Annotated in this window: 48 protein-coding genes and 6 pseudogenes (2 of these 54 only partly in view); 19 read left to right on the top strand and 35 right to left on the bottom strand. The window is 67.5% G+C overall.

The features are described 5' to 3' along the window. Positions 1-132 carry the 3' portion of a hypothetical protein gene (locus tag ACIBBB_RS29215; RefSeq protein ID WP_398987161.1) on the top strand. 1,224 nt of this gene lie to the left of the window's left edge, so only the last 132 of its 1,356 coding nucleotides appear in the window; its start codon lies beyond the left edge, outside the window; it ends in the stop codon at positions 130-132. Positions 133-478: 346 nt separating this feature from the next. Here ACIBBB_RS29215 and ACIBBB_RS29210 read toward each other — a convergent pair whose 3' ends face one another. Both ACIBBB_RS29210 and ACIBBB_RS29205 read right to left on the bottom strand, forming a co-directional pair. Continuing rightward, positions 479-1,435 (bottom strand): hypothetical protein, encoded by a 957-nt coding sequence (locus ACIBBB_RS29210; protein ID WP_398987159.1) that lies wholly within the window; start codon positions 1,433-1,435, stop codon positions 479-481. A 1-nt stretch (position 1,436) separates the two neighbouring features. Beyond that, positions 1,437-6,008: an AAA domain-containing protein gene (locus ACIBBB_RS29205; RefSeq protein WP_398987157.1), complete on the bottom strand. Its 4,572-nt coding sequence runs from the start codon at positions 6,006-6,008 to the stop codon at positions 1,437-1,439. Positions 6,009-6,257: 249 nt separating this feature from the next. Between ACIBBB_RS29205 and ACIBBB_RS29200 the strand changes: the two are divergent. The 5 genes and pseudogenes from ACIBBB_RS29200 to ACIBBB_RS29180 form a co-directional block, all read left to right on the top strand. After that, positions 6,258-6,518 (top strand): annotated as a pseudogene (locus tag ACIBBB_RS29200) (transposase); the annotation flags it as partial. Positions 6,519-6,715: 197 nt separating this feature from the next. Continuing rightward, complete coding sequence (gene yhhA, locus ACIBBB_RS29195) at positions 6,716-6,880, top strand: YhhA family cyclophane-containing RiPP (protein WP_398987155.1); 165 nt, start codon at positions 6,716-6,718, stop codon at positions 6,878-6,880. A gap of 9 nt (positions 6,881-6,889) precedes the next feature. Continuing rightward, on the top strand, positions 6,890-8,038 hold the full coding sequence (gene yhhB, locus ACIBBB_RS29190; protein WP_398987203.1) for a cyclophane-forming radical SAM/SPASM peptide maturase YhhB: 1,149 nt from the start codon (positions 6,890-6,892) through the stop codon (positions 8,036-8,038). Beyond that, a complete protein-coding gene (yhhC, locus tag ACIBBB_RS29185) occupies positions 8,035-8,673 on the top strand; it encodes a cyclophane-containing peptide 2OG-Fe(II) oxygenase YhhC (RefSeq protein WP_398987153.1) in 639 nt (212 codons plus the stop codon). Before yhhB ends, yhhC begins: the two co-directional genes overlap by 4 nt. Then, entirely contained in the window at positions 8,621-9,481 is an 861-nt protein-coding gene (locus tag ACIBBB_RS29180) for an aKG-HExxH-type peptide beta-hydroxylase (protein WP_398987151.1), read from the top strand. The genes yhhC and ACIBBB_RS29180 overlap by 53 nt, the downstream gene beginning before the upstream one ends. 430 nt (positions 9,482-9,911) lie before the next feature. On the opposite strand, the gene ACIBBB_RS29175 is transcribed toward ACIBBB_RS29180, so the two are convergent. The 17 genes and pseudogenes from ACIBBB_RS29175 to ACIBBB_RS29095 form a co-directional block, all read right to left on the bottom strand. Then, positions 9,912-10,388 carry a hypothetical protein gene (locus ACIBBB_RS29175; RefSeq protein ID WP_398987149.1) on the bottom strand — a complete coding sequence of 159 codons (477 nt, stop codon included), beginning with the start codon at positions 10,386-10,388 and terminating at the stop codon, positions 9,912-9,914. A gap of 1,002 nt (positions 10,389-11,390) precedes the next feature. After that, positions 11,391-12,302 (bottom strand): hypothetical protein, encoded by a 912-nt coding sequence (locus ACIBBB_RS29170; protein WP_398987147.1) that lies wholly within the window; start codon positions 12,300-12,302, stop codon positions 11,391-11,393. A gap of 238 nt (positions 12,303-12,540) precedes the next feature. Further along, a complete protein-coding gene (locus ACIBBB_RS29165; RefSeq protein WP_398987145.1) occupies positions 12,541-12,813 on the bottom strand; it encodes a DNA-binding protein in 273 nt (90 codons plus the stop codon). Further along, entirely contained in the window at positions 12,810-13,538 is a 729-nt protein-coding gene (locus ACIBBB_RS29160; RefSeq protein ID WP_398987143.1) for a hypothetical protein, read from the bottom strand. Before ACIBBB_RS29160 ends, ACIBBB_RS29165 begins: the two co-directional genes overlap by 4 nt. 12 nt (positions 13,539-13,550) lie before the next feature. Beyond that, positions 13,551-15,476, bottom strand: a complete 1,926-nt coding sequence (locus ACIBBB_RS29155) for a hypothetical protein (RefSeq protein WP_398987141.1) — start codon at positions 15,474-15,476, stop codon at positions 13,551-13,553. A gap of 82 nt (positions 15,477-15,558) precedes the next feature. Next, positions 15,559-15,816 (bottom strand): S-type pyocin domain-containing protein, encoded by a 258-nt coding sequence (locus ACIBBB_RS29150; RefSeq protein WP_398987139.1) that lies wholly within the window; start codon positions 15,814-15,816, stop codon positions 15,559-15,561. A gap of 216 nt (positions 15,817-16,032) precedes the next feature. Next, positions 16,033-16,917 carry a hypothetical protein gene (locus ACIBBB_RS29145; protein ID WP_398987137.1) on the bottom strand — a complete coding sequence of 295 codons (885 nt, stop codon included), beginning with the start codon at positions 16,915-16,917 and terminating at the stop codon, positions 16,033-16,035. Then, positions 16,914-18,515, bottom strand: coding sequence for a hypothetical protein (locus tag ACIBBB_RS29140; protein ID WP_398987135.1), 1,602 nt, complete (start codon positions 18,513-18,515; stop codon positions 16,914-16,916). The genes ACIBBB_RS29145 and ACIBBB_RS29140 overlap by 4 nt, the downstream gene beginning before the upstream one ends. A 563-nt stretch (positions 18,516-19,078) precedes the next feature. Next, a complete protein-coding gene (locus ACIBBB_RS29135; protein ID WP_398987133.1) occupies positions 19,079-20,002 on the bottom strand; it encodes a hypothetical protein in 924 nt (307 codons plus the stop codon). Position 20,003: 1 nt separating this feature from the next. Beyond that, positions 20,004-20,786: a Crp/Fnr family transcriptional regulator gene (locus ACIBBB_RS29130; RefSeq protein WP_398987201.1), complete on the bottom strand. Its 783-nt coding sequence runs from the start codon at positions 20,784-20,786 to the stop codon at positions 20,004-20,006. A 1,005-nt stretch (positions 20,787-21,791) separates the two neighbouring features. After that, entirely contained in the window at positions 21,792-22,865 is a 1,074-nt protein-coding gene (locus tag ACIBBB_RS29125) for a hypothetical protein (protein ID WP_398987131.1), read from the bottom strand. Between the two features lie 58 nt (positions 22,866-22,923). Continuing rightward, a complete protein-coding gene (locus ACIBBB_RS29120; RefSeq protein ID WP_398987129.1) occupies positions 22,924-23,496 on the bottom strand; it encodes a TIGR03086 family metal-binding protein in 573 nt (190 codons plus the stop codon). Between the two features lie 329 nt (positions 23,497-23,825). Continuing rightward, entirely contained in the window at positions 23,826-24,746 is a 921-nt protein-coding gene (locus ACIBBB_RS29115) for a helix-turn-helix domain-containing protein (RefSeq protein WP_398987127.1), read from the bottom strand. A 272-nt stretch (positions 24,747-25,018) separates the two neighbouring features. Then, positions 25,019-25,429 (bottom strand): hypothetical protein, encoded by a 411-nt coding sequence (locus ACIBBB_RS29110; protein ID WP_398987125.1) that lies wholly within the window; start codon positions 25,427-25,429, stop codon positions 25,019-25,021. A gap of 1,017 nt (positions 25,430-26,446) precedes the next feature. After that, positions 26,447-26,802, bottom strand: a pseudogene (locus ACIBBB_RS29105) (hypothetical protein); the annotation flags it as partial. 607 nt (positions 26,803-27,409) lie between these two features. Beyond that, a complete protein-coding gene (locus ACIBBB_RS29100) occupies positions 27,410-27,748 on the bottom strand; it encodes a thioredoxin family protein (protein ID WP_398987122.1) in 339 nt (112 codons plus the stop codon). 80 nt (positions 27,749-27,828) lie between these two features. Next, a complete protein-coding gene (locus ACIBBB_RS29095) occupies positions 27,829-29,247 on the bottom strand; it encodes a DEAD/DEAH box helicase (RefSeq protein ID WP_398987120.1) in 1,419 nt (472 codons plus the stop codon). Positions 29,248-29,744: 497 nt separating this feature from the next. Here ACIBBB_RS29095 and ACIBBB_RS29090 point away from each other — a divergent pair, with 497 nt between their 5' ends. The 4 genes from ACIBBB_RS29090 (at position 29,745) to ACIBBB_RS29075 (ending at position 34,317) form a co-directional block, all read left to right on the top strand. Continuing rightward, positions 29,745-29,960: a DUF6243 family protein gene (locus ACIBBB_RS29090; protein ID WP_398987118.1), complete on the top strand. Its 216-nt coding sequence runs from the start codon at positions 29,745-29,747 to the stop codon at positions 29,958-29,960. A gap of 1,057 nt (positions 29,961-31,017) precedes the next feature. After that, complete coding sequence (locus ACIBBB_RS29085; protein WP_398987116.1) at positions 31,018-31,314, top strand: hypothetical protein; 297 nt, start codon at positions 31,018-31,020, stop codon at positions 31,312-31,314. 368 nt (positions 31,315-31,682) lie between these two features. After that, positions 31,683-33,335, top strand: coding sequence for a SpoIIE family protein phosphatase (locus ACIBBB_RS29080; protein ID WP_398987114.1), 1,653 nt, complete (start codon positions 31,683-31,685; stop codon positions 33,333-33,335). 172 nt (positions 33,336-33,507) lie between these two features. Further along, positions 33,508-34,317, top strand: a complete 810-nt coding sequence (locus tag ACIBBB_RS29075) for an SAM-dependent methyltransferase (protein WP_398987112.1) — start codon at positions 33,508-33,510, stop codon at positions 34,315-34,317. 574 nt (positions 34,318-34,891) lie between these two features. Here ACIBBB_RS29075 and ACIBBB_RS29070 read toward each other — a convergent pair. Then, positions 34,892-35,611, bottom strand: coding sequence for an NAD(P)H-binding protein (locus tag ACIBBB_RS29070; RefSeq protein WP_398987110.1), 720 nt, complete (start codon positions 35,609-35,611; stop codon positions 34,892-34,894). Positions 35,612-35,734: 123 nt separating this feature from the next. On the opposite strand from ACIBBB_RS29070, the gene ACIBBB_RS29065 reads away from it, so the two are divergent. Then, a complete protein-coding gene (locus ACIBBB_RS29065) occupies positions 35,735-36,073 on the top strand; it encodes a helix-turn-helix domain-containing protein (protein ID WP_398987108.1) in 339 nt (112 codons plus the stop codon). Between the two features lie 3 nt (positions 36,074-36,076). Here the strand turns inward: ACIBBB_RS29065 and ACIBBB_RS29060 are convergent. Then, positions 36,077-36,209: pseudogene (locus ACIBBB_RS29060) on the bottom strand (site-specific integrase); the annotation flags it as partial. Between the two features lie 365 nt (positions 36,210-36,574). On the opposite strand from ACIBBB_RS29060, the gene ACIBBB_RS29055 reads away from it, so the two are divergent. Beyond that, positions 36,575-37,549, top strand: a complete 975-nt coding sequence (locus ACIBBB_RS29055; protein WP_398987106.1) for a CPBP family intramembrane glutamic endopeptidase — start codon at positions 36,575-36,577, stop codon at positions 37,547-37,549. Between the two features lie 250 nt (positions 37,550-37,799). Here ACIBBB_RS29055 and ACIBBB_RS29050 read toward each other — a convergent pair whose 3' ends face one another. Then, a complete protein-coding gene (locus ACIBBB_RS29050) occupies positions 37,800-38,051 on the bottom strand; it encodes a hypothetical protein (RefSeq protein WP_398987105.1) in 252 nt (83 codons plus the stop codon). Positions 38,052-38,704: 653 nt separating this feature from the next. On the opposite strand from ACIBBB_RS29050, the gene ACIBBB_RS29045 reads away from it, so the two are divergent. Next, entirely contained in the window at positions 38,705-39,853 is a 1,149-nt protein-coding gene (locus ACIBBB_RS29045; RefSeq protein ID WP_398987103.1) for a cytochrome P450, read from the top strand. A 456-nt stretch (positions 39,854-40,309) separates the two neighbouring features. Here the strand turns inward: ACIBBB_RS29045 and ACIBBB_RS29040 are convergent, their stop codons facing one another. Further along, positions 40,310-40,750, bottom strand: a complete 441-nt coding sequence (locus tag ACIBBB_RS29040; protein WP_398987101.1) for a VOC family protein — start codon at positions 40,748-40,750, stop codon at positions 40,310-40,312. A 277-nt stretch (positions 40,751-41,027) separates the two neighbouring features. Here ACIBBB_RS29040 and ACIBBB_RS29035 point away from each other — a divergent pair, with 277 nt between their 5' ends. Continuing rightward, entirely contained in the window at positions 41,028-41,714 is a 687-nt protein-coding gene (locus tag ACIBBB_RS29035; RefSeq protein ID WP_398987099.1) for a hypothetical protein, read from the top strand. 52 nt (positions 41,715-41,766) lie between these two features. Then, positions 41,767-41,913 carry a hypothetical protein gene (locus ACIBBB_RS29030; RefSeq protein ID WP_398987097.1) on the top strand — a complete coding sequence of 49 codons (147 nt, stop codon included), beginning with the start codon at positions 41,767-41,769 and terminating at the stop codon, positions 41,911-41,913. Positions 41,914-42,194: 281 nt separating this feature from the next. Here ACIBBB_RS29030 and ACIBBB_RS29025 read toward each other — a convergent pair whose 3' ends face one another. Continuing rightward, positions 42,195-42,443 carry an SCO4226 family nickel-binding protein gene (locus ACIBBB_RS29025; RefSeq protein ID WP_398987095.1) on the bottom strand — a complete coding sequence of 83 codons (249 nt, stop codon included), beginning with the start codon at positions 42,441-42,443 and terminating at the stop codon, positions 42,195-42,197. Between the two features lie 477 nt (positions 42,444-42,920). Continuing rightward, positions 42,921-43,319 (bottom strand): hypothetical protein, encoded by a 399-nt coding sequence (locus ACIBBB_RS29020; RefSeq protein ID WP_398987093.1) that lies wholly within the window; start codon positions 43,317-43,319, stop codon positions 42,921-42,923. 602 nt (positions 43,320-43,921) lie between these two features. Between ACIBBB_RS29020 and ACIBBB_RS29015 the strand changes: the two genes are divergently transcribed. Further along, the gene (locus ACIBBB_RS29015) at positions 43,922-45,130 is read left to right on the top strand and encodes a serine hydrolase domain-containing protein (RefSeq protein ID WP_398987091.1); all 1,209 of its coding nucleotides are present in this window, start codon (positions 43,922-43,924) and stop codon (positions 45,128-45,130) included. 219 nt (positions 45,131-45,349) lie between these two features. Here the strand turns inward: ACIBBB_RS29015 and ACIBBB_RS29010 are convergent. After that, a pseudogene (locus tag ACIBBB_RS29010) lies at positions 45,350-45,505 on the bottom strand (cryptochrome/photolyase family protein); the annotation flags it as partial. A gap of 454 nt (positions 45,506-45,959) precedes the next feature. Between ACIBBB_RS29010 and ACIBBB_RS29005 the strand changes: the two are divergent. Further along, positions 45,960-46,733 (top strand): polysaccharide deacetylase family protein, encoded by a 774-nt coding sequence (locus tag ACIBBB_RS29005; RefSeq protein WP_398987089.1) that lies wholly within the window; start codon positions 45,960-45,962, stop codon positions 46,731-46,733. Positions 46,734-46,795: 62 nt separating this feature from the next. On the opposite strand, the pseudogene cdgB reads toward ACIBBB_RS29005, so the two are convergent. The 3 genes and pseudogenes from cdgB to ACIBBB_RS28990 all read right to left on the bottom strand — a co-directional run. Beyond that, positions 46,796-47,776 (bottom strand): annotated as a pseudogene (gene cdgB, locus ACIBBB_RS29000) (diguanylate cyclase CdgB); the annotation flags it as partial. A 174-nt stretch (positions 47,777-47,950) separates the two neighbouring features. Then, positions 47,951-48,607 (bottom strand): annotated as a pseudogene (locus ACIBBB_RS28995) (caspase family protein); the annotation flags it as partial. Then, the gene (locus tag ACIBBB_RS28990) at positions 48,561-48,956 is read right to left on the bottom strand and encodes a hypothetical protein (protein WP_398987087.1); all 396 of its coding nucleotides are present in this window, start codon (positions 48,954-48,956) and stop codon (positions 48,561-48,563) included. The pseudogene ACIBBB_RS28995 and the gene ACIBBB_RS28990, both read right to left, overlap by 47 nt. A gap of 351 nt (positions 48,957-49,307) precedes the next feature. Here ACIBBB_RS28990 and ACIBBB_RS28985 point away from each other — a divergent pair, with 351 nt between their 5' ends. Next, a complete protein-coding gene (locus tag ACIBBB_RS28985; protein WP_398987085.1) occupies positions 49,308-49,547 on the top strand; it encodes a hypothetical protein in 240 nt (79 codons plus the stop codon). Positions 49,548-49,682: 135 nt separating this feature from the next. Next, positions 49,683-50,603: a trypsin-like serine peptidase gene (locus tag ACIBBB_RS28980; RefSeq protein ID WP_398987083.1), complete on the top strand. Its 921-nt coding sequence runs from the start codon at positions 49,683-49,685 to the stop codon at positions 50,601-50,603. A gap of 317 nt (positions 50,604-50,920) precedes the next feature. Here ACIBBB_RS28980 and ACIBBB_RS28975 read toward each other — a convergent pair whose 3' ends face one another. The 6 genes from ACIBBB_RS28975 to ACIBBB_RS28950 all read right to left on the bottom strand — a co-directional run. Next, entirely contained in the window at positions 50,921-51,517 is a 597-nt protein-coding gene (locus ACIBBB_RS28975; RefSeq protein WP_398987081.1) for a hypothetical protein, read from the bottom strand. A 205-nt stretch (positions 51,518-51,722) separates the two neighbouring features. Continuing rightward, complete coding sequence (locus ACIBBB_RS28970; RefSeq protein ID WP_398987080.1) at positions 51,723-52,187, bottom strand: VOC family protein; 465 nt, start codon at positions 52,185-52,187, stop codon at positions 51,723-51,725. Between the two features lie 176 nt (positions 52,188-52,363). Then, a complete protein-coding gene (locus ACIBBB_RS28965; protein WP_398987078.1) occupies positions 52,364-53,662 on the bottom strand; it encodes a peptidase in 1,299 nt (432 codons plus the stop codon). 395 nt (positions 53,663-54,057) lie between these two features. After that, positions 54,058-54,492, bottom strand: a complete 435-nt coding sequence (locus ACIBBB_RS28960) for an NUDIX domain-containing protein (RefSeq protein WP_398987076.1) — start codon at positions 54,490-54,492, stop codon at positions 54,058-54,060. A gap of 64 nt (positions 54,493-54,556) precedes the next feature. After that, positions 54,557-56,860, bottom strand: a complete 2,304-nt coding sequence (locus ACIBBB_RS28955; RefSeq protein WP_398987073.1) for an esterase-like activity of phytase family protein — start codon at positions 56,858-56,860, stop codon at positions 54,557-54,559. Positions 56,861-57,090: 230 nt separating this feature from the next. Next, positions 57,091-57,671 carry the 3' portion of an ABC transporter permease gene (locus ACIBBB_RS28950; RefSeq protein WP_398987071.1) on the bottom strand. Its footprint extends 64 nt past the window's final position, so the window shows 581 of its 645 coding nt (coding positions 65-645); the start codon falls outside the window, past its right edge; its stop codon occupies positions 57,091-57,093.

Below are 57,671 nucleotides of genomic sequence, written 5' to 3'. Positions count from 1 at the left end.
GTCAACGAATACCGAAGTGAGGTACACGCCCTGCGGGGGCAGTGGCCGGACCACAGCACATCGGAGCAGTGGAACGCGGTGTCCATCCGCCCCGACGGAACCGTGATGGCGATCCGACTCCGGGACGGGTGACCCAGCAGCCAGCGGCAACTGCAAATCGCTCCTGGTAGCGCCTACTCGGAGCACGCAAAGCTGCACCAGGTCTGGCCGAGAGGCTGTCGTGCGGCGGAGCAACCTCGGCGGCCCTGCTTTGATTGGTCTCAGTTCTGGTCTCATTCGCCCCCGTCCAGGCCAGTCCGGACAGGACCGGCCCGAACGCTCCGCCGCAGGCCAGGACGGGTGCGGTCCTTGATGGACAGGCGTACGGACATTTGGAAAGCGTGTTGGGGGGTGCCGTCGCCCTTTCGGCACGCGGACGCTATCCAGCAAGGCATGGAAAGTAGGTGCGATTGGGACAAGAATTCTTCGAATCCGCGCCTCAGGCGCCCGCCGTTCTTCCCCCACCCGGGCGGCGACGAACGACAGAGGCCGGCGTTGGGCGTTGTGTGGGAGCATTGGGCTTCCTGCCATGGCCCGGCTCTGCAGTCGCAGGCACAGAAGTCGGGACAGTGGATGATGTCGCTGTCGCCGCAAGATCGTTCAGCGTTGCGTTCACCACCGGCCAGCACATGTCGAGCGTGTCACGGTTCGGACTGTGTCCGGTCCGCTTCTCCGCCAGGGGATGGACGAGATTCCTGTAGTGCCGGACAAGCTCGGAGGCCAGCTTGGCATCGTGCTCGATCCATTTGTTCTTGAATGCGAAGTCCACGAAGTCATTCAGCCCCATGTTCCGCAACGGCTTCGGCATGCGTTCGCCTGCGGCGCGCACCTGTGCCGCATGCGCGAGTACCCCCTCCAGAAGGCTGCCCAGCATGATGATCGCCGACGTGTAGGCGCCGTGCTCGTAGCACGTGCGTGCCTCGTCCAGCCGAAGTTGTACGGCTGTGGCGAGATCCGGGTCGCTCACCACATCCTTCACCGAGACCTTCAACTCGACACGCGGCAGCTGCAGCACCTCGTCCTCGAAACCGGCTTCGCAGGGGACGAGGGCCGGCTGGCCTCCGTCCTCGCCGATCCGGCATCCACCGAGCACGAGTACCTCGTTGAGCCGCTTCAGCGTGGCGCGGTACTCCTGCTGCTGGTTGTAGTACTCAAGACGGTTCGCCAGGCGCAGGATTGCGCGCTCAGCGTCGTCTGTGCCGTCCACCTGCCGCTCCTTGAGGAGTTCCAGGGTCCACTTGTGCCTTGGTGCATCGCACTCCGGAACGTCGTCCCAGCCTGCCCGCTGGAAGAATGCAGCAATCTCATACCCCTTCCGGTAGAGCAGGGACGTCTCGTCTCCGCAGATCAGATGGGCGATCTCCGTCAACGTGCTGTCGTCGAAAATCTTGTTCACATCAGACTCCTTCGAGAGAGACGGACGCATCCTCATCGAGCATGGCGTCGAGTTCATCGTTGGTGAGGTCGGCATCGTCCATCTCGACCGGGGCCCATGTGCTCGCCGATTCGCCCTGGGGCCGCTCGGTGACCCCGGGCCGGATACCCAGAGCGTCAAGACGCTTCCACAGAGGAGCTAGCGAATCCTCCGGAGACAGGGCGAACTCGCTACTCCGTACGCGCCAGAACTGCCAGCCCGCCCGGCGCAGTTCCCGCTCTCGCTCGTAATCGTCACGGATCTGGTCAGGGGTGGAGTGATACGGGCTGCCGTCGCACTCCACGGCGAGCCGGCCCGTCTCTCCGACGACGACGAGGTCGATGCGTTTGCCGCTGGCTTTCCACTGGGGAACGACGTGGTACCCGCTTTCCTTGATCCTGCGAAAGACCCGCTGCTCGAACAGGGAGTCGAACGGCTCGCATCGATCGTCAGCGGAAACGGTGGAAAGGCCGGGCGAGGTGCCCTGGAGTTCCGGCGGCGCCTGCATATAGGTGAGCAGAGAGTGGCGCAGGTCCTTGCTGCGCAGCTGGTCCGGCGTGACGGAAGTGAACAACCACATCTGGTCGCGGGCCCGGCTGGCGGCCACGTTGAAGCGCCTTCCGTCGCCCTGGCCCGTAAGGGCCCGAGTGTTGTCGGCATCGACGACCAGCGAAAGCAGGATGACGTCCCGTTCGTCTCCCTGAAACTGTTCGGCCGTGCCCACACGCATGTTGTGCCGCTCCTGGATCGCGGAGTCGATCCGTGTGTCGATGAGATTCTCCAACAGCCTTGTCTGGTGTCCGGAACGGAGCACAATGACTCCGAAACTTCGTTTCGCGTACGCCTCGTCCTCCGCGAGTTCCTGCAACTTGGCGACGATCCGCTCAGCCTCGGGCCTGTTGATCAGCGTCTCTCGCCTGCCTTCGCAGTGACCTTCATGGACGTGAACGACCTCGAGAGGTCGCAGTCGGTCCGCTCCGTACTGCCGCAGAGGCACGAGTTCGTTGTCGGGATAGAACTGGGCGGAGGACCACTTGATGATCTCGGGCATGCACCGGAAGTGCTCGGTGAGCCGGATCGTCTCGCTGAAGCGCGCGGACAGCAGGTCATAGAGGTTGGACTTGGGGCTGAGCCCGTCCCGCTGCCAGTCGGTGAGATGGGGCAGGAGTGAGTCGAGGAGTTCGTTGAACCGCTCGTGCTTGCCTCCCGTGTAGAACGGAACACACTGCTTGTCGTCACCCACGACGATGATCCTCGGAGCGAGCCACAGCAGCATCAGGCCGTCCAGACCGACCTGGCTCGCCTCGTCCACGATGACGACATCGAAAGCATCCGGCTCGGGATCAATCATCTCGGCCACTTGCTTGATCGGCATGACCCAAGCCGGAACCGCTTCACGCGCGTCACGCATCGCGGAACGGGCGGCCTTCAGGTGCCGCTTGCCGAGTGCCGTCATTCCCCTGCCGGCATTCGCCGTGGCCGACGCGTAGGCACTCAGCGCCTGCTTCTGGCCGGCCGTCATCCGGTCCAGGCAGTGGTACAGCGCTCTATCAGCCGCCAGTTGGGTAACTGTGTTCCTCAACTGCGCCTCGACTGCTTCCAGCTCCCCCTCCAACCTGGCTTCCCTGCCAGGTGTCAGCATCGTGTCCTGGAAGGTACGCGCACGCCTCCAAGCCCAGGCAGCGTCCAGGTTCACGAGGCGGCTCTCCCAAGCCGCCTCGGTCGGGGATTGGGCAAAACGCCGAGACAGTTCGGGGTGGTCCTCGGAGAGTCGGTCCAGGAGTTTGCGGGCCTCCCGGCGATCGGCCTCACGATGAAACGCCTCTGTTAGTGACTCGATCGCGGACATGTACGCCTGCGGATCACGGGTGGTGACGGCTCGGTGGACGTCCGCCAGTTCAGCCACCCCTTGGACATCGGGCCTCGGCAGTTGCTGGGCGATGGACCGGAGTCTCTCCTCCGCCTCACGGGCGCGCAGCAATCGTCCTGCGCCATTCGCCGACATGCGGATGTCGTCCCACTGCTGCGCCGTCCGCACCGTGGCCTTGATCCGGGCCTTGAGCAGAACGTCGTGCAGCGTACGCACGGACAGTGTGAACCCGTCCACCGCACGGAGCGTCGGCGCCCGGTCCAACAGCTCCGACAGAGCAATCTCCGTGGAGCCCTCGGCCGCAAGCGCGCCGACGCTCTGCCAGCGCTCGTTCAGTTGCCGGACGCACTGGCGGGCCGCCAGGTGAGCCACCAGCGCCGAGATCTCGTCCGGTGTACTGGGCAGCCGCCCGTCCACCCGGCAACTCTGAAGGAGGGCTTGGGCTTCCTTCTGTACCGCCTTCGGAGCCAGCTTGCGCAACTTGCCGCCGCCTCGCAGGAACTGTTCGAGGTCCCTTCCAGCGGCGATAAGACGTGATTCCTCGGCAAGCGCCACGTCAGGTACGTCGAGCACAGTGAAGGGAATGCTCTGAAGCACGCTCTGCACTTCCTCGGCGCGGGCGGCCGAACGGCGCACTCCGTCCCACAACTGCTGCCGCTGACCGGCCATTCCGTCCTGCAGGGCGCGAGTGGTCCATTCGTCCGGCAGCCACGCGGCCGGCTCCCCTGGCAGCCCCTCGCTCTGAAGGGCGTGTTCCGCCGCGTCCAAGAGTTCTACCAAGGTCTCGATCAAATCGCTCCCCTGATCAGCTAGTTCAAGAGAAAGCGTGTCGGACGAAGCTTCGGCGCAGGAGCGCACCGCAGTATCCAGGGCATTGATCGCCTCTTCGAACAGCACAGGCGCAACGAAGTCCGCAGGGTCCGGGCAGCGGGCGGCATGCTCTTCCAGCACTCCCGCCCCATGCCGGGACACCAGACCCAGCAGGCGCTGGGCCTCGTCCAAGCTCAGCGAAGGTTCTCGCGGCGCCGATGCGGGAAGTGCGGGCATCCAGTCGTACTTCGTTGCACCAGCAGCGACGGTCTCCACGATCTCCGCGAGCCGCCCCTCGTAACCGGGAGCCACATCGAGGTGTTCGTACCACTCCGCCTCACGAACAGTGCGGACTTCGTCACGGAGCCGCGCGCGGGTACCCGACAGCGCCGAGCGGAGCGCTTCATGACTCTTGATTCTTACGTCGAGACGCTCCGTCGACTGAGTGGCACTGAGCTGGGAAAGCGCGCGCACGGACTGTTCCAGATCTCCGCTGCCCTCCTCGCGCCGGCCGCCCTGGAAGACGCATAGGCTTCGTAGCTCGGCAGGCAATTGCTGCCGCAGGACCTTCAGCGCCTGGCTCTTCTCACTTGTCACGAGCACACGCTTGCCGTCCGCCAGCAAAGCACACACAAGATTAGCGATGGTATGCGTCTTTCCCGTGCCGGGCGGTCCTTGAACAACAACGCCGGTATCGGTCTGAAGGCGCCTCAGCACCTCCCGCTGGGCTTCGTTCGACAACAGCGGGAACAGCGGGTCGGGGCCGAGAGCGGGGGGCACGTCGCGGCCACCCGCAGTGCCCCACACCCTGCGGTCCTCGGCTTCCAGCTTGTACAACAACTGAGCTAGCCCCAGAGGAGCAATGGCACCAGGCTGGGCAAGGCGGTTCGCGATGCCGTCGTAAAAGTTCACGAGGGCGCCCTGGCCCCGCTGACGGAGAATGATCGCCGGCGCGAACCCGAGTGTGGGCACCGGCAGCGCCGGGTCGGCGGGCGGGTGGCCCCAGCCACGGTGGAACGCCACCGCGCGATCGGTACCGAACGCCCTCTCCGACCAGTCACCAAGCACGTCCTGGGAGTCACGGGACAGCGGATGGAATCCATCCGCGTCGATACGTTCCCGCAGCGGGCTCAGCAGCCGTGTGCTGTATCCCTCGTCCGCGCCGAGGAACTCGCTGTCCTCCAGCCGCGCGGGGTCGCCGGGCGAGAGTGCGACGGTGATGGTCATATCGGTGGAATTCATGGTGAGTATCAGCGGGGCCGTCAGAATGTGCCGGGCTATACGCGCCGACGGACGCGCGGCTCCGATATTCAGGAATCCGGCACCCAGTACAGCCTCGTATTCCTCGCCGTCCTGCTGAATCCTGGTCACCATTCGGTACAGCTGCTGGTGAAGTACACGGTACGGCAGCTCGACGCGTTCCTTTTCCGACCACTTACGCCACGTGTCGAGCCATCGCGAGTAGGTGCGCAGCACATCGTGTGCTTCTTCCCGCCGGATCTCGGAGACCTCGAACAGGTCTCCGTTCTCGTCCTCCTGCCAGCCCTGCCCCGGACCCGACTCGGCCAGCGGCGGTACTTCTGGCGTCGCGGTGGCGGCGGCCTCGGGATCGACCCACCCTGCCAGCATCTCGGGCAGGACAGGAGCCGGCCTCGGCGGGCGGTGCGGCACCTTGAGCAACAGCCGGTCGCCGTCCGGGTGCCGCCGTAGCTTGTCGTCCGGCAGGCCGGAGAGCCAGAGGACCTCCGGATACGTCTGGCAATCCCGCACCGGCTTGTATGACCCGCGAACTATTTCGCGCATGTATTCAATAAGTTGGCGCGCGCGGTAAACCGCGTCTGGATTGTTCGCACGAAGTGCGGAGTAAAGAGACACCTATCCCCCAGGTCATGGCTCGACGGAAAGCTTTCCAGGATGTGGGAGAGAAGCGGTGTCATCAACAAGGACCGACGAGTAACGACGTGAACAAGCCGCATTCCGCGAAAGTTGGCTGTAACCCAGCCAAATCACTGGCCTCGATCGTTCAGCGGCGATGCCTGCTGGGCGAGGCGATCGGTTCGTCCTACACCGCGGGCGGTTTGCCTGAAGGTCGAGTGCCGCAGGGCGGCGAAGAGGCCCGGACAACTCCGACGGCCGTGGGAGAAGCCGGCCCCGCCCGACAGGCTCACCCCCGCACGAGTCCGCCGCGACTTCCGGCACCTCCGCACAAAGGCCGCCTGTCCAGCCGAAGCACCGAAAACCTCCCGGCCCGGCCCAGGACGCCCACCCCGCCGCAAGAACAACCAACCCACTGCCCGCTATGACGTGCACACAGTTGGCAGACCAGGCTCCGCGAAGCGACGCACGGAGAAGTCAACGACCCCACGTCCACACCGCACAGGTTAAAGATCAAGCTAGGGCCTGTGGCTCTCTCGGTCGTAGACAAGAGCCAGCGAGCAGAACTCCGCGACACAACACAAGTGCTGACGAACGGTCTATCATCGGAGATACGGATCGTAGTCCCTAGTATTTTGCGCGCCCTGGCTCGCGGCCGAGGGGTCACGGACCCTTGATCAACGCCGCCACTCGAAGGGAAATCCCTTATGAATTCGGTAGAATCGGGCGACAGCAGGGCGGTTTCAGCGCCTGCCGTCCCATCGCTGGAGATAGACAGCGTCGCCCTACAGCGCTTGATTGAAGAAGTTCGAACAAGCGAACCAGTGGTGACTAGTAGTTACAACCGGACCTACAACCGCCACAACCGCTAGAGGTCGGCCCTGAATCGGGAGATTGACACCGTACTGGTCAAGACGGCTAGTCGGTGCAACTTGGACTGCAGCTATTGCTACGTCTACAACCTCGGTGACGAAGGCTGGAAGAGCCAGCCTCGCCGTATGACAAATGCGGTGATGAGTGCTGTCATTGATCAGTTGGGCGCGCTCAGCCAGTCACAGTCCCGCTCGCTGAGCGTAGTAATGCACGGGGGTGAACCGCTCCTGCTTGGCGTCGATGCCACCGAGCGTTTCGCCGAAGGTCTCAAGTCGAGCCTGCGCGCAGATGCCGGTCTGCATATCCAAACCAACGGCGTGCTGCTAACCGACGAGTTCATTGACGTCTTCGATCGCTACGACGTGGGGATCTCGATCAGCCTAGATGGTCCGGCCGAGCTACATGATCGGAATCGTCGGGACCGACACGGCGACGGTTCGCACGAGCGCGTGGTGGCCGGCGTTGCTCGACTCGTCGCACACCCGGCGCGTGACCGGCTGTTCAGCGGATTACTCGCGGTTGTCGATCCGACGTCAGACCCTGCCGAGGTGTACGAATCTCTGAAGGCCACCGGGGCGCCGTCGTTTGACTTCCTCTATCGGGACGGAAACCATGACGCCCTTCCTCCAGGCAAGAGCCAGAGGGACTCGACCGAATACGGCGACTGGATGATACGCCTACTCGACCACTATCTCGCTGACCTGACCCCGCCTCGAATTCGCGTACTCGATGACCTCATCCGACTCAGCCTTGGCGGCCACGGCCACAAGGAAGGTATCGGGCTAGACGAGTACGGCATTCTTGTGATCGACACCGACGGTCGTATCACTCGCAACGATACGTTGAAGGTGGCTTACCCCGGCGCTGATCGCTTTCAGCAAGAGCGTTCAATTGTCAACCGAGATCTCCTTGAGCAGCTCGCTGGCACAGAACTTGATGAGTACTTCGCCCTCCAGCATCCGACATCCCCGACCTGTGAAGCCTGTCCCGAGCTGACAGTATGCGGCGGAGGAATGCCTGCACATCGCTGGTCTACCAAGAACGGCTACTCTAACCCGACTGTCTTCTGTAGCGACCAGCTTAAACTGATCTCGGCTGTCAAAGGCCGTCTCTCCATCGCCGCCAAGGGGACTGCCCGACACGAGGAATCACCGTGACGACCAACCCTCCATCTGAACGAGGCGCATTGCAGGCATCCGATACGGCAGCGTGGCCGCAGCCAGATCTGGGTACCCACGAGGTGTCCGCAACTCCGTTTCGATACGCGACGTTGACTGAGTGCTTCACCCCGCAAATCGGTGAGCACGTGCTCGAATGGTTTGAGCGCGACGCGCCGTGGATCGTGAAGCGGACCGACTTTTACGAGCAGTACGAGTTCAGCTGCTGGGATAGCGCATCGCCAGCAGCTTCCTACCTGACCAGACACGACGTCCTCGATACTGTCGGCACCGCCATGACAAGAGTGTTCGGATGCGAGTTCGAGCCGGATGTAAGCGTCGTGTGCCACAAGCTCGTGCGCGGGCATCGAATCGGCATACACAACGACTACCTCATCGGAGATGAGTCGCACCGACTGACCGTCCAGCTGAACCGCGGTCTCGCTGAGACCGATGGCGGCTTTCTCATGCTCTTCAGCTCAGGCAATCCCGCCGATGTTCACCGTGTGCTGCGTCCGCAACACCTGAGCGCATTGGCGTTTGAAATCTCACCCGACTCTTTTCACGCGGTTTCCAAAATGCATGGTGGAGCCCGATACACGGTCATTTACTCGCTTCGAGCACGACGTGCCTAACTCCCTCAGCTTACGCCTGGGCAAGGAAGATCTGCTTTGGTTCCCCGGCCTGACGGCCGAACTGGTGGCAGACTTCATATCGCACAATCAAGTGGAGCCGAGTCTCGTCGAACAGTATGGGACGTCTCGCTGGTTGGCGGGCAACGCGAGACCTCCCGCACCCGACGGCGGTGACATTCGAGTTGGGCCTCACGTAGCAAAGATTGAATACCTATCAAGCGAGACAGCGGCAGGATTCGATGGTCTGCATTTTTCTGACAGTCGTGATCCGCAGATCCGTGAGAGGATCCAGGCTGCGGCTGACGTCCTTACACAGGTCCCGAGCATGGCTGAGAGTATTGGCTCGATCGTGAAGGCGATCCATCCGATTCAATCCCAGCGGGACTACGACGTCAGCCACAGCACGCCCGAGCTGCCGTTCTCAATTTTTGTCTCGATACCGGAGAACGACGAGCGGGATGCATTGCTAAGGGTAGCCGAGTCACTCATCCATGAGTCGATGCACCTTCAACTCACTCTTGTAGACTCAATCGAGCCTCTGACCGTAGATTATCGCGCAAGTGGCTATTCGCCATGGAAGGATGAAGTTCGACCCGTCACCGGACTTCTGCACGGTCTCTACGTCTTTGCCGTCATCCACCAGGCGCTCAGCATTCTGGCGGGCGTAGAAGGCGAGTGGCGCCGATACTGTCGCAAACGTACTAGCGCGATCGAACATGAGATCGCCTCGCTCTCAAAGGCGCCCGAAGGTCTTTCAAAAATGGGCATCGATTTATGGCGTCGTTGTCTTGAAAGCATTTCAGCCTGAGCAAGCTTCGAGGACGCCCGAACCGGCCAATTCTCACGGCAGGTCGAGGACCGCGCTCGCAGCGGAGCGCGAACGAGACCTCTACAAAACAATCAAGGACTTCCGCTTGACCGCCCGCACGGTCCTGGGAAACACGGACTGAAGTCGCGTAACCGTCGACCCGGCGATTACAAGGCAGCGTCAGCCCAGTCGATACGTGTCTTCCAACTCCTGCCGGTCACCGCGCAGCACCACATCTGTGACCTGCAATCCTGGCCTGACACGTCACAAGCGAGGACGAGCACATCCCGCTCGCCAGAGTGGCCGCCAGCCTCGTCCGCCGTAACTTCGGAGCACGGCAAAAAAACTGGTCTAGGCAGGCGGGATGCCTGAGCCGGAGGTTGGCCTGCGCGAGACGCCGCGTTGTAGGAGAGGACCACGGTCACCGTGCTCACTCTGTGATGCCACCGCTCATTCGCCGGGGAAGCCACTGCCAGTCCTCCAGGGCACCTTGGAGCAGTTGCTGCAGGCGTTCCTGGCCGTCGACGATGAGTACGTCCCGCAGGCAGGCGCAGTCCGTCAGACTTCGGTTGCCGACGACGCAGACGTAGATGCCAGCGATCTGCAAGCCTCGTGCCGCTGCGGAGAGTTGGGCGTCGACGGGTAGCGGGATTCTTCGGGCAAGTTCTTGTGCGAAGACCCGCTCGACCTTGGGGCGCCCCAGCAGCGCGAGGAGACCGCCTGCGGCACGGCCGACGACATCGTGCAGCTGGTCCTTCCCCAGCAGGATGCGGCGAGCCAGCAGGGCGAGATCGTCGCAGCCTCTCCTGCTGTGGCGCTTGACCAGCCTGTTCCAAGAGTCGCCCGAGGCGTAAGCGACCGCGCGCTCAGCGATGACAGCGGTGCCACCACGTTCCACTACGTCCAAGGCCGCCCTTGCCGGCCCCTCAACCCTCAGACGCTCCCCAGCGGGCCGCGCTGGCGGCCGGGAGGTACGTGGGGTCGGGATGGCAACCCGAGACATCGGAGGGCGCGGTACTCGCCGCGGCGCCTGGGCACGCTTGACAGGTCGGCTTCGAGGCGTAGGGACGCGGCCCGCCGGCTTGCCCACATGGAGATAACAGCGGGTGTCCGGGCGACTCACTCGCCTCTTGCACAACGTACGGTCCGGCTTCTGCGCACGACATCGATAAACCATGTCGAAAGCCTGAAGACCCGCCTGGAACGGGGGCAAGCATGCCTATTTGGCCAAGCAAACGGGTTGAAAAGCTCGCTGACGCAGAACAGCAGCCTGCCGGGCCGGGGGCACGCCATGGAATCGCTCTGGCCAAGTCCGGACAGTGACGAACCGGGGCAGACTCCGGATGAACAGTTCGAAGGCGTGCTAAGGCCAGCGCAAGCGGTGGAGGTGCTCCGGATCTTTCGCGAAAGCACACCGTCACCACGATCTTGAGCATGAAGTGCGTTGCCATGCTGACGCGACTAGCCGAACCGCCTCCGCAAAATGCGCCGTCACAGACCCAGCCCCGTGCCAGCCCTTCAGGGCGGTACGCCAAGGTCAGAAGCGGTCAGTCCAACCGGATCCAGCACAGCTCGTAGGCTCAAGTAACAGCTGGTCAGAGCCCTGTGGTGCTCCAGAGCACCGTGGATTCCCAAGCTCAGAGCGCGAGTTCGATTCTCGTCACCCGCTCCACGACGAAGGCCCAAGTCAGCGACTTGGGCCTCCTTTGTTGTCTAGACCATTTTTAGTACCATGCCGTTCGCATACGGTAGGAGACCGCATACTGAGCCGAACTGAAGCGCCGGACCAGCGGGGTGCTGGTCCGGCGCTCAGAGATGGTTCACGCCTCTCACGAGACCAGCCCATCGACGTCGCGCAGGCGCGAAACAAGGGGTGCCAGAAACCCCTCGCCACCTCCCTCCGCCGAACTCAGAGGTTGACGTCAGCGTCGTCCGAAGAGACTGAGGACTCCCTCAGCGCCATGGCCAAGTCCCTCAGTTCATCAAGCACGGCCACACTCTGGAAAATGGTCTGAAGGGATGTGTTGATCTGCTGGGAGGGGCGGCGCAGCTGACGGCTGGAAGATCCGAACATGCTGATCATTGCCGTGACTTCCTGGAAGGCGCCCGCCGCGTCCTGCACTTCCTCGGGGGACGTGAGGACCTGCTCCAGCACATCCTCCGCGCCCTCAGGCCATTCGCGGCGCGGCGTGCTCGCCGCCCATTTAAGGAACGCCCGGAACGCGTCGAGACTGACCCCCATGCGCGCTGCGAAGCGCTCGGCCGCCGCGGCCAGGTCGTCGGCCGGCCCTTCGATGGCTTTGGCCAGGCGGTTGATCACGGCCATCCGCGTATTCATCGAAGCCCCGGGATGGCTGACACGGGCCATATCCTCGCCGATCAGCCCCATCATCTCCCCGAGGTCCGCCAGGGCGGACTCCACGTCGGCCATGTCGCCGGAGATGGCCTCCAGCTCCGCTTCCGCCTCGACGACCAGATCAAACAGGCCGGGGGCATCCTCGTCGCCCCCGGCGGTCGAGTCCGCGCCCGGCTCGGGGGTCGATCCCCCGGGGAGCGACAGGACACTACCCCGGCCCAGCACCTCCGCCAGCACGCTCGTCAGTTGCCGCTGGGCGGTCACGGTGTCGGCGGGGTGTGACGGGAACGGGATCCGAGGCGTCGTTCCGAGGCCCGGGAGTTGTTCGGTTCCCTCCGTGACATGGACGGTGCACCGACCGAGGGCGTGTCGCGCTCCCAGCCCGAAGGACAGCTCTGCCTCGGATCCGCCGAGGTCGGCGACGACGACGTCCACTTCGGTGAGCATGCGCAGCAGTTGGTCCATGGGCAGGCCGGCCTCCATGAGCCTGTCCGCTCGTAGGAAGGTGAGACCGAGCTGCGCACACGCGGGACGCACGACGTCCTCGTAGAGGACGGTGGACCGGTGCCGCTCCCCCGGAGGGGAATGACCAGGGGGGTCGGCGGCGGCGGTGGTTCCGCAGATGGCGAGACAAGTGGGCATGGCAGGTAATAGTGGGTCCAGGGAGGCCCTGTCGGTGGCCGGGCAGCCGACAGGGTGGAGGTCAGTCGAAAAGAGTGAGAGCCACTCCGTCGGCGACCTCGTCGGCGAAGACCGGGCGTTCCTCGATGCCCAGTGCGCTCAGGAGGTCCACGGTGAGCACCCGGTGGCGTCGGCCGACGCGCACCGTGGGGCAGGGGAAGGCGTCTTGGGCCACCAGGCGGTAGGCCGTACCCAGGCACATTCCGTAGGCTCTGGCCGCCGTTCGTAGATTGACGCTGACCGGGAGGTTGAAGATCTCGCGGAAGGTGAGGGGTGTTTCGACACGGTCGGTCATCTGCTCCTCCGTACGCGGCGCAGAGAGACCGTGGCGACCTGGCGACCCTGGCCCGAGAATCCGACACTCGTGGCGGTGTCGGCCACTCCCCAGGTCTGGGCCAGGACGCCGAGGCGTACGCCCTCGACACGGTGAGCGGGAACGGTGATCCGCACCGTGGCCGAGAGCCCGGGGTGGCGCGGGACCGGGTCATAGTCCGCCTGCCAGTGGTCCGCCGCCTCCCCTTCGGCGGGAGCGCCGCCGGCCCGCTCCACGTCGTCCACGGCCATTTCGAGGTGAGCGTGGCGCCATACGTCGTACACGCGTGAACAGGCTGAACGCAGCACTGTCCCGCCGGGGTCGGGGTCATCCGTCACGAGACCGGCCAGCGCTTCGAGGTAGCAGGTGATCAGTTCGGCCTCGACGTCGCCTCGTTCGGCACGGAAACGCCAGGTGATCTTGTAGGCGGTGCGGCGGAGCCCTGGAAGCCCCAGCCAGACGACGGCCTCCGACCAGTCCGGCCCGACGGCATCAGAGTGGACGCGTTCCGCGATCTGGTGCCACAGGCTCGCGCGTGCCTCGGGGCGGGCAGAGCGGTCATAGAGCAGTTCGCGAGCCCGTACCAGTGCCAGTGGTACACCACCTTGTTCCGAGCCGTCGTAAAGACGTAACGGGGGCGTGGGCTCGCTGTCGGCGCAGTGGCGCTCGACGGCGGCAAAAATGCCGGGGTGAAGGGGAAGTGACATCGGTCCTCCTGATCATTCGGAGTTCGAGACAGGTGATTCGCCGCGCCACGCGACCAGCGCCTGGGCTGCCGGCTCCTTGCCAGGCATCGCGTCGGGACCCCTCTCGACGGCCAGAAGCCAGCGAAGAAAGCCAGGTTGGCGGGCGGACACCAAGCCATCGAGGAGTTCGCTCAGTGCCCGGGCCCGGTGCTCCTCGCAGGCCGCCTCGGCACACCAGTCGAGGAGGGCATCGCGCATGGCCGGGAAGGCGGCCGACTCGTTCAGGGCATGTGCTGCCAGCTGAACCGTGCTGGATGCCAACTCGGCATCGGCGAGGATCTGGTCGCTCCACCACGAGAGGTCGCTATCCACCATCATGGGAAAGCAGAGGGCCGTCAGCAGGCTGAGAACGCCCTCCGGTCGTGTCCAGTCGCACATCCGGCGCAGGACGGTTGTCCTGGCGCCGGAGTCCCCGGATTCGAAACGCCGCACCAACGTCTCAGCGACGAGGGACGGGGCGTCCGTGCCGTCGTCCAGGGTTGCCATGAGTCGATGCAACAACCACAGAGCTTGCTCTTCCGTGACGTGGCCGCGGTCCGGGTGGCAGGCGTGGACCACCGTCTCGCGCAGCGGCGGCTCAGGCGTGACACTCCACTGTTCGAGCAGGTCAGCCGCGACCCTTCCCGCTGCCGGGTCCTGAACAGCCTCCCCCAGACACCACCCCGCCACCTGGGGAGCGAGGCGTGACGGAGCCAGCGCCAGGTCACGCAGGTGTTCCATGGACCGGCCGCCGGTCGCCACCGCCATGCTGGCGACCGCCCGCCCGGCCCGTTCGATGTGCTCCGCCTCAGAGCCGGGAGCGGCGAGCCAGGAGTGCAGCAGGGGCACGAGATCCGTGTGGTCACGGCACAGGACCTCCCACACAGCCTCGCTCACAGCAGGCCAGAAGAAGGACACCTTGTCAGTGGTTACGTCCGCAGCGCACCGCGCATGGTGTGCCCCGAGAAGCCGCAGGGTCTCAGGCCAGGGCCGCTGGCGGGTACCCCCCGCCGCGTGACCGTGGGAATTCGAGGCGTCGGTATCCCGCTCCCATCCCGACCTCAAGAGTCGGAGCAGATCCCCAGCACGCTCCGCCACCACGCTACGGTGCAGCCCTCCATAGACGGTGACGGCGAGCAGGTCGGCGCGGAGGACCGGATCCGTCTGGGACCGGGCGACGACTTCGGCACCCTCGGCTCGGGCCACGTGGTGCAACACCTCGGTGCCGGTCGCACCGCCCGCGACACCCAGCCGGAGCGCGGCCTCCGCCGCCCGCGCCGCGTAGCGGGGCGGAAGTCTTTCGGGCAGCAACTCGTCGAGTTGGCCAGGCTCCAGAGCCCGCAACCACTCGGCGCACGCTTCCTCGTCGGAGGAGCCGTCGGCGAGATGGGCACTGAAGACCCTCCGTGCGTCCGGTGGATGGTGGCGCACCACCGGCGTGCCCAGGTGGTCCGCCAAAGCGGTGGCCAGCCCTGGGGCATCCGTCAGAACGATGATCAGACGTGCCCCGGCCTCGGCCAGAGGCGTCTCCAGGCGGGACAGATCCCATGCCCGGAGCGCGAACGGGTCCGGGGGCTCCATCACCAGGTATCCGCGCACCCCCTGAGCCCGCGGCCCCCAACGGGAGAAGTTGACGGCCCGGTCCACCTGGACGAGCACGGGCTCCTCGCTGCCATGGGCAAGCAGGTTGAGGGCGTGCGTCTCACGTCCTGTCCCCGGCTCTCCGAGGAGCACGGTGACGCCGGAGTCAAGCGCGGTAAGCGCGTCCTCGAAGCCGGGCGGCGGCACAAAGCGCCTTCTCGCCGTCTCGAGGTGCTTTGCCCGTACGGGGCCCTGCCGCATCGGCCCCGTTGCCTTGCCGCCTTCGGCCGGGTGGGACACGGTGTGCCGCTGGTCGCCCGTCACCACGCCGGTGTTCACGGTGCTGTGTGGAGCAACGACCACCATCTCCCGGCCGGCCAAGGCTGCTACGAGAGTGTCGAGGTCGCCGCCTTGAGGAATCTCAGATGTCTCCATCGGCCCCACCATCGACGTGGCCGGAATGCTCGACGGTGGTGACATGCTGGCCGCCGTGGACGGTGCCGGTGTTGATGATCCCGCGTTCGGCGTTCAGAACCGTCGCCGGGGATGCCTCCGTTTCGGGACCGGTCTCCGGCAGCTGGCCGCGGCCGGTCACCGGCTCCGCGATCTCTCGCGGTCGGGGGAACGCGACGACGTCGTCCGTAGTGCGATTCTCTTCTGCTCGCATGTCGCCCTTCATTGCTTTGGACACCCGGAAAGTGGATCGGGCACCCGTTTCCTGGACGAATCGAGAATCTCGTGTATCGATCCACGCATCCGCTCCCGAGGCCCAAAAATCAGGTGACCGCAGTCACAGAGAAGGACTTGCGGAACCTCATGAAAAGAAAGAGCGAGTGTGCTGCCCGAAGACAGCCCACTCGCCCATTCATTCGATTGTCGAGCACGAATCCTGACGTCAAATCGCCTCGCCGGGAACGGGACGCCCGAGCGCGGAGATCCGGTCCCGCAGGATGTAGGAAATCTCTTTGCGCTCCTGATCGGTCAGCGTGCCCAGCAGTACGGCCAGTTCCTCCTGCCAGTCACTGCGCGGAGGGCTCAGCAGATTCTGGTGATCGACCGACCAGTCCAGCACCTGGCGTACCTGATCGGGATGTCTGAGGAGCCAGAGCGCTGCCAGGGACACCGGCCCGGCGTTGAGCGCCTGGAGGCAGAACTCGTACTCCCCACGCCGGCTGGTCGTCCAGGAGTAGCGAACTCCCTCGCCCTCCTCCTGACCGAGCAGCAGTTCCTCACCGCTCTCACGGAGCCGTACGTCGAACACCCGGTAGCTCAGACCCGTTTCGTCCAGGCGCTGCGGCACACCGAGATACTGCATGATCTCCGGGGCCCCCAGCCCGCTGCCGCCCGCCGCCTGCGCCTCGGCCAGGTGGTGCAGGGCGCCGGTGAGACGGGTCCGCACGACATGCCAACCGTGCGCGGTCCTCGTGTGCACGACGCGTACGGGGTCGTGGACCCACCACGAGACCCAAAGATCCACAGATTCCGTTCCGTACACGGTGGGAAGGGCGACCGCTCGCGTGTCCACGTGCTCGGTCGTGTCCACCCGGAAAACGTCGGTGTACCGTCCGCCCAGGCCGGGCGGAGCCGCCTCGTCCGGTGCAGGTCCGTAAGCTCCGGCGTCGTCGGGATCCCCACCACGGCCGAGGAGGCGGTAGTCCCCGGCCTCGTCCCTAAGCACCAGGGACCAGTCGCTGGCCGCGGACCAGCGTCGGCGGAGGATCTCCCGCCAGGGCGGGCCGGCGACCCGGAAGTAGAGACGCTCGGTCGACTCGTCGCTCATGCTGCCTCCCCTCGTTCACCGGCGCGCCACCTGCTGAGCGAAGCCCGCGCCGTGTTCAGTCCAGCCCACCCGTCCGCGCCCGTCTCATCCATTTCGACGAACAACCGGAATTCGCCGAATCGCATGACATGAGCCAACGCGGCAAAAAGGTTCTCCACCGCACGGAACTGTGTTTCGTCCCAACGCGCCCAGTCGGCCCAGCGCAGTAATGCCGCACAGGTCGCGTCGAACGAACTCTCGGAGTTCAACGCGCGACGGACGAATTCCACCATCGACCCCGCTTCCGGAGTCTCAGCCGCGAGTCTCCGCATGAACCACCCCGGGGACTGAAGCAGTTGCCCGAACACCGAAAGCACCTGTTCCGTGTCGCATTGCTCCGCGTCCAGCCATTCGACAAGCCGACCGAACACCTTGGCCTCATTACCGGCCTGGAAAAGACTCAGCATCGCCACCCGCACGGCTAGCAGAACCTTGCCGTCGTCGTCCTGGCCCCGTTGGCCAGAACGGCTCCGCACACCGAGGAGGAGATCGTGAAGAAGCCGCAGAGCCAGGTCCGGGCGTGAGAGCCCGAACTCCGCACCGCAGGTGTAGGCCACCGTCGTCCGCAGGTGGACGTCGGCCGCCACACTCCAGCGCTGAAGGCGATAGCGCACCTCCGCGACGAGTACCGGGTCCTCGGCCGCGATGCCCAGCGCGTTCGCCGCGATGAGACGACTGGTCGTGCGGTCCGCCTCGGCGAGAGCCTTGATGTGCCGCAGTGCGCGCCGCCCGCCTCCCCATATCGCCGCCCTGCCCATGAACTGGCCCACCGGCTTGGTGAGTTCGGGGGTGCGCTCCACTTCCCGCAGCCACTCGACCAGTAGGTCCGACAACTGTCCGTATTCACGCCACACATGTCTGAGCACTGCCTCGGCCTGCCGGTGCCTGACGAACACGACCCCTTGCACGCTGTGCGCGTAGGCGCCTTCCGTGCTGATCTCACGTTCCCGGCGGACGGCCCGAACTGTGTGCAGCAATTCCGTCAGGGACCGCCGGAAGACGAAGTCCGGGTTGGGCCGCCCGGCCTTCTCGGATCCTGAGGAGTCCGTCGGCGGTAGCTCCGCCGTCAGACGACCTTCGGACAGCGTCAGCAAGCGAGCAGCTTCCTCCCTGACAAGTCGGTGGTCCAAGCCCTCGTAGACAGCGGCTGCCAGCAAGAAGGCCAGGGCGTCCGGGTCACCACGCAACTCCCGCATGAGTTCGGGAACCTCTTCTTCCGCCCGGTAGCTCAGCCGGCCCCCCAGGTCACCGAGCGCGTCCGGGTCGCCGTCAGCCGTCACGAGGGCTGTCACCAGCTCCACCACCTCGGCCGGCACCAACTCCGGGACCAGTAGGTCGCTCAGCTCATGACGCCGGTTCAGCGCCGACAGCAAGCGCTCCCGCTCCCGCTGATCCGGAACCACCGCCTCGAAGTAGCTGCCGAAGACCATGGCGGGCGGCGGCGGTACGCACCGGACGGGACGGACGTGCAGGTCCTGTTCAAGGCGACGCAGCAGCGCCGCGTCATCAGGCAGCATGATCACCATGTGCGCCGTGGCCTTGTCGAGCAGTGAGCGCACATGGCCCAGGACACCGGGACCAAGGGGCCGGGACGGGAAGAGGCCGTCCATCAGGTATCCGCGTGCCGACGGATCGGTGGGCTGCCAGCGGTCCAGTTCGGTGACGCTGTCCAGTGCCCGCAGCAGGGCCCCTTCCCCACAGCTCTCGCGCAGGAGGTTGAGCGCTGCGGTTCGTCGACCCGAACCCGGCCGCCCGGCCAGGAAGAGCGGCCCGTCATTCAACTCCGTGAGGGCTCCGTTGAACCAGTCGGGTCGTGCGAACCCGAAGGCGGCGGCCCGTGCCTCCGCCTCAGGGACAGGCCCCTCGCGCACCCTGCCCTCCCGTGGCCCCCGCCCTTCGTTCGCGGACCCGTTGTGTACGCGCTGGCCGCCGTGGACAGCACCGGAGTTGAAGTTTCCTCGCGGGGCGTACACGAACGAGAGCGAAGCCCGCTCGGCAGCGCCGATGGCGTGGAGCAGCTCGGGGACATCGTGCTCAGCCTCGACACGCGACGGCCCGTCGTCGGGCGCCGGTGCCGGTGCCGAACCGGGCTGCTCCGCCGGCGGCGACTCCCCGTCCGGGGTCACTGGCGCCCCTCGTACTTGTTGCCGCGGACCTGGTCGCCCTGGAATCCGCGGACACGGCCGGCCTTGTTCCCCTCGACGTGATCGCCAGCGACATGGTGGTTGGCCACGCTCTGTCCACCGTGAACGGTGCCGGTGTTGAGGTTGCCGCTGGGGGCGCTGTTCCTCACTTGAGGAGCCGGTGTGTCGTCATGCGGCTGAGGCCGGGCCGCTTCCGGGGCGGGCTCCTCGCTGGTGTTGGCGTCCGGTGCCTCCTCGTACAGCGGCCCGGACGGCTGCGGTACGTAGATCCAGGCCCGCTGGGAGAACGGCTTGCCGTCGACCGTCGCGGCCACCTCCACGAAATGGTCGGGATGTCGCCCGGTGTACCCACCGGCGACGGCGTCCTCGTAGCAGCGGTCGGAGAGGATCGACGCAACGTGGGTGATGTTTTCCTTGTGAGAGGCGAGCACGGCCTTGACTGGACGTGAGTCGAGCAGGCGGTGCGTGTCGTTGCGGGCCGTGCCGTTGCCGCTGAACTCGTCCCCCGTGTCGGGCAGCGGGCCGACGTGCACACTGGCTCGGAGCCTGATGGGCACCGCCCCGTAGGACAGGACGTTGTAGTCGGTCAGTACGTCCTGAAGCGTGAGCAGAAGCGGGTGGATCACGAAGGGCATCCGCTCGGGGTCGAACCCGAAGACGTAGCCGTCGCCGGTCGAGGCGGGGAACCTGCGGTCCTCCCAGAGGTCCCCCAGGTCCGCCCTGGACAGCGCGGTCTTGAGAAGCTCGGGTACGGCCCGGCTGACGGCTTCGTGCTCGATCGCCGGGCGTCCCGTGAAGTCCTTGGCGTCTACCGCCAGGATGCCCCGGTAGGCGGGCAGCGGACGGCTGTGGGTGTACGGGCTGGCGATTCGGCGGGGCAGTTCGCTGCTCAACTCGCGCATGTCACTCCTCTGTGAAGCCCACCCGACCTCTCGGAGGTCGGGCCGGGGCGCTCGTGCGTGCGGTGGCTCGCGTTTCGAGCTTCACAGGGAGCGCGGGAACGTTCGGTGCCGCAGGACCCGACGAAGAGTGACGTGGAGCACACCGCGCTCCTGGCTCGACGCGGCCGGCGATCATCTCGCGCAGCCCTTCCAAGCCGGTCACTTCAATCCGGCGTTTCCCGGCCTCCACCCGGTCCTGCCCGAGCCGTTCAAGCGCCTTGCTGACAGCCTTGCGGCCGACACCGATGTGCTGTGCCAGGTCTTCCCTGGTGAGGTCGAAGGACCGCTCCCCGCCGGACACCTCGACCAGGCGAAGCAGGGCCAAGGCAAGCCGCTCGTGCACGGCCCCGTCATGGATCTCGGTCTGCTCCAGCAGACGACGGGAGGCCATCACAGCGAGTGGATAGGCGAGTCGGCGACTGTCCACGAACCGCCGGAACTCCTCTCCCCGGACGAGGGCAGCTTTGCATTTGCTTATCGCCCACACGCTGGCCATTCGCACACCCACACCCTGGAGTGCCATCTCGCCCAGGATCTCGCCGGCTCTGCGGAAGGCGAGCAGTCGCTGCCGCCCGTCACGGTCGGTTCGGACGACTTTCACCAGCCCGCTGATCAGTGCGAGTACGTGATTTCCCTCCTCACCCTGATGCAGCAGCGCTCGTCCGGCCAGGTAGGTCTGGTTTCGATATCGGGTCAGCTCTGCCCACTCCTCCTGCGACACCAGAGCACGGAGAGGCGACAGCATGAGAGGGTTATCTTCGCTCATGCGATCACAGTAGGGAAAGAGTTGGCCGAGTAGGTGCCGAGTTCCGTATTCCGCGCCCACAGCAGGCAAAAGAGACCGGAACTCTTCCATTCGGCGAGACTTCCGACGGAAGCCGTCCGAGCACACGCCGCAGCTCAGTCCCCGTCCTCGCGACAACAGCTCGACGCGGTGTCCTCGCTCGCGCAGGCGGTGCTAAGAACGGGGCCGACCTCCGAGCCGCGGCTCTGGCCTGCTGGAAGAGAACCACTACCTGGGCTTGCTTCGGTATGGCGAATACCCGGAATTGGGGATTGAGTCCCGGAAGAATGCCCGCCGTGGAGAGCATGGGGAAGAAGCCACGTCCTCGCCGTTCGTTCGTACTCGAGTCCAAGGCCGAGATCGTCGAGTTGTGCCGACGCGGTGGTCAGGTCGTCCGGGACTTGGGCCTGAAACCGCCGTGCGGCTGTGGGTCAACCAGGCCCAGGTCGGCACTGGTGAGAAGGACACCTGACCAGCGCCGAGTGGGACGAGCTGGCCGGGCTGCCGCAGGAGAGCCGCCGCCACGGTGAAGATGCCGAAGTCCTCAGTCGAAGTCCTCAAACGAGCCACAGCCTTCTTCGCTGAGGAGTAGTTCGAGTCGGCACACCACCGGCAACCCTGGTCCCATCGCCCCTAGCCACAGGCGGAACCGGGCCGCCGGAGCAGCCTTCGGTCCCCCAATTGCAATCCAGCCCCAACCCAGCCCTACAGGGCGGTACGTCAAGGTCAGAAGCGGTCGGTCCGACCGGATCCAGCACAGCCGGTAGACCCAAGTAGGACCTGGCCAAAGCCTTGTGTTGCTCCAGAGCGCCGATGATTCCCAAGCTCAGAGCGCGAGTTCGATTCTCGTCACCCGCTCCATGACGAAGGCCCAAGTCAGCGACTTGGGCCTCCTTTGTTGTCTAGACCAGCGGGCCCGCCTGTGTCTGTGGGGGCGGGCAGCAGCGCGGTGGAACGGCTACCGGTTCAGCTGGTCCTGACGGGGGTCAGGGTGAAGCCGTCGTTGGGCTTGCCCGCGAGGAGGTCGGCCAGACCGCCGCTGAGCGCGTACGTCGTCGCGTCCGGGCCCGCGGTCACGTCGCTGGTGACGGGGTCTTCGACGGTGTCGGTGACCGTCACTGTGGCTTCCCTCCAGCCGTTGCGGGGCTTCACGTGCTGGATCTGGGCGGGCTTGCCGGACAGCAGACCGCTGCTGACCGCCGTGAGTGAGCCGTCATTCAGCAGCCGCATGCCGGCCGTGGGTGATGCCAGCGGCGCCGAGAGCTTCACCTTCGCCGCCTTCTCGGGATGTTCGACGGGCACCCTTACCAGGGAGCCGTCCGCCATGGCGATGATCAGCTGGTTCCCCTTCACCCACTCCACAGCTGCCATCCCCACATCATCCAGGAAGTTGGGAATGTCCAGCTCGCCCTGGAGAAGGTCGCTCCGCAGGAAGACCGAGGCGCGGCCCTCGGTGTCGACGCGGAACACCGTCGGGGTCAGCTCGTCGACGGCGTAGGCGGTGCCGTCGGGGGCCACCGTCACGTCGGAGATCAGGTGCTTCTTGCCGTCGAGGGCGATCGCCGTCAGATCTACGCACCAGTCCTGCTTACCGGTCTTCAGGTCGTAGCTCCCCACACCCGCGATGCCAAAGGGCGACTCCTTGTTGGAACGGTCGGCAGTGCCGTAATCCACATTGCTGACCAGGATGCGATCCCGCTCGCGGTCGACGTTGACGGCCTGCGCGGACACCAGTTCCGGGTCGTCGATGTGGGTGCGCACCTTTCCGTCCGGACTGACGGCGTAGACCTTGCCCTGCTTCAGCGAGCCGGCGAAGAACGTCTTCGACCGCGCGTCGTAGTCCAGCGAGTGCGGGAACACATTCGGGCCGTCGACCTTGATGGTGCTGGGGGCCTTCTGCTGGCTCTGCTCGATCCGGGGCCGCTCGGAGCCGGAGCCTGCACCGTTGGAGGAACCGCTCGCGGCCAACGCCGTCCCGGTGGCCGCCACAGCGACAAGTACCGCGCCCGCGATGGCGATCTTCAGCTTCGTCTTCTTCATTGTCCTTGTTCCTTAAAAGAGTGGGGGCCGATGTGTACTGCGGTGAGCCAGGTATGGGTCACTCGGAGATGTCGCGTCCGAGGAGGGCGGCCAGCCGGTCGAGCGCGGGGGCGTCTTCCGGAGCGTTCCGGTACGGCGCGAACGGAGCACCCGGCCCGGAGGGCAGCTGTTCCACCAGGTCGCGGGCGAACTCGGTCTCCCGCTCGACCGTGGTGTCGTCGAACAGAGCCTTCTGGCCGATGGCCCGGGCCAGATCCCAGCCGTGCACCAGGTGCTCAATGGCCTGCAGGTGCAGTACCACAGCGCCGGGCACCTCACCGATCGGGGCCTGCACCATCCGCTCCAGCGCTCCGGGCGCCTCGAAGGCGGAGACGAGGGCGGCGGCCGACATCCGGAACGTGTCCTTGAGCGGTTCCGGGGCGGCGTCGGCATCGGGCGCCGCCACGGGCGGCTCCGCCCCCATCACGACGGCGAAGGCGCGCTGTCCCGCCACCAGATGGTCGATCAGCCGCTGGACATTCCATTCGGTGCAGGGCGTGGACGCGCTCCGCTGCTCGTCCTGCACGGCCTCGACCAGGTAGGCGACGGTGTCAATAACGTCGGTGAAAGCGGTGACGGGTGTGGCGGACATGGGGAACCTCCAGGAGAAGTGAAGAAGCAACGCGCGTACTCGCCCCGTCGCGTGCGAGCACCGCGTGGTGATGCCGACGCGCGGTGATGCCGACGCGCGGGGACGCCGACGCGCGGGGACGCAGAGGGGAAGACGACGCCAGGGGGAAGGAAGGAGCGGGCGGCGGCCTCATCGGCGGCAGGAAGGCGCGCGTGACAAGGCCTCGCGGCAGTCCCTGCCGGCCTGGGGCCAGGGCGGCATCGGGCCGGGTGCTGCCGAGTGATGATCAGACGTCATGTACTGGGGCGGTAATGGGCGGACTGTGGAACTGCGCCGGCCGGGCGGTCGATTCAGGAGCGAGTGGAAGGAACGACGCGTGCGAGGGTGTCGGCGGCGGGGTGGGCCGTCGCGGGCAGGAGGGTCTGGTTGAGCAGCTGGAGTGCCGTCTGGGCAGCCGAGCCCGGCGCCGCCGTCGTCACCACCACCCGGATCCCCTGCCCCCGAGGAACCGGGAGCGAGTGCTGCAGTACGTCCAGCTCCCCGACCATCGGATGGCGCATCCGGTACTCGGCCATGTCCCAGCCGCGCACCCGGTGCTCGGCCCACAACGTGGTGAACTGCTGGCTGCGCATGGTCAACTCACCTATGAGGGAAGCCAGTTGCGGATCGTTCGGATACTGGCCGACCGCCTGCCGCAGCTTGCCCACCACGTCCCGTGCCTTCCTGGGCCAGTCCACATACAGATCACGTGTGTGGGCGTCCAGGAATACCAGTCGGGCGGTGTTGGGCCGCGTGGCCGCGTGATCCGGGCTGTCCGGGGCCAGGTGCCCGGCGAACAACGCATGCCCGGCGCGGTTCCACGTAAGGATGTCCGAGCGCCGGCCGAGGACGACCAGGGGTGAGTCCCCGAAGGCGTCCACCAGTTGGCGCACCGCTGCGGTGACACGCTCGGCGGGGAGCCGACGGCGGCGGCTCTGCCGGGCATCACCGGACAAGGTGTGCAGATGGCGCCGCTCCGCGTCATCCAACCGCAGAGCCGTGGCCAGCGCGTCGAGGACCTGCGGCGAGGCGTTGAGCGACAACCCCTGTTCCAGCCGGATGTAGTAGGCCACGCTGACACCGGCCAACTGGGCCAGTTCCTCACGCCGCAGCCCTGGCACCCGCCGCCGGTCGCCGTAGTCCGGCAACCCCACGTCTGCCGGCTTCAACTGCGCCCGGCGCGTGGACAGGAACTCACCGAGGAGGGATTTGCCGTGCGTTCGTTCGTCCATGCGGTCGAGTATGGCGACGGCCTCCGGACATAGCCTGCCCCTGGGAGTAGCAGACACGACAGTCGGGGGCGGCCTGGTCGCGCTGCTTGGATACCTCGGCGCCGTAGGCGATCCCGCCCGCACGCGGGACTGCTGACAGCTAACAGCGCACTGCGCACTGTTGAGGCGTGACTCCCAAACTCGGCGTGAGGGATCTCGACGGCCTCCGGGATGCTGGAGAGGCTGGGGCCACAACTAGATGGCAATCACACAGTTAGAGGAGAAGCACGCACTCAGTGTTTTGGCCTCGTCATCTTCTGCCGTGCGCGCTCCTCGGACTCCTGCATCTCCAGAATCCGGAAGACATGGCCGCTCGCTCGCTTGCATGCGCTTCCGCTGCTGAACAGAGCCGCACCCGCGACGGCCGGTGGCACGGAAAGGAATCCGAGCCCGAGCAGTTCCGGCCAGTCGCGCTCGGCGCTGCACAGCTTTCCCGCGCCTTGGCTGTACGAGGTGCTCTCGCTGTTGTAGAACACCGGTGCCTCGCACGCGATTTCATCGTGGTAGTAATGCACGCTGAACGGGATCAGTAGCAGGTAGCCCAGCCAGAGGAACAGTGCTGCCGACACCGCCATCAGGCCGACAATCGGGCTCTGTTGCCGTCCGGCCCAGTGGTCGAATTCCTGGCGGGCCGGCCACTGCATGAGTAATCCCCCGTTGGTTGTCGGCTTGCTTGATCCGCCGAGATCGTACGTGCACCGCATTCAGTGCCTGCCGGGATGTCTCTCTGGGTCATCAGCACGAGACATCGGGACTGCTCATGACGTCGCTCGCTCATCCGTCCGTGGCTCCCGGTGGATCCCGAAGACCGGGGCCACCTCCAGGCCGCGATCGACGGGGCCTGCTGGAAGAGAACCACTACCTGGGCTTGCTTCGGTTTGGCGGATCCGAGATCGGGGGGTTGGGCCCCGGAAGGATGTCCACCATGGAGAGCATGGGGAAGGAGAAGCCACGCCCTCGCTGCTCGTTCACACCCGAGTTCAAGGCCGAGATCGTCGAGTTGTGACGACGCGGTGACCGCACGATCGGTCAGGTCGCCCGGGACTTCGACCTGACCGAGACCGCCGTGCGGCTGTGGGTCAACCAGGCCCAGGTCGACGCAGGCGTCCCGGTGATTCGTTCGCGTCAGCACACCGCGCGGCAACACTGGCCGCATCGTCCCTCGCCACAAGCGGAACCGGGCCGCCTGAGCAGTCTTCGGTCCCCCCAATGGCAGTCCAGCCCCAACCCAGCCCTTCAACGCGGTAAACCAAAGCCAAAAGCGGTCAATCCGAGAGGGCTCCAGCAGCTCGTACACTCAAGTAGTCCCTGGTCAGGTCCTTGCGTTGTTCATGGGCGCTGTTGATTCCCAAGCTCAGAGCGCGAGTTCGATTCTCGTCACCCGCTTCACGACGAACCCCCAGGTCAACGACCCGGGGGTTGTTTGTTGTCCAGTCCAATTCGAGGACTACGCACCACTTGTGCACCACATCTGGCGGTCAATCGGTGCAACGACGCGAGTCTCGGAGACCTGTCGAGTATCCGTTCGAGCGCATTCTTGAATCCTGAGATCGACTTCGTGTGACGTGCGCCACACCTTCGGCCGTTCCGAAATCACTGAACGTCGCGACTGTTGATCGCGGCACAAGCATCCGCATGCACCCAACACCGCTGCTGGGAAGCTATTTTGGGGTCGCTCCAGCCCCGCCGCCGAGCGGACAGAACCGAGCACTCCACGTGGCAATTCGCCGGTTCGGGAGCTGACGCCACGTCACGTCAGCCCCAGAACGATCGGTCAATCCAGCGTCATGCCGTTCCGCGCGCACGCGGCGTCGAGTGCGGCCGCGACCTCCTTCTGCCGCTCCAGCGTCGAGTGCTGGTAGATCAGGGCCGCCTTCTCCGAGGACTGGCCGGCGCGGACCATGGCGTCCTTCAACGTGCCGCCCGACTGGGTGACGAGGGTGTTCCCGGTGTGGCGGAGGTCGTAGAAGCGGAAGCCCTCAGGCAGGCCGACGTTCGCACGGGCCTTCCGCCCCTTCGTCCGGCAGTTCTGCCCCGCTGTGCTCGACAGTGTCGGCTGGCTTCGCTCTGGTCAGGGCTCTCCGCTACCGTTCGACGGCCTGTCCCCTGAGGCAACACACCGCCGTCTCATGCTCCGTGCCGGAGATGCCGACGAGACCCGAGCCGAGTACGAGTTCCGTCGCCGGTTCCGGGTCCTGGATTGGGGCCCCGACCGACAACGTGACGGCCCACCTCTTGCGCGGCCAGGGCCGCTTCGTGCTCACGCTGCAGTTCCGGCGCCGACAATCAGCACCCGGAAGTCGCGGTTGCTCAGGACCGTCCGCTACTGAACTTGAACTCGTGATGTCGGTTGAATCGTGGTGAGGTCCTGATTCGAGAGAGCTGGACGCCGGCGTTCCGTCATCACGGGGGTGGCTCATCCACCGACGCGCGGCGCCCAGGGTTCACTTCGATCTCGTCGTTCGATGAGCAGACTTCCAGACACGACGGGTAGCCGCCTTGCGCGAGCACCAGGACCTCACCAGGGCACTCGCCGGTTTCGGTGAAGAGTTGTGCATCTGCGCCACGATGGTGCCCCGGCCGGTCGCTGCGGGCACAACCTCGCCGGCCGGTATGCGGCCTGCTCACAGGTGGGCGTCCAGGAACTCCCCGAGCGCTGTCCTGGACATCGGACCGCTCCCGGCCGCCATCGCCTCGCCCCGATCGATCAGCACGAAGGAGGGCGCGCCGGTGACGCCGTACCGCCGTACGGGACCGGGGCACCTCACGATGTCGGCCCGCACGACGATCAGTCGGTCTTCGTAGGCGTCGGCCACCTCCCGCACCAGGGCATCCATTTCCTTGCATGCTGCCGCGGCCTTGGGCCACACCCCGTGGAAGTACGCGAGCACCGGCACGTCCGCCCTCGCCAGGATGAAATCGAACTCAGCGTCCTCATGGGGTCGTTGAACCCTGTTCGCCATCGGCACTCCTTGACGCTCCACTCGATGCGAGGCAGTGGGTGCCTCCTTGTGTCTCCCGACCGCGACGGCCGTACCGCCCGTCAGCGGGCCCTGCGCGCTCGGGCGGCCTTGCGGGCCTCCGCCATCGTGCGCGCCTCCGCGGCCTTGCGGGATTCCTTCGGCGGGCGGCCCGCGCGGGTACCCAGACCCCGGAACGCCGCGTTGCCGGTCTTCGCCCCGTCCTGCACCGGCGGGCGCTTCGCGCCTGTGATGCTGGTCAGCCTCTCCTCGCCGGAGCGAACCTGAGCGACCGTGGGCCGGATCCCGGCATCCGACATCATCCGGTTCACGTCCCGGCGCTGGCCGGGCGTGACCAGCGTGACCACGCTGCCGGACTCCCCGGCACGCGCGGTGCGCCCGCCGCGGTGGAGGTAGTCCTTGGGGTCGGAGGGCGGATCCACGTTGACGACGAGGTCCAGGTGCTCGACGTTGATGCCACGGGCAGCGACGTTGGTGGCCACCAGCACCGTGATCTCCCCGTCCTTGAACTGGGCCAGCGTGTGCGTGCGCTGCGGCTGCGACTTCCCGCTGTGCAGAGCACCCGCCTGTATGCCGCTGCTCCGCAAGTGGCGGGTGAACTGGTCCACACCGTGCTTGGTGTCCAGGAACATCAGCACCCGCCCGTCCCGAGCCGCGATCTCGGTGGCTGTCACGTACTTGTCGGCGGGATGGACGTTCAGTACGTGGTGCTCCATCGTCGCGACCGAGCCCTCCGCCCGATCGACCGCGGCGAACACCGGCTCACTCAGATATTGCCTGACCAGTTGATCGACGTTGCGGTCGAGCGTCGCGGAGAACAGCATCCGCTGCCCGCCGGGGGGCGTCCGGTCCAGGGTCTTCGAGACCTGCGGCAGGAAACCCATGTCGCACATCTGGTCCGCCTCGTCCAGCACCGCGATCCGCACCCGGTCCAGGTGACAGTCCCGCCGGGCGACGAGATCGGCCAGCCGTCCCGGCGTCGCCACCACGACCTCGGCACCCGCCCGGAGCGCCGCCACCTGCCGGCCGATCGCCAGCCCGCCGACCACAGTCACCGAGCGTAGCCCGAGCGCCTCCGCGTAGGGAGCCAGCGCCTCGCTCACCTGCTGCGCGAGTTCCCTTGTCGGCACCAGGACCAGCGCGAGAGGGCGCTTCGGTTCGGCGCGCAGGCCCGCCGTACGTGCGAGGAGCGCAAGCCCGAAGGCGAGGGTCTTGCCCGAGCCGGTCCGCGCGCGGCCGAGGACATCCCGGCCGGCCAGCGCGCTCGGCAGGGTGGCCGCCTGGATGGGGAATGGCTCCCGTATCCCGAGCCCCGCCAGCACCCCCATCAGCTCGACCGGCAGTTCCAGCTCCGCGAAGGAGCCGGCCGGCGGGAGGCCGGGCGCCGGTGTCCCGGGCACCGAGAGCTCGCCCCGCGGGGCCCTCCCCTGGTCGGACCTGCCGGGTCCGGAGCGACCGGAGGCCGACTGCTTCGCCTTCATTGGGGGTTCCTCGTTTCGGCGCCCTGAACGGACCTGGGCCCGTACCTTGTCCGGCACGGGCCCAGGCTCTCTGCAAGCGTGGCCCAACCTTACCAGCGCGGGCCTCGCGCCGGCCGTCCCGCGGCCCGGCCGGGCACCCGCCCTGGGGATCGTCACGCGCTGAAGGCCGGTAAGCCCCTCGACATCCGGGATGCTCTTGCCGAGCGGTACAAGGGTTCCTGCCGTAGGCGGCCGGGCGCGGGACGCGGTTGCCCCACAGCTGGAGACCATGGCGGGCACGGTCGGGGCGCGGGCGATCGGGGAGTTCGGGATCGATGTCTCGCGCTTGCACTGATACATGACCAGCATGTCCGTGTACGGCGCATACTCGGCCGAAGGCCAGGAGGCCGATTTACGAGTGAGAGCGTGATGGGCCCCTGCTGACATCCCTCGACGTCGCCGCGCCCGTCCCCCACCGATAAGTCCGTAGATCACTTCGCATCATTCCGGGAGAACCCATGACCGTGAGCAAGAACATCAACAACCCCGTGGGCATGGGCGGCGGCCAGCGCAAGAGGCTGTCCCGCGCCGAACGGCAGAACAACGGTCCGCACCGCAACCTCGACCGCAAGGGCGCCGCCGACCAGAAGGCGGAGCTGGTACGCAAGATGCGCGAGAAGGCAGGCGCAGCCGAGGGTGCCGGGCAGGCGGGCGACGACACCGCACAGAGCTGACGCACCGCCGCCGCAGGGCGCCACCGTACGGGGCAGGGCAGGGATCGCGACGCGGGTCCGGGCCCTGCTGCCGTACCGGGGTCTGCGGCCGTACCGAACGCGGCCGCTCCCGCTCAGCTCTCGCCCCCCCACCCGTGTCTCGGCCGACCACCCGGGGATGGGCGTGCCACTACGTGCCATTCAGGACGGTGAACAGCGGTCAGCTGGGACCCGAACGAAGCCACTGCGGCACGCTCCCAGGGACGCGTTTCCCAGGTCAGAGGCGGGCAAGCCTACGCAGTACCGGGTGATTCCCAAGCCCAGAGCGCGAGTTCAATTCTCGTCACCCGCTCCACAGAAAAGCCCCAGGCCAGTGGCCCGGGGCTTCGTTGCTGTCTAGACCATTTCTTGTCTTACAGGCGCTGAAAGCCGAGTATCGGCTGTTCTCCGTAGCGTTTATGACCCCTTCCGCGCCGGTCTGCAGCCATCCAGAGGGTGCGCCGGCTCGGCTTGGGTGAGATCGCTGTTCACGTGGGCCAGTCGGACGAGACGTGGCGTGAACTACTGGTGCGGGGAGCTTCCCGTACTTTTCGCGAACGCAGCGTGATGCTGAGACAGGGCTCTGCGGGAACGCACCTGCTCGCTCTCACCGACGGCCTCGCCAAGGTCGTGTGCCGGGAACCGGGCGGAGTCGTGACCTGGTCGAACGACGTCGTCTCGTCATGGACTTGATGCGCCAGGCCCTCTCCCGGCTGCGGGAGTCCGGCGCGCAGCGCACCGAACTGCTGACCCTGCCGGTGGTCGTACGGCCGGCGCGGGCGCTCCTGCGTCTGGTCGAACTCACCGCGCCCGGAGCCGAGTCGGACGTCGTACGAAACGGCTACGGGAGTCCGGCGCGGTCGAGACGGCCCGCAGAGCGCACGACACCGCGCAAGGAACCGCCCATGCCCAGGCCCCAACGTCGTCGCCCTCTTCGCCGACGTGGACTGACACGGCCACCTCGACGACCCCCAGCGCGCATAGCGCCAACGATGAGCGCAACCCTCGGGGCGGCGCGAGTCCGGTCGTGTACTGGGCCGTGGACGATGTAGACCGTGCGCGTGAGCGGCTGATGGCGGCCGACTGCGAGCACCCCTCAGGGGCCCTGATGATCGAGCCTGGCCGCCGTATCGCGCGGTTGCGCGCTCCGGTCGACGGCGTGGTCTTCGGCATCGACGGCCCCTGGCAGAGCCTGAGCACCCGTGGGCGTAGGGGCACCTACTGGTCCAGGCCGTGCAGGCTCGCCAGCCCCGTGGCAGCGGCGAAGGCGCGCAGGGCGCCGCTCAGCGAGTGCACCGTCCAGTCGGCGCCGCGTGCGGCAGCCGCCTCCATGTGAGGTCCAGGACTTTGGCCGGGCCGATCACGTGTCCGGCCTGGCGGTGGACGGCGGGCAGCGTGACGAGGTCGATCAGCCCGGTCACATCCGGGGCACCGGGGCAGCGGCCGTCCGTGCCTGGCCGCGAATGCATGGCCATGGGAGCGAAGGGCCAGGGCGTGCTGTTGTCCCGCATGCGAGGGATGATCGAATCATGAGAGGCGATGATCCGCTGGTGTTCGGTGCGGAGCGGGGTTTACAGGGCTGTGAGGAGGCGGTGACGGCGGCAGCCGTGTCGGTGATGGGGCCTGTCCTTCGGGTCCGGGCCGAAAAAGCCGCCGGTCATGGCGGCTCCGTGCGGTCGTCGGCCCGGCAGCGGGGAGGCGGCGGTGAATGAAGAGTCTCTCCTCAGACGGTACGAAGCGCTCCTGGGCGCCGTGCCGCAGTCGGTCTGGGCGTTGTCGGCCGACGGGGTCGTCACTCTGTTGATGGGCAGCGGGATGCCGGAGAGGCTGTGGCACCCCGACGGTGAGAGCTCGTGGATGGACGCGGTGCATCCGAAGGACCGGGACTGGTTCCAGCGGGCGTGGCGCAAGGCCACTCAGCAGCGGTCCCCCCTCGACACGATCGTACGAGTACGGCTTGAGGAAGCCCCCGACCGCTTCCGCCACATCAAGATCATCGCTGCACCTGTCCTGGACCGGAACGGCGAACCGGAGTGGGTCGGTACCGCCACCGATGCCGAGGACCACTGGCGCACCCGCATGCGGGAGAAGCTGCTGGCTCGAATGGCACCGGTACCGGCCGCGCACAACCTGTCCGAGGCTTTTCTGACCACTGCGGCAGCCGTCGTGCCTGAACTTGCCGACGCCGTCGCTGTCTTCCACGTACAGGGCGACGCCGAAGCTGCTTTTCGGACTTCCGAGGGCGTACCGGCCGCGGCGTCGGCAGAGCGGGTGGGGCTTGCCCCCGGGCTGCCTCCCCTGCATCCGTTGGACGCGGACTTCCCGCTGGGGCCGGCCGTACAAGAGGCCATCGAGAGCCAGGAGGCAGGGCTGCTGACCTTCCCGCCTGGAGAGCCGCCCGAAGACAGTCTTTCCAAGGTCTCCGTCCGGTGGCTGCGGGAGACCGACGCGACGAGCGTGGCCCTGCTGCCCGTCGTGGTGGACGGCCGGACTGTCGCGCTGGCGACCACAGCGACCTGCCGGGGCAACCCACCCTCGGACAAATCCGACCTGTACCTGCTGCAGGACGTCTTTCAGCAGATGAGCGGGCCGCTGCGGCGGACGATGGAACTGCAGAACATCCGCGACATGGCCCTCGTACTGCAGCAGTCCTTCCTGGCCGTCCCGCCGTCCGTCGAAGGTCTCGTCATCACGGCGCTCTACCATCCGGCCGACTCGGCCGCCGAGGTCGGCGGGGACTGGTACGACGCCGTCAGACTCTCGGCCGACTCGCTCGCCCTGTCCATCGGCGACATCGCAGGTCACGACCTGGACGCGGCCACCGCGATGGGGCGTGTCAACAGCATGCTGAGGGGACTCGCCTACGACAGCGGCCCGGACGCCAGCCCGGCGGCCACCTTGAGCCGGCTCGACCGCATCGTGCAGGCGCTCGACAGCCCGTCGATGGTCACGGCGGTGCACGCGGTCCTGCACCGGCAGGCGGACGATGCCTGGCACATCGCTCTGTCCAACGCCGGCCACCCGCCACCCCTGCTGATCCCGGCCGACGCGCCATCGCGGTACCTGCACGCCCTCACGGCCCCGGACCCACCACTGTGCGTCGGCGAGGCCCTCCCCCGCACCGACCTCCACGCGGTCATCCGGGAGGGCGACACCTTGGTGCTCTACACCGACGGACTCGTGGAAGTGCCGGGCACGGACATCGGTGACGGTCTCCGGCGCCTGCGTGAGCACACCGACGCACTGGTCCGAAAGGGGGTATCCCAGCCGACCCTGATCCGAGGGCTCCTGCCGCCTGTCCAGAACCGCTGGGACGACATCGCCGTCATCGCCCTGCAGGCGCGGAGGGAGCGGTGATACCCGGCCTGCCGAGGGCCTTTCCCACGGTTCCGAGGGTACGCAGAGCGGCCGGTCGGCCTGGCCGGCTTGCCGAACGCGTCCTCATCCCGCTGTTCCCGCTGTTTCGCTTGCGACCGGAACACCACGTTTATACCGTTGCTGAGCCGTCCTTGACCGAAAGAGGTGCCGCATGAATGCTCCGCAGGATCGACAGAGCGGACTTGCCACCTCGCGAGCCCACTCCGCCCGGGTGTACGACTACATTCTGGGCGGCAAGGATCACTATCCCGTTGATGTCGAAGCGGGTGACGCCATGTGCCGGCACTGGCCCGCCCTGCCCGTCCACATGATGGAAAACCGCCGATTCATGCACCGCGCCGGCCGCTTCCTCGCCGAGGAGCGAGGCATCCGCCAGTTCCTCGACGTCGGGACCGGTCTGCCGACCTCGCCCAACCTGCATGAGGTCGTGCAGGAGGTGGCGTCGGAATCACATGTGGTCTACGTCGACAACGACCCTGTCGTCCTCGCCCACGCCCGCGCCCTCCTGCGGAGCTCGGCCGAAGGGGCCACCGCGTACGTGGACGCCGACATGCACGAACCCGACACCATTCTGGACAGCCCCGAGTTCCGTGACCTCATCGATCCGAACCGGCCCGTCGGCCTGATGGTGATCGGCATCCTGCACTTCATCCTGCCTCCAGACGACCGGCGCCTGATCAAGCGGCTGCTGGACCCACTGCCGTCCGGCAGCTATCTGGCGATGACCATCGGCACCGCCGACTTCGCACCCGAGGAAGTCAACCGGGTGGCAGAGGAATACCGGCAGCAGAACATGCCCATGGCGCTACGCGATCTCCCCACCGCCACATCGTTCTTCGAGGGACTGGAACTGGAAGAGCCAGGAGTCACCCAGGTGCACACCTGGCACCCTGGCCCTGAACAGGCCGGCATCGACGGCCGCGACATCGCCATGTACGGGGCGGTTGCCAGAAAGCCCTGAAGCGACCTGCGCCGGAATGATGCCTCGTGCGGCGCGGGGCGGCGCGGGTTCGCCCGGCTTGTCCTGAAGCACGCACTCAGTGTTTTGGCCTCGTCATCTTCTGCCGTGCGCGCTCCTCGGACTCCTGCATCCTTGCGTTGTTCATAGGCGCTGTTGATTCCCAAGCTCAGAGCGCGAGTTCGATTCTCGTCACCCGCTCCACGACGAAGGCCCAAGTCAGCGACTTGGGCCTCCTTTGCTGTCCCGACCATTTTCCGGCCGCGTGCCATAGCGACCCTTCCCCAGTCCGAACTCTGCCGCCGCTACCCCCTCGGGCGGCGCCTGACACTCCCTCGTCTCAGCGACCGGACCATCTTCGGCAAGCTGCTGAACTCCTGGGCTTCTGCTGGCCCTACGAAGCCCTGGCGGACACCAACCGCTCGGCCATCACGATTCGCGACCGCCGTGACGAGTGGACCCGGCTGGGCGTCTTCGCCCGGCTCCGGCGCGTCGCTCTGGGGGGTACGACCGCGTCGCCGGCCTCGTTTACGAGGGCCTCATGCCGGAGAGCCTGGCGGCCGTCGTCGGGGGTGGGTTACGGCACTGCCGCGAATGTCTCCCGGTGGTCGCGTGCCCACTGCTCGAACGTGACCCCCGGTCGGCCGAGCACCCGCAGTACGTGGTCGGTGACGTGGGCCGCACCGCCGACGCGCGCCCAGCCGATGCCAGTTACCATGCCGGCCGGCAACTGGTCGAGCGCATTGTTGTCGGTGATCTTGGCCGGCCGTTCCAGCACGCGTCCCAGGATCGCCGCCTGGTCTGCGAACGTCAGCAGCTCCGGTCCGGTCAGGTCGTACCGCTGCCCGTCGTGCACATCGCTGGTCATGGCGGCGACGGCGACCGCGGCCACGTCCCTCGGGTCGACGATGGCCTGCCGGGAGTCGCCGACCAGGTTCGGGATCGGCTCTCCGGCCTGAATCAGCGCCCGGTACCACAAGAAGTTCGAGGCGAAGCTCGGCGGGCGAAGCATCGTCCACACGAGTCCGCCGGCCTCGATCGCCTCCTCCGCGGAAAGGTGCCACGCGCCAACCGTCGCCCCTTCGAACCGCTCGCCGCTGCCGATGGCGGACAGCTTGACGATCTTACGGACGCCCGCCGCCCGCGCGGCCGTGACCAGGGCGATGTCGTGGTCCGCGGTCGGCACGGGGGGCACGGTCACGAGGAAGACCGCGTCGACGTCGGCCACCGCGCGCGCCAGCGACGCCGGGTCGTCGAAGTCTGCCCGCACCCCTCCGGGCCGCTCGCGGCGGGACATCGCCCGAAACGGCACGCCCCGTTCGGTGAGCAGACGCACGACCGGGCCCTGCCCCTCCGTGAACTAGCCGGCCTGGACATCGACCAGCTCGCCGCCGATCCGATCGCCGCTCTCGAAGAAGCGTTGGCCGATCGTCCAGAGCCCCCGGAGCGGCTCGAAGAGGCGGCACACGTACTGGCCGGCGCCACCGTCGCCACGACCGCGGCCCGGTTGCACATCAGTGAGCGCCGCCTGCACACCCTGTTCACCGCCGGCACCGGCCTGTCCCCCAAGCACTTCGCACGCATCGACCGCGTTCGCACCGTGCTCGCGGCCGATGCCGGCCAGTGGTCGAGCGTCGCCGCGAGGGCGGGTTACTACGACCAGTCCCACATGACGGCCGAGTTCCGCCACTTCATGGGTGTGCCGCCGGCCGCGTTCACCGCGGGCCGGCACCCCGCGGCAACTCCATGCACTGCCTGAGCCGTCCTTGAGCGTCGCGCCGGACTGCGTCGACAGGGTGCCCGGTGTGGCGGAGATCGTAGAAGCGGAAGTTGTCGGGCAGCACGAGGAAGCGTCGTCCGGCTGCCGACTTCGTGTCGCCCGGTGCCCGCCTACCGTCATCGGCGGCGGTCTTCGCGACGGACCTCTGTCTGCTTCTCGGCCAGCCTCACCGGGCACGCTGTCGAAGCCACCGCTGCTCGCAGCGGGGCCTTCGTCGTTGTCCGTCTAGTTCGTCATCGGGACCCCCGACGAGGCGCCGGCCGCCATCGACCCCAAGGTCGTCGCGCGGCTCTTCACGCGCTTCCGCCACGACACGCCTGGAGCGCCTGAGCCCGCGCGAGGGTGACGTACTGGAAGACACCCGGGCGCCTCCGAGTACAGCCTGCTGTACCCCCCTTCGGGGTGTCCACGGCAATGATCCGCGGCCCCAGGGCTGGTGTGCTGGACGCACCACATCAGCCCCATCCGAGAGGACACGCGGTGACCGTCCAGACCACCTCACGCATCCGAGGCGCCTTCCAACGCGCCCCGCTGACCTGGTTCTTCATCCTCGCGTACGCATTGAGCTGGCTGGCCTGGGCGCCGTACATCCTGTCGGAGAACGGGTTGGGTGTCTGGCACCACAACTTCGGCTCCGGCGGCTCGGGCCAGATCCTGGGCGTCCTGCCGGGCGCGTACCTCGGCCCGATCTGTTCGGCCCTGCTGATCACCTCCCTGACCGAGGGCCGTCAGGGGCTGCGGAACTGGCGCGCCCGGATGACCAAGCTCCGGGTCGGCTGGCAGTGGTACTTGCTGGTGATGGTCTCGGTCCCCGCCGCGCTGACCCTCGCCACCGTCGCGCTGACGGACACCGAACCCACACTCCCTGCCGCCATGGTGTTCGCCATGTACCTGCCCGGCCTGCTGGTCCAGATGATCACGACCGGCCTCGCGGAGGAGCCCGGCTGGCGCGAGTTCGCCATGCCCCGGATGCAGAACCGCTACGGCCCGCTGGTCGCGACCCTCGTCGTCGGCGTCCTGTGGGGCGCGTGGCACCTGCCGCTGTTCCTGTCCGACTGGGGCGGCGGGCGGCATGACCCGATGAGCGTGGTGGAGTTCATGGTCACCGCGCTCGCCTTCAGCGCCGTCATGACGTGGGTGTTCAACCGCTCGGGCGAGAGCATGCCGCTGGTCATGCTGCTGCACACCAGCGTCAACAACTTCTTCTCCGTGGCCTGGTCCGACATGTTCCCGAAGCTGACGGACAAGCAGGGCTCCCAGGCGTTCCTGCTGGCCGCCGTCACGGCGGCGCTCATCGTGCTGGCCGTCACCCGGGGCCGTCTGGGCTTCACGGCCGAGCCGTCGGTGCAGGCCACGGAGCCGGTACCGGGCGGTGTCACTCTCCCTCCGGGGGTCGGCTCTTCCCCCATCCCGTATCCCTCGCGGCCCGGCACAGGTGACCGTGGCGCTTCGTGAGCGTCTCGCGGCGCGGGGCGGCCCTGTGATTGCGACAGGTGGGCTCCAGCGTGCGGACATTCATCCGGGCGTCGTCGCGTGGGCCGTATGTCGCCCGCATCTCCCTTTCCCGATTGGTGTCCCGCACGCCGGCAGGCGGCCTACTCGTAGGCCGCCTGCCGGCGCTCCCGCCCGCTACCGAGTTCGATCAAGTCGGCCGCGACTCACCCAGGCGAGACGCTACGACACCTCACGCACTGCCTCCGACACCTCAGGCCGGCCCCGCTGATCTCTGCCGCGGCAGACGCCGCAGCGGAGTTGGTGTTGTATCGCCGCGTGGCAGGATCAGGTTCGGCGGCGAAGAAGAGAACGATGGATAATCGCTAAAGCTTTCGCGAGTGAGAACCACGGCTTCGGTGTGGTCGAACGGTGATCGGCTGTCACCGACACCGTCGAAGCCGCGCAGTATCGGTTCCAGGTCCGGGCCCGGACATTTGCCAAGATCATGAACGGCTTCGCCCATGCGGGCTCAGATGAAATTCCTTCGCACGCGCGTCAAGGGCTCCGCGAAGGGCCTGCCTTGGCGGAACGCCTGGGAGCCTCGCGCCGGGCGTACTCCGGCGTCACCGCGAACGGGACCTCCGGTCGCCGCGCCGCCCCGGGCGCAGCACCTTCTTTGGCCGGTTCCGGCAGTTCACCCACTTCTGCGGTGGCAGTAGCGTTACGAGCTAAATGGGCGTCCTCGCGGCCGGCCGGTCCGCCGGTGAGCCGACGACGTACGGCGAGTGCGGCGGTCCGCGGGCGAGATGTCGTATCGGGCAGTACGCCCCAACAGCACCGACCGGCAAGGAGGACGACAATGTCATGGGTGGCCAGCAGCCTTCGGGCGTTCAGCGGTGAGATGCGTGCGCGGTGGCACGGGTACTTCGTCGGCTACGGGCAGCAGGACTGACGTTCGGCAGCCCGAAAAGCCACACCCCTGAACGACAAGGAGGACAACCGCGATGTCATGGATCATCAGGAGCCTTCGCGCGCTCAGCGGTGAGGCGCGTGCGCGCCGAAACCAGTACGGCGACAGGTACGGGCACAAAGCCTGACGTCCTTTCCGTGAAGGATGGCGCGAGCGGCCGGACCGCCGGACGCTCGTCCCATCCTCCGTCAGATGGGCGGCCCCCCGTGTTCCTGGACAGAAAGAGTCTGTGGCCGCAGCTGCGCAGATGGGAGGAGCAGGCCGCAGGCCGCGACGGTCCGTTCAGGCTCCGCTTCGGCACCCTCTTCGTGGCCGACGCCGACGCGGCCCGGGACGTCCTTGTCGACTCGGCCGACGCCTACCTGTCCCAGTCCGGGTTCTTCCGTCTCGGGCAGAATTCCCTGCCCGAGGAGATCCGGAGCGAAGCCTCCCGCGAGCTGGTCAGGGTTCTGGCCCGGCACGGCCTTACGTCGTCGTTCGACCTCGAATCCGCTCTCGGTGAGGTGAGTGACGGACGCGGCCGTCTACGGCACCAGCGTTGGGGCGTCGAGCTGGTCCGGCGATACTTCGCCCCCGTCATCGCCCACCGGCGTCATGCCGAAATCAACGCCCTCGTCGACGCATATGTGACGTCGAGCGTCGTCCCTGACGACATCGTCGGCCATGTGCTGAGGCGGTCGCACCGTACAGTGCCCGCCATCCGGGCCGGTCTTGCCGAACAACTCGGCCGGCTGCCCGTGCGGGAGGGCGGCGCGCAGGACCTGGTCGACCTGGTGCTCGGTCTGCCCGGAGATCTGACCCCGGGAGATCGCGCGCAGTTGCTGCAACGCCTCGTCCTGTCCACGGTCGGGTTCACCGGTGTGACTCTCGAATGGTTGGTGATGCTCGGCATCCAGCACGGCTACGACACCCCGGCGGTGCGGCACGAGCAGGTCCATCAGCTGGTCAGGGAGGCGCTGCGACTGTATCCGACCGCCTGGCGCTTGATCAGGGTGGCCGCCGCCGACCACGACATTGCCGGCGTCCGGGTGCACGAGGGCGAGCACGTCCTGATCGGCACGCACGCGATTCACCGGTCGGCGACCCTGTGGGACAGTCCGCTGGACTTCCGTCCCTCGCGCTGGGAGCAGCCGACCGACGAACAGCGGCGCTCCTACTTCCCCTTCGGTAAAGGCGACGGCATGTGCCCGGCGAACGGCTTCGCCGTCAAGGCTCTGGAACACCTCGGCCACCTCATCCTTCAGGGCCACCGGGGGCACGCGCGGCTACGTACCCGCAAGCCCCACGTCCGCACCCTCCTGGCCCCACCTGCTGGCTGGACCCATCTCACCCCGGCCCCGGCGCCCGAGTGCTGAACCGGGCCCTCGGCGAAGCGACCCGCCGCAGTCCCCCGCGCGGGTGCCAGGAGGTGCCGCCGACCATTTGGGCGTGGAAGGGGAGCCACCATGAGTGGTCGGCGAGCGGATCAGAGACGGATAGAGGAAGGCCCAAGTCAGCGACTTGGGCCTGTTGTCCAGACCATTTTCCGGGCCGCGTGCCGGATGTGTGCAGGGCTCAGGACGATTTGCGTTGCAGCCTCGGGCAGCCGATCTCTCCGATTTCCTCAGCTACGTCCGACAGGCCGGCCGCCGCGTTCAAGTACGACACGAGTGAGCCTGTGAGCGAGGGTGGCCACGGGAGTTTGGGCGCGTTCTTCGTCGTACACATGCCGATGTGCGACCCGTTCCGGGTGAAGGCGATCGGTGCGTTGAGCGGGGTACCGTCCTTGGCCACGTGGGCCAGGCGGGTCATGTCACGGGCCAGCAGCCTTCTCAGCGCAGTTGCTCGGCCAGTCCGACGATGATGCCCTCCGGGCCGCGGAGGTAGCAGAGGAGATAGCTGTCCTCGAACCGGGCGATCTCGCCGACGAGTTCGGCGCCGTGAGGGCGCAGGCGGGCAACGGTGTCCTCGATGTCGTCGACGGCGAACATGACGCGGTGGGTGCCCAGAATGTTGTGCGGCCGGTTGCGCGGCCCGGCGCTGATCACCGCGGGGCTGCGGTACTTCGCCAGCTCAAGTCGGCTGTGGCCGTCCGGGGTCCGGACCATCGCGATGTCACAGTGGACGCCGTCGAGTCCGGTGCACTGGTCGGCGACGAGGCCCTTGACCTCCGCCCTGCCCTCCAGCTCCATACCGAGTTCCACGAAGAACGCGATGGCGGCATCCATGTCCTCGACGACGATGCCGACGTTGTCCATCCGCTGAATCGCCATGCTGGTCTCTCCTTCTTCCTCGTGCGGCCGCTGGTGGCCGCTGATGTCCCTGGGACGGAGCCGGTGGCGCGTTCTCGACATCCTCAGACCGCCGAACTCCGAAAAATCTCCGATCACGCCTCAGCACCGCTCCAGCGGACCCCTGAGCCAGGCGTCCCCACCGAGGGCGAGTGCGAGTGCGGCGCAGGTGTCCGCTCCCATGAAGACGATCAGCTACAGCGTGCCATCCCCGCTTTTCCATGCTTCCTCGACGATTCGCAGCGTGCGCGCTTGAGCATTGCGCCTGTCCGCCCCCGCCACGCGGCGCCCGCGCGAGCCGGAGATCGGGCACATCCGGCGCAGCGCGGGTGAGCTGGCCGACGCGCTGGAGTTCGAGTGGACCCCCGGCGAGCTGGCCACCGCCAACGACCTGCGGGAGCCGGCCGGTGAGGTGGCGCCGTTCGTGAAGGGCGGCGAGTACAGCTACGGGTTCGACGCGACGGCCTCGCTCGGCTTCAACGCGGCCTACAACGGCCACGACTACTGCGTCACCGCGGGACACTGCACCGACGACGTGAGCCACTGGTCCAGCTGCCCAGGCAACGACTACGGGGTCGTCCGGTACGACAACTCCACGATCCCCCGGCCGGGCACCGTCCGGTGCGGGCAGAACGAGGTCGACATCACCGGGTCCGTGGAACCCCGGGTCGGGATGCCGTTCAGCATCGCCGGTTACAACTGCCGGACCACCACCGTGCGGGCCGTCAACGTGTCCATGAACTACGGCGGCGTCCGCGCCCGGCGGACTTCATCAGCTGTCAACGGTCATCCGATCAGGTCCGCAGGTTTCAGCGACCACCCCGCCCGTAGTTGGCATCGAGGGGGTGTGTGGTGTGGCTGCGCACAGCATGCTGCCCCGTTAGGAGGACACTGGTCCTATGGCCCTACCCAAGACGCATCATTGCTCTACCTGCTCGGACGGTGACGCGCCGGACTCAGTCCTTCACGAGGACCTCGTCGTCGGAGCCCCGCTGTCCATGGAGGATCTCACCGACGCACAGCGCCTCGACCGGTTCGCCCGTAAGTATGCCCACGACGGTTGCCAGGTCACAGAGGTCCGCCGGGTCCCGCACGAGAGCTTGAGCGGCTACGCCTGGTCCGTCCGCTTCACCGAGAGTTCGTGATGAGTTGATCAACGAAGTTGCCTGAGAGGAGGAGCCCGCCCGGTGGGCAGTTTCGGACCTCGCGCAGCGGACAACGGTGCTGCGGGTGCGGTCTGCCTGACCGTGGCGGGGGGCTTCCCCCGGGTCACGCTCGCTTTGCGGACCGACATTCACTGCTGACATTCACTGCTGACAGCCACGACAGCGGACAGCGGCGGAAGCAGACGTACGGGGTAGCCACGACCTCTTCAGCCGCCCCGGCTTCGCGGCCCGGGAAAGGGCCGATCGCGTCCGCGCGGATCTCACACGGTGAGGGGGACCGAGTGGATCTCGTCGGCCTGGTGGCCAGTTCGTTCGTGGATGCGTTGGACCGCTTCGGCCGAGGGGGCGTCGGAGAGGCAGTAGACCGTGCCGGACTGCGGGTCCGCCCACGCCTTCTCGAAGTGGACCCCTTCTTCTGTCTCGATGGCGAGGTCAGCCTGATGGGCCTGCTTCAGCTGGTCGGCGGTGATGCCCTTCATACCGTGGTGGACGTCCATGAAGTGCGGCATGACGTCGCACCTCCTTCCTACATTCACGTCCCGGCGTTCACAATCGTAGGGTCCGCTCGCGAGCAGTCCCACTCTCATTGTCCGCCCGTACGACCATGGCGGCGACTCCTGGCCAGCAGGTTCCCAGCCCTGCGACGGAGAGGATTCACCCCGTGTCCGATCGTCCGGAAAGCACGGGGAAGTCAGGGCATCACAGGCGCGCACACGCGCGCACACGCGCGACGACTTTGGCCCTCTCCAGGCGTCCCGCACCAGATCCGCGCCACCCGGGCGCCGGAGGTCATAGAACGGAGGTCGCCGGGTAACCCACCAGGCTCCAGGCCCTGCGGCGCGACTCCGCCTGTTTCTCGGGACGCGGCGGACCGTACGCACCGAGGTGGACCATCAGGCGTCAGCGGATGCCGGCTGGGCGGGCAAGCGCGTCAAACTGCTCCACCGTGGCGAGTTCGCGCCTCGCTCCGCGTTCGGGCGTGGTGGTCAGTGGCGGCGGGCTGTGATGAGCCAGGCGCGCGAGTCGAAGCACACGCCGCCGCCGGTGTCGTGGGCGGTGAGGGTGGCGCGCAGCCGTGTGCGTGCTTGCTCGGCCGTCGCGGCGTCGAGGTTGGCGAGCAGGTCTTGGAATTTCAGTAGGCGGAGCACGTTGTCGAAGGCGGTGGCGCTGTCCGGGCCGTAGTAGACGGGCTCGCGCACATCGGTGAAGCTGACGTCCGTGAAGCCTGCCGCCGCCAGGATGCCTTCCGTGGTGCTCGGGTCGCCGAGTGAGAACGCGTCCGGACCGGAGGCGGGAGCGGTGGGTGTGGCTGTTTCGGCCGTGAGACTCCGGCGGATCGCGGAGGCCCATTCATTGCGGTCGCGGTCTTGCCAGACCAGCAGCACCAGGCGTGCTGCGGGGCGCAGGGCGCGTCTGGGTTCCCCGCTCGTCGGACAGCACGGTCGTCAGATCCTCTCGATACCGATTCCAACATGATCGTGGGTCTTGTGGATGCCGCTGTCTCAGGGCTCCATCGTGCCGTCGCGGAGTACGCCTCGCACGTGGTCCGGGCCGAATTCGATGTCGACCAGCCGGCTGCGGACGAGCCGCTACCGCGTGGAACGAGCCGGTGCCCGCCTCAGCGGCCGACCGCCGCGGTGGCCTTGGTGGTCACGGAGCCGCTGTCGTGACGGCGGTGGTGGCGGTGCCGTCTTTGTGGCCGGTGAGGTGGACCGTGACGGTCAGAGCCAGCTTCTTGTTGAGCTGTTCCTCTTGGGGCGGGGCACACCTTTTTTTCCCGTCCCCGAGGGATTTACCTGCCCGTCGACCCGCGTGTGAAATCCAGCGACCACAGACGCGGCGAGCCGTGGGTGGCTCCGAATGAGTGGACTCCTCGGCGCGCGTGCGGCAAGGGGGCCTCGGCCACGGCTCCGGATGGTGATGTTCTGCCGTCCGTGCTCTCTGAAAGAGGCGGGCCGTCCGCCCCCTTCTGGAAGAGGCACCCCATATGCGACGTACTCCCTCCCGCCGTCTGGTCGCCGCAGTGCTGCTGGCGGCCTCCGTGCTGGCCCCGATGGTCGCGATTCCCGCCACGGCCGTCCCCGCCACGGGGACCGCCCGGCACGACAAGCCGGGCCCCACGTCGGACAGTCTTGGTCCTGAGCTCACCGCCCGGCTCGACAAGACCATCAAGAAGGTCCGTGTGCAGACGGGCATCCCCGGCGTCGTCGTCGGACTGTGGATGCCGGGCAAGGGAAGCTACGTCCGCGCGAGCGGCGTGGCCGACACCGCCACCGGCAGGCCGATGTCCGCCGACTCCTCCGTGCGGATCGGCAGCGAGACCAAGACGTTCACCGTCACCGCGCTGCTGGAGCTCGTGGACGACGGCCGGATCAAGCTGGACGACCCGATCTCCAAATACGTCCAAGGCGTCCCCAACGGTCGCCGGATCACGCTGCGTCAGCTCGCCGAGATGCGCAGCGGCCTGTTCCCGTACACCTCGGACCCCGACTTCACGCACGACCTGCTGAGCGACCCGGAGCGCACCTTCACCCCCCGGGAAACGCTCGCGTACGGCTTCAAGCACCGGAACACCTTCGCGCCGGGGACGCAGTTCCAGTACTGCAACTCCAATCTTGTCCTGCTCGGCCTGGTGATCGAGAAGGTCAGCGGTCACCGGCTCGCCGACTTCATCCACGAGCGAGTGCTCGGCCCGGCCCGCCTGCACCACACGCTGTTCCCGGAGGGTCCCGAGTTCCCCGCGCCGCACCCGCGCGGCTACACCGACCAGACTCTGAGCGGCGAGGCCGCGGACGCCACGCGCTGGAACCCCAGCTGGGCCTGGGCGGCCGGGGCGATGATCTCGGACCTGCATGATCTGCGCCGCTGGGCTCCGATCGTGGCCACCGGGAAGCTGCTCAGCCCCGAAACCCAGCGGCAGCGGCTCAAGACGCTGCCCACCGGGTTCCCCGGTACCACCTATGGCCTCGGGATCTTCAAGACCAACGGATGGATCGGGCACAACGGCTCGATCCCCGGGTACGAGACCGTGACGGTCTATCTGCCCTCGAAGAAGGCCACCCTGGTCATCATGATCAACACGGACATCCAGTACCAGGGCCAGGAGCCGTCCACCCTCCTCGCCCGAGCGATCACAACGATCGCCACACCGGACAACGTCTACGCCAAGGACAGCGCGATCAGCCCGCGCCAGTAGTGCTGCGTCAGCCCCTGTTTCGGGTCGTTTCGGGCTGTTTCGGGCCGGCGGGCATGGTGCGGCCGGCCCGTATCGGTCTCCTCCCCGTGGATGGACATGCCTGGGCAGGTCAGGGAGGTGCGTCACCGCGTTGTGCGGTGTGGGCGAGGAGTTGCGGGAGGTCCTTGAGTCGGTCGAGGCCTTTGACGGCGCGGGACGTGCGGTGGTTGGCGGCCAGGCGGGCGCGGTGGCGGCCCGGAAGGCGTGTTCGGCGCGCTCCACACATTCGGCCGGGTCGAGGAGCCCGAGGTTCAAGGGTGCTGACAGCAGGCTGTGGCTCATCACCGGGTCGGCCGCGAGCATGGCGTCCTCGTAGCGGCCGCACCGAGCGCGCCTCGATCATGAGCACGGGAGCCTGGGTGTCGGGACCGCCGCCGCGCGGATTGACGAAATGCGGACCGAGTTGGTCCCCGAACAGCCAGTGGGGGCGTGGCGCCATCGGTTCCGCCTCTCAGGGCCGTCGCCCCGCGCGGACGCGGCGCCGGGGTGACAACGCGGGCAGTACGGTGACCATCGGGTCCCCCGCTCGACCGATGCTGTCAATTTCCACCCGCACCCGTACGCCGGCACTCCGTCGAGCCGGTGCGGCGTCGCGCCCAACACGCCGAACCGCCAACCGCCAGACTCATGACCACGGTTCCGGCCCGCTCCTCGCGGAGAGTTGTCCGTGAACTCCCCCGGAGTTGTCCGTGATCGGTAACGGACGCATCCCCCGGCCCATCTGCCTCGTCCTGTGAAGTGGTCGCAAGGCGGCCGGAGATCAACGAGGGAATGCGTCTAAGGAGCGGACATGGCACGGCACGGTGGCGGGCGGGGCTGGTACGGCAAGGTCATCGGGGCGGCTCTCGGGGTGGCGATGCTCGCCACCGGTGCCTCGGTGTGGACCACGCAGGCTGTTACCCCGGGCGGCTCGTCACCAAAACCGGCCGCGCCGGCCACTCCGGTCAGTGACGTCAAGCCGGTCGCCGCGACCATCGCGCACGCCTCGGAGGAGGGGCCGCGCGGCGTCAACATCACCATCGACGACGGCCCCGACCCCGTATGGACCCCTCAAGTGCTCGACCTGCTGCGGGAGTACGAGGTGAAGGCCACGTTCTGCATGGTGGGGACGCAGGCACAGGCCCACCCGGACCTCGTGAAGAAGGTGGTCGCGGCCGGGCACCGGCTGTGCGACCACTCGGTGTCGCACAACACCGCCATGGACAAGGATTCCCAGACCTATCAGTCGCAGCAGATTCTCGACGCCGAACGCATGATCACCAAGGCGTCCGGGGGCGTACGGCCGATGTACTACCGCGCGCCCGGCGGGGCCTTCACCCCTTACAGCCGTAACCTCGCCGCCTCCCGGGGCATGCGCCCGCTGGGCTGGAACGTGGACACCAAGGACTTCGAGCGTCCGGGTACGGACGCCATCGTCGCCACCGTCGAGCGGGAGCTGCCAGGCGGACCGACGCTCCTCTTCCACGACGCGGGCGGTGACCGCACCCAGACCGTCGAGGCCCTGCGCCGGCTCCTCCCCCAGCTCAAGGAGCAGGGCTACACCTTCGGCTTCCCGGTGCGCTGATCCCCGGTGTCGGCCGGTCTGTTGGCTCCTTCTTACGAGGCCGACCCGCTGCCGCCCGGGGTTCTGCGGCCCTCGACGTCCTCGACGTGGGTCAGCAGATAGCGGGGCCCGTCCACAGTGTCCGCCACGACGGAGTTACGCATGGACACCCAGACGAACGAGCCGTCGCGCCGCCCCAGGCGCACCTCGGCGCGGCCGCCCTCGGCCGAGGTGCGGAGCAGGATCCCGATGTCCTCGGGGTGCACGAGATCCGAGAACGAGTAACGGCGCAGCGCGGACGCGGACCGGCCGAGCAGGCGGCACAGCGCGTCATTGGCCCGCAGGATCCGGCCGTGCTGGTCGCCCCCCATCTCGGCCATGACCATGCCGCTGGGCGCGTACTCGAACGCCTGCCGGAACGACTCCTCACTGGCCCGCAGCGCCTGCTGCTCCCGCTCCAGGCGCGCCAGGGCCCGCTGCATGTTGGCACGCAGCCGGGCGTTGCTGATGGCGACCGCCGCGTGGGCCGCGTAGACCTGTAGCGCCTCCCGGCCCCATGGGCCTGGGCGCCGCCCGTTGATCGGGCGGTCGACCGATATGACGCCGAGAAGCTCCCCCTCACCCTGTCTCGCCAGATACATCGGTGCGAACAGCCGGTCGGCGGGGTGCCATTCGTCCTCGAACCGGGGGACGCGTCCTTCGGTGTGCCATTGCGGTACGTCGTCATCGTCGAGGACCCGGCCCTCGCCGTGCGGGATGAAGCGGAGGGAGCCCCATGCCTCACCCATGCTGAGGCGTCGCTCCCAGGAGGCACGCGGGCCCACTCTGCCGGCGATCAGGGCTTCGGCGGCGGGGTTGCCGGAGAAAGCGGCGACCACGAGGTCACCGTCCGGGCGGACCAGATTGACGGCGGCGAGTTCGTATCCGAGCCCCGCGATGATGCCGTCGGCGACGGACTGAAGGGTGTCGGCCAGGCTCCGCGCGGGCGACACCTGGGTGATGAGCTGGTCGAGCAGGCTGCGGAGGGTGGCGAGCCGGACGTACGGCTCCGACTCGGTGGCCACCGATCCGGCGTGGCCCCCGGCGGTCGTCTGTGCGGCTGTCCAGTTGTCCCAGCCGCGCCGCGAGGCCGCGGCCACGGGCCGGAAAGCCGTGTTGCGAAGGAAAGGTGCCTTGCCCAGCCTGTCGCGGCAGAGCCGATGCGGCTCGGGCAGGGCCTTCAGGCCGAGTTCAACCCGCAGCCGCTGGTAGATCGTGTCCAGATCGAGGAATTCGTCGCCCTCCAGGACACCGTCCCGGATCAGTCTGATCAGTTCGCCCGTGAACGCGGTGAAACGCTCTCCGGGCGGGGACACCGCGACCGCGTTCTCGGCGGCGGCGGCGAGCAGATAGGTGCCCTCGACCTCCAGTTCGGCGCCGGCGGACTGGGTGCCGAAGGTGCGCGCGCTGTAGCAGCAGTCGGCGATGAGGATCCGCCGGGTGGCGGGGCTGTGTTCGATCGACCGGCGGATCCACTCGTAGGGAACGGCCGTGTCGTGCACGGACATCCGGTCGCTGTCACCGACGGCCAGGTGCAGTTGGCCCGTCCTCGGTTCGATCAGCCCGTGTCCCGCGTAGTACACCAGCAGGGTGTCCTTGGCGGCTTCCGCCGCCTCCGCCACGGCCTTGGAGAGCTGACGCGGCGACTGTGGATCGAGCACCACATGGCAGTTCTCCGGGGGAAGTCCCCAGACGTCCCGCTGGGCGAAGAGATCCGCGAGGGTCCGTACTCCGGCCTCGACGGCGGGCAGATCGTGAAGCGTGTCGAAGGCACCGACTCCTATGAGCACCGCGCGCGAGGTCGCGGGGTCAGGTGGGTTCGCCACGCTCGTCCCCGTCCCCGTCTCCGTCCCCATCGGTCGCGTCGTCAGTCCCGCCGTCGGTCAGGGACTCCAGCAGGCGCCGCATCTCCTCGGGCGAGGAGTCGGAGATGGTGACCCTGGCGCCGTCCGGGCGTTCCACCGTGACGACCGGCCGCCCTGGCCGTGTCGCGCGCCAGGCGGCGATGGACAGGGCGAGCGAGCCGGCGCCGAAGCCGCTGCTCACCACCAGCGAGATCAGGTCGAGCACGTCGCCCTGGGCTCCCGCCCGGGACGGCCGTGCCGTGTCGAGTACGGGGCGCGCGTGGCGCCGGGCCGCGGGCTCCGCGAGCAGCCAGGCGTGCAGTGAACGCAGTTCGCCCTCCGCCGTGTCTTCGTCCGCCAAGCCGACACCCAGTCTCACCGCGACCCCTTCGCCTCCGGCCCACCCACGACGGCGGGTGGGACAGTTTAGGGCCCATGGCGCGGAGCAGGACATTCCGGTGATCATGGGAACGGCGAGAAGGGGCAGGACGGGCAGGCTGGGGCGGATCGGCCGAACGGCCGGGCGAGCGGCGGCACTTCATCCGGCGGCGACAGCGACTCCGACAGCGGCGGTGGCTCTACCGGGTCGTCCGGCTCTTCGGGCTCGGACGGCGGAGATTCGTCCGGCTCCGGCGGCTCGTCCGGCTCGCTGCCGCCCGACCTGAAGAGCTACAAGGCCGCGTACACCAACTCCTGCGTCGGCGCGTGCGACATGCCGATCAAGGTGAGCTGGTCGGCGATCTCCCGAGCGACCAGGTACGACATCCGCTACACCAACAAGGGCAGCGACTTCACCGAGAAGAACGTCGACACCACCTACTCGACCAGCGGCACCAGCTACACGATCAAGGGGCCGTACTCCGGTGACGAGATCTGCGTCACGGTGCGCGCGGCCAACTCGTACGGCGCCTCCGCCTGGGCGGAGACCTTGTGTGAATCGGTGCCCTACTGAGCCTGGCCGCGCATCGTGTGTCCGCGCACTGTCACAGGTCGCCGACCGCGCAACCGAGCAGGCTGGTTCCCCTCTCTTGCAGTGCGGCTCGACCGACCCGGTCCGCCGTCCGCATCAGCCGAGGAGACATCAGCCATGTCCGAGACATCAACTTCCTTGATCCGGCGTCTTCGTGGCCGGGTCTTGGGACTCGCGGCGGCCGGTACGGTCCTCGCCCTCGCCGCCCCGCTCACGGGGACGGCCGTGGCCGGCCAGGCCGGAGCCGCCGCGACCGACCCGGTCTCCGTCATGACGTACAGCGCCAAGGAACGCCGGGAGGCCCTCGCCTACTGGACGACCGCGCGGATGAAGGCCGTCGGGAAGTCCGTGGACCTCGGTCCGACCGGACCGAAAGCGAAGCCGTATCGGGGCACCGCCCTCAAGACCGTGGGGCGGCTCTTCTTCGTCAACGCGAACGGCGCCGACACCTGGTGCACGGCCACCGCCGTCAAGAGCACCAACCGCTCCGCCGTGATGACGGCCGCGCACTGTGTGCGCCGGGGCTCCTCCCCCGGCAACACCAACACCACGATGGTGTTCGTCCCTGGCTACAGCAAGGGCAAGAAGCCTTACGGCGCGTTCGCGGTCCGTACCGCCGCCACCCCGCGCACCTGGGTGTACGACTCCACGAACGACGTGTCCGCGCTGGTCGTCGATGCCGACAAGAACGGCCGCGAACTCACCGACGTCGTGGGCGGCCAGGCCATCGCCTTCAACCGCGCGGTGGGCGGCACCATCTCCGCCCTCGGCTACTCCGCCACCCGCCCGCAGCTCGGCGGGGAACTCCTCCGCTGCGTCGGTACGGCGAAGAAGGAGATCGGCATGCAGGCCATCCCCTGCGACCTGACCGGCGGCTCCAGCGGCGGCCCGTGGCTGGCCGACTTCGACGCCACCACCGGCAAGGGCGTCCTGGTCTCGGTCAACGCCTCGCTGGACTCCCTGACACCGACCAAGATGTACGGAGAGGTGCTGGGGGCCCCGGCGAAGAAGGTGTACGACCGGGCCCAGAAGGGCTGACGCAGGGAACGGGGAGCTCAATGTGAAAGCCCCGGGCCGGTGGTCCGGGGCTTCGTCATTCCGATGTGCGGCGGCGTCTCGTTAATGCGCACGCTCAGCGAATGGCGCCCTCGCACAAATGGGGCGGTCGCATATTCGGCAAACCGCGGGCCTCGGAGCACCATGGCCTGTATGCGCTCACGCGCTCACGCGAAAACGCTCGGCCGGGACATCCCGGCCGAGCGTTTCCTTTTGACCAGCAGGTCGCTATGCCCTTTTGAATTCGCCACCGGGAGAGGCGTTGATGCCGCCCTCGTGGCCTCTAGGCCGCAACCAGATCAGATCGTGGGTGTTTCATCGACGACTTCCTTGTGCGGTTCGACAATGAACTTCCAGCCTTCGCTCGGCTCCAGGAACCGCACTCGGGTCGGGTAGATGTCCAGGGCGCGGCGGTCGCGGTTCTGGCTGGCGCTCTTCCGCCCCCGGACCGGCTCCTCGAACAGGTCGACCTTGACGTCCGGCACCGCGGCGACCTCCTCGCTCCAGCGCTGAACGATCCCCGCGCCGAACGCGTCGCGCGCGGCGGAGTAGAGCGCCTCCAGAGCGTCCTTGTTCCCGCCCGGCACGAAGAGGGCGAGGTTCAGGACGACGCCGGCGCTCTGGAGGACCTCGATTTCCTCCCCTGCCTTGTCGGCGGCCCAGATCCCGCGCTCTTCGGCGTTGTCCGGGAGAATGTGGATTTCCTCACCGAATACTGTCCTGACGGCGAAGGACCCTCCCTCGGAATTCTTACCCGGCTCCGAAAGGAATGCCGGGGCGTAGCAGTCGAGAGGAAGGCCATCCATCTCTGCCGAGACGAAGATACCGTCCTGGACGCCCAACTCTGAGACCTCCCCGGCCGTAAGACGTCGAGCCGTAACCTTCTCGGTGTTCACGCCATTCCCCTTTTTCTCGTGGCGTCCTGTGAATTCATAAAGACTCTACCACGAAAAAGAGCGGGCCAGTTCCCGTTCCGCATGACTTCACGCCCACGACAGCACCGCTCAACGCTCCGAATGAATTCTTCCGGCAGTACCCGATTCGGCGCTTATTTCGGCAGGAAAGTGAGCGGTTAAGTGGGCGGTTAAGTGGGCGGTTAATTCACCCTTTGCTCGCCTGCGGGTCGGTGCGATCCGCGAAGACGCCTTCCAGGAGGCCGGTGGCCTGACCGACTTCGATCAGGTAGCCGTCCGGATCCTTGAGGTAGCAGCGGAGTTCGGCCTTGCGGTCGAGGGGCTCGGTGAGGAACTGCGCGCCCTGGGCGACCGCCTGCTCGTAGAAGGCCGCGATGTCGGCCACCCGCACGTTGAGAAAGGAGGACACGGGGTCACCGGGCTCGGGGGCCCTGAGGATGACGTCGGGCTTGTCGGGTGTGGGGCCGCCGCCGGGGTTCATGATGATCCAGCCGTTGGCGATCTTCACGATGCAGGGGTTCTCCTCCAAGACCACCTCGCCGCCGAACACATCGGCGTAGAAGCGCCGTGAGGCCACGACGTCCCGCACGGTCAGGAAGTGGGTCAGCACCAGGCCCTGCGCGGGCGTCGGCAAGTCGTCACGGGAAGCCATGAGGGTCGTCCTTCCGCTCGTGCGCGTCCCGTCCACCTTGCGCAGCGTTCCGCTACCCCGCAACTTCGCCCTCACGTGAGCGCGGCTTCGTTGTCTTGCGGACCCCGCGCAGCCGGAAAGGGCGCCCCCTGGGAAGGGGACGCCCTGTCTCACCGTGCGGTCGGTTCGAAGCCGTGTCAGACAGCCGAGTTGGACCGGCGGCGGCGGACCGTGAAGAGTGCGGCCGCGCCCAGGGCCAGCGCGCCACCGGCCGCGGCTGCGACCTGCGGGAGGGCCGAGGAGGAGCCCGTGCTGGCGAGGGAGCCGTCGTCGTCGCCGGAGTTCTCCGGTGTGGTGGACGTACCGCCCTGGGGCTTGTTGTCCGGGGTGGGCGGTGTCGTCTCGCCGGGCTTGGCGTCGTCGACCTCGTCATCCACCGCGCTGCCCGAGGGGAGGAGATCGAAGGCGTACTCGGTGGAGAAGTTGCCGCCGCAGGACTCGTCCCAGTTGACGTAGTCGCCGGAGACGAAGGCGAGACCGTACCCGGCCGGGGCCTTGGCGTCGATCTTCAGGCGCAGCTTCACATCGGTGTGGGCGCCGGCCTTCAGGGGACTGATGGTCCCGGCCTTGTGGTCCTCTCCCACGTTCTTCCAGGCCGGGGACGCGGCGGTCGACCACTGCAGGTGGAAGGCGTCGTCGATGACGTTGTAGCCGCCCTTGTCCGTCGCGTGGAAGTTGACGCTCGGGGAGACCTTGTCCATCGACTTCTTCGTGCCGTTGGTCACGCGCACCGAGAAGTCGGTCGTGGCGCCCGCGACCAGCTTGGACGGCAGGCCCTTGACGACCGTGGTGAGCTTGCCCTCGGGGACACAGCTCGGCTCGTCCGGCTCCCCCGCCTCGTCCTTGGCGTCGGCGAGAGCCTTGTCGGCGGCCTCCTTCTCCTTGAGGGCCTCCTTCAGGGCGTTCTGGACCTTGTCGTACTCGCGTGCGGCGGCCACGCGGGCGTCGTCACGGGCCGTGCCGGCCGCCGTGGCCTTGGAGTCGGCGGCGGTCTTGGCGCCCGCCGCGGAGACGGCGGCGGTCTCGGCGTCGGTCACGGCCTTCTCCGCGGCCGCCTTCTCCTCGGCGGTGGCGGTCTCGGGCAGCGCGGCGAGTGCGGCCTTGGCGTCGGCGAGAGCCTTGTCGGCGTTCTCCTTGGCGGTGGCGGCTTCGGCCGCTTCCTTCTTCGCGGCCTTCGCGGCGACCGCCAGGGGCGCGTCGTCGGACAGGGCCGCCTCAAGGACCACTCGCGCGGCCTGGTGCGCGGCTTCGGCGGCCTCGTACGCCTTCCGCGCCTTCTCGGCGGCCTTCTCAAGTTCCTCGATGGAGGGCTTGTCCTGCGTGCCTCGCTGCTGGGTCCCCGACGCCACGGACGACTTGACGTCGGCGAGCGCGGGCGTGACGGAGAGCAGGATGACGGGGGTGGTGACGGCGGCGACAACGGCCGTGGCGAGCATGCGGCGAATCTTCAACGGAGTCCTTCACGGGTCCGAAATGCGGGTTGAAATGCGACCTGGGTAACGCGGTTTGAGCAAGCCGGGCGAGCAAGCGAGCTGTGCACAGCTGGTTGGGCGGAGCTGGTTCGAAAGAGTGTTGAGGCAATCCCTGCGGTGGCATCACGCAGGGCTTCGTCGGGATCGTATGGCCGAAAACGCCGTTGGCGGAAGCACGTTAGGGGGGCGCCAAGCGCGGCAAAGGGCCCTCACACGCCGGACAATCGCCACATAAAGGGATAGTTGCTTTCGCCACACAGGTCACTTTTGTGATCCATGTCATTTCATTCGGGGACGCGGGAGGTTAGCGGGGGCCGCCTCGGCGCGGCCGGCTCAAGGAGTCGTTCGAATGACGTCCCTCAGGCTCCCCACGAGTTGACGTGATCGCGCAGGTAATGGGCGAGTTCGATCGGCTGGAGTCCGAGCGCTGCCAGCGCCAACACGTTCAGTGGGACTCGGACCGGTGAAAAGTCCCCCAGGTCGGGGTCGTCGAGTTCGGGGCCGTCGCGGCGGCCCGGATCCATGGTCAGCACGTCGGCGCGGAAGAAGTGGCGCACGACAGTGACTCTTTCGCCAGGCTCTGTAACGGTCAGGAACTCGGTGGCAGGGCCGATCGTGGCCCCGACTTCCTCCATGACCTCGCGGCGCAGGGCCGCTTCGAGGTTCGCGTCGTCGGCTTCGACGCCTCCGCCCACGGTTTCGTAGTAGGAGTGGCCACCCGGCCACCCCCGGCGCAGGAATACCAAGTGGTCGTCGTCAAGCAGAACCGCGCGGACGTTGCGCCGTATCTTCACGCCCGCGACGTCAGCCGGTTCCGCTCACGGCCGTCGGCGGTGTGCCGACGGCCATGAGACGGGATCAGTCGCGGCCGAAGATCTTGCGGCTGGAGCCGAGGTGCATGAAGGCTGTCTCGCCCGTCGCGTTGTCCAGGCCGTCGTTGTCCGTCACCGCGTAGACCTCGCCGTTGCCCGCCACGGTCAGGCCCTCCAGCTTTTCCTGGGTCCAGCCGTTCGTCTCGCGCAGGTCGGGCAGGACGTCGTGGGCCAGCTTCTTCGGGAGGACGCGGAGCGGGCCCGAGGGGGCCGGGGACTTCGGCAGGTCGACCGTGTAGACACGCTTGATCCTGGCGGACGGGCCGTTCAGCTTGTCCCGTTCGATGACCGCGAGTCTGTCGCCGACCACGGTGATCTCGGAGAGGCCGATCCAGTCGCCCGGGGTGGTGGTGCTGCCGATCTGGTAGCCGTACCAGCTCCAGGTGCCGGACTCGACGTCGTACCGGCCGAGGCGGACGGTGCCGGCCGGGTCCGTCTTGAGCTCGCGCTGGAGCGTGGCCCAGACCACTTCGTGGCCGCGGCGGTCGGTGGTCGCCGTGACGCCCTCGAAGCCCTGTCCCGCGAGGCCCGACGCGATGTCCGCCGGAAGGGGGACGACCTGGCGGGTGTTCCCCGCGTTGTCGAGGCGGACCAGCTTGTTGCCCGCGCCGGTCGCGCCCTCGACCGCGAGCCAGAAGCCGCCCTGCTTGCGGGCGTGGATGCCCTCCACGTCGTAACCGGTCGGCCGTCCGTCGGTTCCCTTGACGGTCAACGACCGGGTGATGACCGCCGGTTGGCGCGCCGCGTCGATGGTGAGGATCTTGGTGGTGGAGTACGCCGCGTCGGTGACGCTGTAGAGCTGGTGCGATGTGCCGGGGACGGCGGAGAGCGCGCCGAGCGCGCCCCAGCCGATCGGCGCGCCGCTGGAGTCCTCGGCCGAGACGATGCTCGGGAAGGAGGGGGTGTGCCGGCCGAGGCGGAAGAGGCTCACCGAGGACCGTACGTTGACCGAGGCGTCGTCCTCCTCGCTGGAGACCGCGAGCATGTCGCGCGACGGGATCGGCAGCAGGCCCTCGGGGCCGTTGGTCGTGGCCAGGACCTGGCGGAAGACCGGGGCCGTGGGCCGGCTCAGGTCGTACACCGCGACGAAGTTGCTCCGCTCCGAGCCGACGAACGCGTAGCGCACCCCGTCGAACTCGGCGATCGCCAGGCCCTCCGGCTCGGTGCCCTTCTTCTCGGCACGGGACTCGTTGTGGAGTCCGTAACGCGCGGCGATGGCCTCGAAGCTGTTGCCCGCGTCCCAGACGACCTTGCCGGTACGGCTGTCGAAGATGGACCAGCCCCGGGTGCCGCCGCGCCAGTCACCCTCGTTGGCGGTGGCGAGGTAGCGGTCGTCGATCCAGCCGACCGAGTCGGGCTCGCGCGGTACGTCGGTGATCGAGCCGGTCAGGTCGGTCTCGCCGTCCTCGACGGTGTCGATGCCGTCGACCGAGGCCGTACCGGCGCTGAACGCCTTGGTGATCCTGCCCGTCGGCAGGTCCAGCATGACGACGCCGTTGTTCTCCTGGAGGGTCACCACCAGCTGATCGCGGCTGTTGATGGAGACGTACTCCGGCTCCGGGTCGGTCGGTTCGGTGATCCCGGCGGCGACCAGGGCGGGCAGCGCCTTGCCGTCGGGCCGGGTCAGCGGCACGGCACGGGTACGCCACTGCGTGGGCGCGGCGCCCTTGAGGTCGACTATCCGCACGAAGCCGGCCGGGAGCTGGGGCAGGTCGCCCTCCTCGCCTCCGGGCGGGGTCGCCTCCTCGTCGCGCTCGTTCTCGATCGCGATGGCGGCGTACCGCTTGTCCTTGCTGATCGCGATGGAGTCGGGCTGGCCGCCGAGGTCGTGGCTCGCGACCCGTCGGCGGTCGCGCAGGGAGATGACGTCGAGGCGGCCGGACGGGTCGGTGTAGTCGGCGCTGGTGTTGACCACGACCAGGACGTACTCGCCGACGACGGCCACCGAGGTCGGCTCGTCCTCGGCGTTGCCGAGTTCGGCCAGCGACAGCGTGCCGAGGCCCCGTGGTCGGTCGGCATCGCTGATGTCGAGGAAGCCGATCCGCCGGGCCAGGGCGTCGGTGTGGACCAGGGTCCGGCCGTCCTCGCTGGTCGCCGAGATCTCGGCGACGGTCGGGGAGGCGGGGTCTTCGCCGGCCGGCCGGTTCTGGAAGACCGGGTAGGTGGCGGTGCGGTCGAAGGCGACCGGCGGCCGCGAATCCTGGTGTGCGCTCGCCGCGCCCGTCCCGGCCAGCATGCCGGCGGCGACCGCTACGGCTACGAGCGCGGCGCAGGTTCTCTTCGGGGGCATTGTTTCTCCGTTGCGGGACAGTGGGAGGGCAGGATCGTCCCACCCGCGGGCGAGAGGGGAACGGCGCCCGGATGAACAGCCGCGGAAGATCATCGACAGCGGTACGGTTCTCGGCCGAGGGGCCGGATCCATCCAGGTGAACCCTCAACTGGCCACTGCCGTCAGGCCGCTTGCGTGGCGCTCGCCAATACCGCGGTAGTGGTCTCGGCGCTTGCCTGGTCGGGGAGTGTTCACCCCGTTGTCACCTTCGGCCCGCCCTCGAAGGCGGCGCGGGCGGTGAGCCGACGGTCTTCCAGGACCGCCGCGACCGCGTAGGCGCCACCGCCCGCGAGGGTGAGGACCCAGTAGAGGCCGGGCGTGCCGAGGAAGAGCGCCGCTGTGGAGGTCAGGGCGAGCCAGGCGCCGAGGGTGTAGTGGAGCATGTTGCGGCGTACGGCGCCCTCGGCGAGGTAGAGCAGGCCGACGACGAGGCCGGAGCCGGTGGGCCAGAGGATGGACTGCAGGTCGGGCATGCCGAGGCTGTTCGTCAGGCCGGTGATGGCGAGGAACAGCGCGGCGAACGCGACCACCCAGGACGCGCCGAGCATTTTGCCGGAGAGGATGTCGGGCCCGGTGGCGTCGCGTTGGGCGCGGGCGGCGGCGAGGGTCGCGTTGACGGTGCCGGCCGCGAGCCCGACGCCGAGGAGTGTCATGGGCAGCCAGCCGGGCAGGTCGAGCAGGGGGGCGCTGCCACGGGAGAGCGCCGCGGCGCCGTGGCCGAGTACGTAGGCGAGTCCGAAGCTGACGTAGGTCGCACGGTTGTCGACCTCGC

Source organism: Streptomyces sp. NPDC051217 (genome assembly GCF_044455465.1).
Taxonomy (GTDB): Bacteria; Actinomycetota; Actinomycetes; order Streptomycetales; family Streptomycetaceae; genus Streptomyces.
This window is presented reverse-complemented; position numbering and strand designations above follow the sequence as displayed.

Excerpts from the sequence above, each read along its gene's own strand:
- yhhA (WP_398987155.1), top strand. The coding sequence starts at position 6,716 with ATGAATTCGGTAGAATCGGGCGACAGCAGGGCGGTTTCAGCGCCTGCC.
- ACIBBB_RS29180 (WP_398987151.1), top strand. The coding sequence starts at position 8,621 with ATGGTGGAGCCCGATACACGGTCATTTACTCGCTTCGAGCACGACGTG.
- ACIBBB_RS29170 (WP_398987147.1), bottom strand. The coding sequence starts at position 12,302 with ATGGACCAACTGCTGCGCATGCTCACCGAAGTGGACGTCGTCGTCGCC.
- ACIBBB_RS29165 (WP_398987145.1), bottom strand. The coding sequence starts at position 12,813 with ATGACCGACCGTGTCGAAACACCCCTCACCTTCCGCGAGATCTTCAAC.
- ACIBBB_RS29160 (WP_398987143.1), bottom strand. The coding sequence starts at position 13,538 with ATGTCACTTCCCCTTCACCCCGGCATTTTTGCCGCCGTCGAGCGCCAC.
- ACIBBB_RS29150 (WP_398987139.1), bottom strand. The coding sequence starts at position 15,816 with ATGAAGGGCGACATGCGAGCAGAAGAGAATCGCACTACGGACGACGTC.
- ACIBBB_RS29145 (WP_398987137.1), bottom strand. The coding sequence starts at position 16,917 with ATGAGCGACGAGTCGACCGAGCGTCTCTACTTCCGGGTCGCCGGCCCG.
- ACIBBB_RS29135 (WP_398987133.1), bottom strand. The coding sequence starts at position 20,002 with ATGCGCGAGTTGAGCAGCGAACTGCCCCGCCGAATCGCCAGCCCGTAC.
- ACIBBB_RS29130 (WP_398987201.1), bottom strand. The coding sequence starts at position 20,786 with ATGCTGTCGCCTCTCCGTGCTCTGGTGTCGCAGGAGGAGTGGGCAGAG.
- ACIBBB_RS29125 (WP_398987131.1), bottom strand. The coding sequence starts at position 22,865 with ATGAAGAAGACGAAGCTGAAGATCGCCATCGCGGGCGCGGTACTTGTC.
- ACIBBB_RS29120 (WP_398987129.1), bottom strand. The coding sequence starts at position 23,496 with ATGTCCGCCACACCCGTCACCGCTTTCACCGACGTTATTGACACCGTC.
- ACIBBB_RS29115 (WP_398987127.1), bottom strand. The coding sequence starts at position 24,746 with ATGGACGAACGAACGCACGGCAAATCCCTCCTCGGTGAGTTCCTGTCC.
- ACIBBB_RS29110 (WP_398987125.1), bottom strand. The coding sequence starts at position 25,429 with ATGCAGTGGCCGGCCCGCCAGGAATTCGACCACTGGGCCGGACGGCAA.
- ACIBBB_RS29100 (WP_398987122.1), bottom strand. The coding sequence starts at position 27,748 with ATGGCGAACAGGGTTCAACGACCCCATGAGGACGCTGAGTTCGATTTC.
- ACIBBB_RS29095 (WP_398987120.1), bottom strand. The coding sequence starts at position 29,247 with ATGAAGGCGAAGCAGTCGGCCTCCGGTCGCTCCGGACCCGGCAGGTCC.
- ACIBBB_RS29090 (WP_398987118.1), top strand. The coding sequence starts at position 29,745 with ATGACCGTGAGCAAGAACATCAACAACCCCGTGGGCATGGGCGGCGGC.
- ACIBBB_RS29075 (WP_398987112.1), top strand. The coding sequence starts at position 33,508 with ATGAATGCTCCGCAGGATCGACAGAGCGGACTTGCCACCTCGCGAGCC.
- ACIBBB_RS29070 (WP_398987110.1), bottom strand. The coding sequence starts at position 35,611 with ATGTCCCGCCGCGAGCGGCCCGGAGGGGTGCGGGCAGACTTCGACGAC.
- ACIBBB_RS29050 (WP_398987105.1), bottom strand. The coding sequence starts at position 38,051 with ATGGGCGAAGCCGTTCATGATCTTGGCAAATGTCCGGGCCCGGACCTG.
- ACIBBB_RS29040 (WP_398987101.1), bottom strand. The coding sequence starts at position 40,750 with ATGGCGATTCAGCGGATGGACAACGTCGGCATCGTCGTCGAGGACATG.
- ACIBBB_RS29030 (WP_398987097.1), top strand. The coding sequence starts at position 41,767 with ATGGAGGATCTCACCGACGCACAGCGCCTCGACCGGTTCGCCCGTAAG.
- ACIBBB_RS29025 (WP_398987095.1), bottom strand. The coding sequence starts at position 42,443 with ATGCCGCACTTCATGGACGTCCACCACGGTATGAAGGGCATCACCGCC.
- ACIBBB_RS29015 (WP_398987091.1), top strand. The coding sequence starts at position 43,922 with ATGCGACGTACTCCCTCCCGCCGTCTGGTCGCCGCAGTGCTGCTGGCG.
- ACIBBB_RS29005 (WP_398987089.1), top strand. The coding sequence starts at position 45,960 with ATGGCACGGCACGGTGGCGGGCGGGGCTGGTACGGCAAGGTCATCGGG.
- ACIBBB_RS28985 (WP_398987085.1), top strand. The coding sequence starts at position 49,308 with ATGCCGATCAAGGTGAGCTGGTCGGCGATCTCCCGAGCGACCAGGTAC.
- ACIBBB_RS28980 (WP_398987083.1), top strand. The coding sequence starts at position 49,683 with ATGTCCGAGACATCAACTTCCTTGATCCGGCGTCTTCGTGGCCGGGTC.
- ACIBBB_RS28970 (WP_398987080.1), bottom strand. The coding sequence starts at position 52,187 with ATGGCTTCCCGTGACGACTTGCCGACGCCCGCGCAGGGCCTGGTGCTG.
- ACIBBB_RS28965 (WP_398987078.1), bottom strand. The coding sequence starts at position 53,662 with ATGCTCGCCACGGCCGTTGTCGCCGCCGTCACCACCCCCGTCATCCTG.
- ACIBBB_RS28955 (WP_398987073.1), bottom strand. The coding sequence starts at position 56,860 with ATGCCCCCGAAGAGAACCTGCGCCGCGCTCGTAGCCGTAGCGGTCGCC.